At 35.6% G+C, this 57,671-nt stretch carries 53 protein-coding genes and 1 other RNA gene (1 of these 54 running past the window's edge); 29 read left to right on the top strand and 25 right to left on the bottom strand.

All coding sequences use genetic code 11. The features are described 5' to 3' along the window. The 3 genes from WJN01_RS08605 to WJN01_RS08595 all read left to right on the top strand — a co-directional run. Window positions 1–147, top strand: partial view of a carbon-nitrogen hydrolase gene (locus WJN01_RS08605; RefSeq protein WP_445196749.1) — the final stretch only. The gene continues 741 nt to the left of window position 1, outside the view; 147 of the gene's 888 nt are visible here — the last part of the coding sequence; the start codon falls outside the window, past its left edge; the stop codon is at window positions 145–147. Continuing rightward, the gene (locus tag WJN01_RS08600; protein WP_445196748.1) at window positions 147–1,187 is read left to right on the top strand and encodes an agmatine deiminase family protein; all 1,041 of its coding nucleotides are present in this window, start codon (window positions 147–149) and stop codon (window positions 1,185–1,187) included. The genes WJN01_RS08605 and WJN01_RS08600 overlap by 1 nt, the downstream gene beginning before the upstream one ends. A gap of 233 nt (window positions 1,188–1,420) precedes the next feature. Continuing rightward, a complete protein-coding gene (locus tag WJN01_RS08595; RefSeq protein WP_445196747.1) occupies window positions 1,421–2,353 on the top strand; it encodes a S1 family peptidase in 933 nt (310 codons plus the stop codon). Window positions 2,354–2,536: 183 nt separating this feature from the next. Here WJN01_RS08595 and WJN01_RS08590 read toward each other — a convergent pair whose 3' ends face one another. Next, a complete protein-coding gene (locus tag WJN01_RS08590) occupies window positions 2,537–3,694 on the bottom strand; it encodes a THUMP domain-containing class I SAM-dependent RNA methyltransferase (protein WP_445196746.1) in 1,158 nt (385 codons plus the stop codon). A 244-nt stretch (window positions 3,695–3,938) separates the two neighbouring features. Here WJN01_RS08590 and WJN01_RS08585 point away from each other — a divergent pair, with 244 nt between their 5' ends. The 3 genes from WJN01_RS08585 (at window position 3,939) to WJN01_RS08575 (ending at window position 5,914) form a co-directional block, all read left to right on the top strand. After that, complete coding sequence (locus tag WJN01_RS08585; protein WP_445196745.1) at window positions 3,939–4,670, top strand: class I SAM-dependent methyltransferase; 732 nt, start codon at window positions 3,939–3,941, stop codon at window positions 4,668–4,670. 109 nt (window positions 4,671–4,779) lie between these two features. Then, on the top strand, window positions 4,780–5,454 hold the full coding sequence (locus WJN01_RS08580; protein ID WP_445196744.1) for a ZIP family metal transporter: 675 nt from the start codon (window positions 4,780–4,782) through the stop codon (window positions 5,452–5,454). Window positions 5,455–5,485: 31 nt separating this feature from the next. Further along, window positions 5,486–5,914 carry a DUF4268 domain-containing protein gene (locus tag WJN01_RS08575; protein ID WP_445196743.1) on the top strand — a complete coding sequence of 143 codons (429 nt, stop codon included), beginning with the start codon at window positions 5,486–5,488 and terminating at the stop codon, window positions 5,912–5,914. Here WJN01_RS08575 and WJN01_RS08570 read toward each other — a convergent pair. From WJN01_RS08570 to WJN01_RS08560, 3 genes are read right to left on the bottom strand one after another with little or no spacing between them, the layout of a single operon-like run. Beyond that, window positions 5,911–6,408: a GNAT family N-acetyltransferase gene (locus tag WJN01_RS08570; RefSeq protein WP_445196742.1), complete on the bottom strand. Its 498-nt coding sequence runs from the start codon at window positions 6,406–6,408 to the stop codon at window positions 5,911–5,913. The genes WJN01_RS08575 and WJN01_RS08570 overlap by 4 nt on opposite strands. 2 nt (window positions 6,409–6,410) lie before the next feature. Then, a complete protein-coding gene (trhA, locus tag WJN01_RS08565; RefSeq protein WP_445196741.1) occupies window positions 6,411–7,037 on the bottom strand; it encodes a PAQR family membrane homeostasis protein TrhA in 627 nt (208 codons plus the stop codon). Then, window positions 7,037–7,720 carry a DUF4294 domain-containing protein gene (locus WJN01_RS08560; RefSeq protein ID WP_445196740.1) on the bottom strand — a complete coding sequence of 228 codons (684 nt, stop codon included), beginning with the start codon at window positions 7,718–7,720 and terminating at the stop codon, window positions 7,037–7,039. The genes trhA and WJN01_RS08560 overlap by 1 nt, the downstream gene beginning before the upstream one ends. Before the next feature lie 102 nt (window positions 7,721–7,822). Here WJN01_RS08560 and WJN01_RS08555 point away from each other — a divergent pair, with 102 nt between their 5' ends. The 5 genes from WJN01_RS08555 to WJN01_RS08535 all read left to right on the top strand — a co-directional run bounded on the left by WJN01_RS08555 (window position 7,823) and on the right by WJN01_RS08535 (window position 13,107). Continuing rightward, entirely contained in the window at window positions 7,823–8,911 is a 1,089-nt protein-coding gene (locus WJN01_RS08555) for a M42 family metallopeptidase (protein ID WP_445196739.1), read from the top strand. Between the two features lie 43 nt (window positions 8,912–8,954). Then, the gene (locus tag WJN01_RS08550) at window positions 8,955–9,512 is read left to right on the top strand and encodes an NUDIX hydrolase (protein WP_445196738.1); all 558 of its coding nucleotides are present in this window, start codon (window positions 8,955–8,957) and stop codon (window positions 9,510–9,512) included. A 105-nt stretch (window positions 9,513–9,617) separates the two neighbouring features. Next, on the top strand, window positions 9,618–10,106 hold the full coding sequence (locus tag WJN01_RS08545) for an acyl-CoA carboxylase biotin carboxyl carrier protein subunit (RefSeq protein ID WP_445196737.1): 489 nt from the start codon (window positions 9,618–9,620) through the stop codon (window positions 10,104–10,106). Between the two features lie 5 nt (window positions 10,107–10,111). Then, window positions 10,112–11,551, top strand: a complete 1,440-nt coding sequence (accC, locus tag WJN01_RS08540; protein WP_445196736.1) for an acetyl-CoA carboxylase biotin carboxylase subunit — start codon at window positions 10,112–10,114, stop codon at window positions 11,549–11,551. Window positions 11,552–11,556: 5 nt separating this feature from the next. Next, window positions 11,557–13,107 carry an acyl-CoA carboxylase subunit beta gene (locus WJN01_RS08535; protein ID WP_445196735.1) on the top strand — a complete coding sequence of 517 codons (1,551 nt, stop codon included), beginning with the start codon at window positions 11,557–11,559 and terminating at the stop codon, window positions 13,105–13,107. A gap of 344 nt (window positions 13,108–13,451) precedes the next feature. Here the strand turns inward: WJN01_RS08535 and WJN01_RS08530 are convergent, their stop codons facing one another. Beyond that, the gene (locus WJN01_RS08530; protein ID WP_445196734.1) at window positions 13,452–14,966 is read right to left on the bottom strand and encodes a tetratricopeptide repeat protein; all 1,515 of its coding nucleotides are present in this window, start codon (window positions 14,964–14,966) and stop codon (window positions 13,452–13,454) included. 338 nt (window positions 14,967–15,304) lie between these two features. Here WJN01_RS08530 and WJN01_RS08525 point away from each other — a divergent pair, with 338 nt between their 5' ends. Both WJN01_RS08525 and WJN01_RS08520 read left to right on the top strand, forming a co-directional pair. After that, the gene (locus tag WJN01_RS08525) at window positions 15,305–16,204 is read left to right on the top strand and encodes a serine hydrolase (RefSeq protein WP_445196733.1); all 900 of its coding nucleotides are present in this window, start codon (window positions 15,305–15,307) and stop codon (window positions 16,202–16,204) included. Between the two features lie 138 nt (window positions 16,205–16,342). Beyond that, a complete protein-coding gene (locus tag WJN01_RS08520; protein ID WP_445196732.1) occupies window positions 16,343–19,171 on the top strand; it encodes an Npt1/Npt2 family nucleotide transporter in 2,829 nt (942 codons plus the stop codon). A gap of 1 nt (window position 19,172) precedes the next feature. Here the strand turns inward: WJN01_RS08520 and WJN01_RS08515 are convergent, their stop codons facing one another. The 7 genes from WJN01_RS08515 to WJN01_RS08485 form a co-directional block, all read right to left on the bottom strand. Further along, the gene (locus tag WJN01_RS08515) at window positions 19,173–20,435 is read right to left on the bottom strand and encodes a serine hydrolase (protein ID WP_445196731.1); all 1,263 of its coding nucleotides are present in this window, start codon (window positions 20,433–20,435) and stop codon (window positions 19,173–19,175) included. A 1-nt stretch (window position 20,436) separates the two neighbouring features. Continuing rightward, complete coding sequence (locus WJN01_RS08510; protein WP_445196730.1) at window positions 20,437–23,340, bottom strand: PEP/pyruvate-binding domain-containing protein; 2,904 nt, start codon at window positions 23,338–23,340, stop codon at window positions 20,437–20,439. A gap of 156 nt (window positions 23,341–23,496) precedes the next feature. Beyond that, a complete protein-coding gene (locus tag WJN01_RS08505; RefSeq protein ID WP_445196729.1) occupies window positions 23,497–24,138 on the bottom strand; it encodes an acyloxyacyl hydrolase in 642 nt (213 codons plus the stop codon). A 14-nt stretch (window positions 24,139–24,152) separates the two neighbouring features. Then, window positions 24,153–25,187 carry a zinc-binding metallopeptidase family protein gene (locus tag WJN01_RS08500; protein ID WP_445196728.1) on the bottom strand — a complete coding sequence of 345 codons (1,035 nt, stop codon included), beginning with the start codon at window positions 25,185–25,187 and terminating at the stop codon, window positions 24,153–24,155. 128 nt (window positions 25,188–25,315) lie between these two features. Continuing rightward, window positions 25,316–25,888, bottom strand: a complete 573-nt coding sequence (locus WJN01_RS08495) for a YceI family protein (protein WP_445196727.1) — start codon at window positions 25,886–25,888, stop codon at window positions 25,316–25,318. Between the two features lie 28 nt (window positions 25,889–25,916). Further along, the gene (locus WJN01_RS08490; RefSeq protein ID WP_445196726.1) at window positions 25,917–26,270 is read right to left on the bottom strand and encodes a SnoaL-like domain-containing protein; all 354 of its coding nucleotides are present in this window, start codon (window positions 26,268–26,270) and stop codon (window positions 25,917–25,919) included. A 96-nt stretch (window positions 26,271–26,366) separates the two neighbouring features. After that, the gene (locus WJN01_RS08485; RefSeq protein WP_445196725.1) at window positions 26,367–26,951 is read right to left on the bottom strand and encodes a Crp/Fnr family transcriptional regulator; all 585 of its coding nucleotides are present in this window, start codon (window positions 26,949–26,951) and stop codon (window positions 26,367–26,369) included. Window positions 26,952–27,050: 99 nt separating this feature from the next. On the opposite strand from WJN01_RS08485, the gene WJN01_RS08480 reads away from it, so the two are divergent. Then, window positions 27,051–28,256: a multidrug effflux MFS transporter gene (locus WJN01_RS08480; protein ID WP_445196724.1), complete on the top strand. Its 1,206-nt coding sequence runs from the start codon at window positions 27,051–27,053 to the stop codon at window positions 28,254–28,256. A 1-nt stretch (window position 28,257) separates the two neighbouring features. Here the strand turns inward: WJN01_RS08480 and WJN01_RS08475 are convergent, their stop codons facing one another. Continuing rightward, entirely contained in the window at window positions 28,258–30,030 is a 1,773-nt protein-coding gene (locus tag WJN01_RS08475) for an ABC transporter ATP-binding protein (RefSeq protein ID WP_445196723.1), read from the bottom strand. Window positions 30,031–30,155: 125 nt separating this feature from the next. On the opposite strand from WJN01_RS08475, the gene WJN01_RS08470 reads away from it, so the two are divergent. From WJN01_RS08470 to WJN01_RS08445, 6 genes are all read left to right on the top strand, one after another. After that, window positions 30,156–30,737, top strand: a complete 582-nt coding sequence (locus WJN01_RS08470; RefSeq protein WP_445197066.1) for a methyltransferase domain-containing protein — start codon at window positions 30,156–30,158, stop codon at window positions 30,735–30,737. A gap of 253 nt (window positions 30,738–30,990) precedes the next feature. After that, complete coding sequence (gene gcvT / locus WJN01_RS08465; RefSeq protein WP_445196722.1) at window positions 30,991–32,073, top strand: glycine cleavage system aminomethyltransferase GcvT; 1,083 nt, start codon at window positions 30,991–30,993, stop codon at window positions 32,071–32,073. A gap of 19 nt (window positions 32,074–32,092) precedes the next feature. Further along, entirely contained in the window at window positions 32,093–32,935 is an 843-nt protein-coding gene (locus WJN01_RS08460) for a sugar nucleotide-binding protein (protein WP_445196721.1), read from the top strand. Between the two features lie 43 nt (window positions 32,936–32,978). Continuing rightward, window positions 32,979–33,272: a 4a-hydroxytetrahydrobiopterin dehydratase gene (locus WJN01_RS08455; protein ID WP_445196720.1), complete on the top strand. Its 294-nt coding sequence runs from the start codon at window positions 32,979–32,981 to the stop codon at window positions 33,270–33,272. A gap of 84 nt (window positions 33,273–33,356) precedes the next feature. Next, entirely contained in the window at window positions 33,357–34,076 is a 720-nt protein-coding gene (locus WJN01_RS08450) for a YebC/PmpR family DNA-binding transcriptional regulator (protein WP_445196719.1), read from the top strand. 64 nt (window positions 34,077–34,140) lie between these two features. Further along, window positions 34,141–35,121: a Gfo/Idh/MocA family protein gene (locus WJN01_RS08445; RefSeq protein ID WP_445196718.1), complete on the top strand. Its 981-nt coding sequence runs from the start codon at window positions 34,141–34,143 to the stop codon at window positions 35,119–35,121. Between the two features lie 6 nt (window positions 35,122–35,127). Here the strand turns inward: WJN01_RS08445 and WJN01_RS08440 are convergent, their stop codons facing one another. The 7 genes from WJN01_RS08440 to WJN01_RS08410 form a co-directional block, all read right to left on the bottom strand. Continuing rightward, window positions 35,128–35,865 (bottom strand): NYN domain-containing protein, encoded by a 738-nt coding sequence (locus WJN01_RS08440; RefSeq protein ID WP_445196717.1) that lies wholly within the window; start codon window positions 35,863–35,865, stop codon window positions 35,128–35,130. Window positions 35,866–36,068: 203 nt separating this feature from the next. Further along, window positions 36,069–36,617, bottom strand: coding sequence for a 1-acyl-sn-glycerol-3-phosphate acyltransferase (locus WJN01_RS08435; RefSeq protein ID WP_445196716.1), 549 nt, complete (start codon window positions 36,615–36,617; stop codon window positions 36,069–36,071). A gap of 1 nt (window position 36,618) precedes the next feature. Continuing rightward, the gene (locus WJN01_RS08430; RefSeq protein ID WP_445196715.1) at window positions 36,619–37,701 is read right to left on the bottom strand and encodes an iron-containing alcohol dehydrogenase family protein; all 1,083 of its coding nucleotides are present in this window, start codon (window positions 37,699–37,701) and stop codon (window positions 36,619–36,621) included. Between the two features lie 97 nt (window positions 37,702–37,798). Beyond that, window positions 37,799–38,503 carry an HAD family hydrolase gene (locus tag WJN01_RS08425; RefSeq protein ID WP_445196714.1) on the bottom strand — a complete coding sequence of 235 codons (705 nt, stop codon included), beginning with the start codon at window positions 38,501–38,503 and terminating at the stop codon, window positions 37,799–37,801. Then, window positions 38,494–39,222: a 3-deoxy-manno-octulosonate cytidylyltransferase gene (gene kdsB / locus WJN01_RS08420; RefSeq protein WP_445196713.1), complete on the bottom strand. Its 729-nt coding sequence runs from the start codon at window positions 39,220–39,222 to the stop codon at window positions 38,494–38,496. The genes WJN01_RS08425 and kdsB overlap by 10 nt, the downstream gene beginning before the upstream one ends. A 102-nt stretch (window positions 39,223–39,324) precedes the next feature. After that, window positions 39,325–39,891 (bottom strand): DUF4126 domain-containing protein, encoded by a 567-nt coding sequence (locus WJN01_RS08415; protein ID WP_445196712.1) that lies wholly within the window; start codon window positions 39,889–39,891, stop codon window positions 39,325–39,327. Window positions 39,892–39,910: 19 nt separating this feature from the next. Further along, window positions 39,911–41,335 (bottom strand): ATP-dependent DNA helicase, encoded by a 1,425-nt coding sequence (locus WJN01_RS08410; protein ID WP_445196711.1) that lies wholly within the window; start codon window positions 41,333–41,335, stop codon window positions 39,911–39,913. A gap of 128 nt (window positions 41,336–41,463) precedes the next feature. Here WJN01_RS08410 and WJN01_RS08405 point away from each other — a divergent pair, with 128 nt between their 5' ends. From WJN01_RS08405 to WJN01_RS08385, 5 genes are all read left to right on the top strand, one after another. Continuing rightward, complete coding sequence (locus WJN01_RS08405) at window positions 41,464–42,201, top strand: hypothetical protein (protein WP_445196710.1); 738 nt, start codon at window positions 41,464–41,466, stop codon at window positions 42,199–42,201. Further along, window positions 42,185–43,012, top strand: coding sequence for a DUF3822 family protein (locus tag WJN01_RS08400; protein WP_445196709.1), 828 nt, complete (start codon window positions 42,185–42,187; stop codon window positions 43,010–43,012). The genes WJN01_RS08405 and WJN01_RS08400 overlap by 17 nt, the downstream gene beginning before the upstream one ends. Then, window positions 43,012–43,551 (top strand): 16S rRNA (guanine(966)-N(2))-methyltransferase RsmD, encoded by a 540-nt coding sequence (gene rsmD, locus WJN01_RS08395; protein ID WP_445196708.1) that lies wholly within the window; start codon window positions 43,012–43,014, stop codon window positions 43,549–43,551. The genes WJN01_RS08400 and rsmD overlap by 1 nt, the downstream gene beginning before the upstream one ends. Before the next feature lie 157 nt (window positions 43,552–43,708). Then, a complete protein-coding gene (locus WJN01_RS08390; RefSeq protein ID WP_445196707.1) occupies window positions 43,709–44,626 on the top strand; it encodes an ester cyclase in 918 nt (305 codons plus the stop codon). A 27-nt stretch (window positions 44,627–44,653) separates the two neighbouring features. After that, entirely contained in the window at window positions 44,654–45,406 is a 753-nt protein-coding gene (locus WJN01_RS08385; protein WP_445196706.1) for a hypothetical protein, read from the top strand. Between the two features lie 66 nt (window positions 45,407–45,472). Here WJN01_RS08385 and rnpB read toward each other — a convergent pair. Then, an RNA gene (gene rnpB, locus WJN01_RS08380) (RNase P RNA component class A) lies at window positions 45,473–45,797 on the bottom strand. 214 nt (window positions 45,798–46,011) lie between these two features. Here rnpB and dnaX point away from each other — a divergent pair. Together dnaX and WJN01_RS08370 are read left to right on the top strand one after the other, a co-directional pair. Beyond that, the gene (gene dnaX, locus WJN01_RS08375; protein ID WP_445196705.1) at window positions 46,012–47,742 is read left to right on the top strand and encodes a DNA polymerase III subunit gamma/tau; all 1,731 of its coding nucleotides are present in this window, start codon (window positions 46,012–46,014) and stop codon (window positions 47,740–47,742) included. A gap of 14 nt (window positions 47,743–47,756) precedes the next feature. Further along, window positions 47,757–48,338 (top strand): MiaE family protein, encoded by a 582-nt coding sequence (locus tag WJN01_RS08370; RefSeq protein WP_445196704.1) that lies wholly within the window; start codon window positions 47,757–47,759, stop codon window positions 48,336–48,338. Here the strand turns inward: WJN01_RS08370 and WJN01_RS08365 are convergent. The 4 genes from WJN01_RS08365 to WJN01_RS08350 form a co-directional block, all read right to left on the bottom strand. After that, a complete protein-coding gene (locus WJN01_RS08365; RefSeq protein ID WP_445196703.1) occupies window positions 48,335–48,919 on the bottom strand; it encodes a porin family protein in 585 nt (194 codons plus the stop codon). The two genes, WJN01_RS08370 and WJN01_RS08365, sit on opposite strands and share 4 nt — an antisense overlap. Window positions 48,920–49,105: 186 nt before the next feature. Continuing rightward, window positions 49,106–50,011 (bottom strand): Ppx/GppA phosphatase family protein, encoded by a 906-nt coding sequence (locus WJN01_RS08360; protein ID WP_445196702.1) that lies wholly within the window; start codon window positions 50,009–50,011, stop codon window positions 49,106–49,108. Further along, window positions 50,012–52,078, bottom strand: a complete 2,067-nt coding sequence (gene ppk1, locus WJN01_RS08355) for a polyphosphate kinase 1 (RefSeq protein WP_445196701.1) — start codon at window positions 52,076–52,078, stop codon at window positions 50,012–50,014. It abuts the gene before it with no gap. A gap of 136 nt (window positions 52,079–52,214) precedes the next feature. Next, window positions 52,215–52,700, bottom strand: a complete 486-nt coding sequence (locus WJN01_RS08350) for a SixA phosphatase family protein (protein WP_445196700.1) — start codon at window positions 52,698–52,700, stop codon at window positions 52,215–52,217. Window positions 52,701–53,245: 545 nt separating this feature from the next. Here WJN01_RS08350 and WJN01_RS08345 point away from each other — a divergent pair. Both WJN01_RS08345 and WJN01_RS08340 read left to right on the top strand, forming a co-directional pair. Next, the gene (locus WJN01_RS08345) at window positions 53,246–53,728 is read left to right on the top strand and encodes a hypothetical protein (protein ID WP_445196699.1); all 483 of its coding nucleotides are present in this window, start codon (window positions 53,246–53,248) and stop codon (window positions 53,726–53,728) included. A 29-nt stretch (window positions 53,729–53,757) separates the two neighbouring features. After that, on the top strand, window positions 53,758–57,671 hold a 3,914-nt coding region (locus tag WJN01_RS08340), incomplete at its 3' end, for an HYR-like domain-containing protein (RefSeq protein ID WP_445196698.1).

Here is a 57,671-nt window from a genome sequence, read left to right as displayed (position 1 = left end):
TTAGCGCAAGCCTCAGAAGATAAAGAGGAAATTTTAATCGCTGAAGTCGATTTAAACCTTCAAGAAAACGTACGCCAGAATTGGCCATTTTTACGGGACAGACGTATCGATAAATATGGAGAAATTACTAAACGCGTTATCGATTAATGAAGAGCGAAAACTGGATATTTCCTGCTGAATGGGAAAAACAACAGGGCATTTTATTGTGTTTTCCGCATAACGGTAAAGACTGGCCTGGGAAATACGAAGCCATTCAATGGGCCTTTATTGAGTTTATTAAAAAAGTGGCTACCGTTGAAGCCGTTTTTTTAGTCGTTGCCAATAAGAAACTTCAAGATAAGGTTTCGGGCATGTTAGAAACAGCCCATGTCAATACGAAAAATGTAATCTTTATTATCCATAAAACCAACCGCAGTTGGATGCGCGATTCGGGACCAATTATTGTTAAAAATGGGAAACAACGAAAAGCCATGAATTTTAACTTTAATGGTTGGGCAAAATATAGTAATCACCGTTTGGATAAAGGCGTTCCCGAAAAAGTGGCCGAAACATTAAACATCTCTGTTGAACAAGCCATGATTAACGGCAAACCCTTTGTTTTGGAAGGTGGCGCCATAGACGTTAACGGAAAAGGAACGCTCATTACCTCTGAAGAATGCCTGCTCCACCCTACTATTCAAGTTAGAAATGCAGGCTTTACCAAAGCCAATTATGAAGCCGCTTTTAAAACCTTTTTGGGCGTAACCAACGTTATTTGGTTGGGAAATGGCATTATTGGTGATGACACCCACGGGCATATTGATGATTTGGCCCGTTTTGTAAACGCAGATACCATCATTACGGTTATTGAAACCAACACCAAAGACCCAAACTACAAACCACTTCAAGACAATTTAAAACGCTTGCAAAACGCTGTATTGGAAAATGGCAAATCGCCCAATATAGTTACTTTACCCATGCCCAAACCGTTATGGTTTGATGGCATTACACTTCCGGCCAGTTATGCTAACTTTTTAATTTTAAACAAAACGGTTTTGGTGCCAACCTTTAACGATGCTAACGACCGTGTAGCTTTAAACACCATTGCTGATTGTTTTCCAGATAGAGAAATAATTGGTATTTCTGCCATAGATTTTATTTGGGGTTTTGGCTCGCTGCATTGTTTGAGCCAGCAGATTCCAGAGTAAATTTAGATTTGTGTTATTTCTAGTAGTAACACGTTATGAGAAATTACGAAAACTATTAAACTTTCAATTTTTGAATTAATGATTTTTGAACGTTAAAATTTTGCCATAATACCATTTTACCTCAACATTTGAACTCAATTTGTTAATAATTACTTGTAATTACCCAGTAAAAATAAGTAAGAAAATACTAACTTTACCAAACTGATTTTATACACATTTACTAAGAAAGAAAGATGAAATATATAATGTTTTCAATCTTAATTGGGTGTTTTAGTTGGAATATTAGTAACTCTCAAAACAAGAATACTGCAAGTAATTTAGATGACAGGGTCCACGGATTAACAACTTTAATAACTACTCAAGGTAACGGAGAAAACCGAATAGGGACTGGATTCTTTTTTCAAGAATTATCACCTAAAGACACATTGAAAAATGGACAATGGAGAACTATAGAAAATATGTGGCTTGTCACCAATAGGCATGTTTCTTTATTAAGAGATAAAAAAGGAAATGAAACTCTACCAGATTCTTTTACATTTCATTTAAGAAGAATTAATGGTTTAAATATTGTTTGGGAGCCAATAACAATTAAAAAAGATGAATTAAAAACCCGACTAAAATTACATTCAGATAAAAATATAGATATTGCATTAGTCAAAGTTTTCGATTTAGTCATGGACAAAATAAAATCAGGTCAAACCTATATGCAATTTTATGCTGTATCCGAAGATGATTTACCTGGTAAAAACAAAATTAATGTTGAAGTTACTGATGACGTTGTTACGATTGGTTATCCAAAAAATTTTTATGATCAAAAAAATGTCTTTCCAATAGTCAAACAAGGAATAATATCTTCAAGATGGGGTAGTTTTTTTAACGGTAGTCCATATTTTTTGATTGATAGCAAGTTATTTCCAGGGTCTTCAGGTAGTATTGTTATTTCAAAACCGCAAAACATAGTTTTAGACAAAGGGCAAATATTTCATAATGAAAATAAGCAATTTGCATTTTTGGGAGTTTATTCAGGCGAACCTTTTAAAATACAACCCAATTCAGTTGAATTTGATGATATGGTTATTTTTAGAAGAGATAAGTTCGACGTTGGAATAGTTTGGTATTCTAATTTGGTTGTTGATATAATAAACAATGGAGTTCAAATCAAGTAGCTCTAATTAGTCTAATAAAACTCCAGATATTGTGGTTTTTCCAGTTAACATTCCTATCCATTGTAATTGTTATCACAGTGAGACAGTCTGTTTAATTCTAGTTAATTCAAGAGATAGCTTCGTACCTCGCTATGACGCTTCTATAGATAAGATTACTTCGGTCATTCTTCCCTTGTAATGAAGTTAGTTGTTAAACTTCGCCTTTTTACTCCCCTCATACATCACATACTTTACCAATCGCGACTCCAATTTGGCATTATATAATGGTATTTTTCTTGAGGGGCGCAAACCCACATGTTTTAGGGCATCTAAATTACTGGTAATAAACCAAGCATCAGTACCGGGATAGTTTTGCTTTAAGGTATCGCCAATATTTTTGTAAAACTGTTCCATATCAATATTTAAACGCTCACCGTATGGTGGGTTAAACACCATATGCAATTTGGCTTCACCTGCTTTTTGGGTTTTAAAAAAGTCCTCGTGCTTTACTTCAATAAAATCTTCCAATTGGGCATTTTTAACATTGTCTTTGGCCTTGAATACGGCACTCGGCGCTTTATCGTAGCCTATAATTTTATAATGAAAATCGCGTGTTTTTTTAAGTAATGATTCTTCAATTTTTTCAAACAAATCCACATCCCAATCTGGCCAGCGTTCAAAGGCAAATTCTTTACGCATCAGGTTTGGTGGTATGTTACAGGCTATCATGGCGGCTTCAATAAGAATGGTCCCCGAACCACACATGGGGTCCATAAAATCGCATTGTCCGTCCCAACCCGATAGCATAATCATACCTGCAGCCAATACTTCATTTATGGGTGCAATATTGGTAGCCATTTTATACCCACGTTTATGCAAGGAATCACCCGAAGAATCTAAAGAAATGGTACAATGTCGTCTATCGATATGCACATTGATTTTCACATCGGGAAATTTTAAATCCACATCGGGGCGTTGCCCTGTGGTATCGCGAAACTTATCTACAATGGCGTCCTTGGTTTTTTGGGCAATAAATAGCGAATGCGAAAACAAATCGGAATGAATGGTAGCATCTATAGCCAAAGAACCTGAAGGCTTTAGGTATTTACTCCAATCCATGGCATAAATTTTATTGTACAGGTCTTTTTCGTTGTTCACATTAAAACTATGGATGGGCTTTAAAATCTTAATGGCCGTACGCAAGCCCAAATTGGCCTTGTACATAAAGCCTTTGTCGCCCACAAATGAAACATTGCGCACACCCTTGGTTACCTTTTGTGCGCCGAGTTGCGTAAGTTCGTTTGCCAATAAATCTTCAAAGCCAAATAAGGTTTTGGCTACCATGCTAAAATTTTCTTCCATAAAATCGCTCCAATAGATTGCAAAAATAACGTAATTTTACGGCATACATTAAGTATATTGATATTTAGGTTAAGGATTGAGCGATTTGTTTGAGTTCTTTATGTTTTGTCTCCTTGAGCATTGGTTGAGATAAAATATATTTTATTGAAACCACGCTGCATGGCAAGCAGAAAGGTTGTCAAAACATAAAAACGAGTAGTGAAAGCCTGACCACGCCCAAGCGTGGTAACCTCCAAAAACATCTATGACAAAACATACTACAACTTGGTTTACTTCTTGGTTTGATACACCATTTTACCACATTTTATATAAGGAAAGGGATGAATCTGAAGCGCATGCCTTTATGGATACTTTAACGGATTATTTGAATGTTCCGGAACACGGCACTATACTGGATTTGGCCTGCGGTAGAGGGCGACATGCCCGCTATTTGAATAAAATGGGCTATGATGTAACGGGTGTGGATTTGAGTGAAAACAGCATTAATTTTGCGAAAAAGTTTGAAAACCACCGACTGCATTTTGAAGTGCACGATATGTGCAAACCCTACCGCAAACAGTTTGATGCCGTTTTTAATTTATTTACCAGTTTTGGGTATTTTGAAGATGATGCCGATAATTTGAACACCATTAAAGCGATTAAATCCAATTTAAATGAAGATGGTTTTGCTGTTATTGATTTTATGAACAGTGAATTTGTAATCGATACTTTAGTACCAGAGGAAGTAAAGACCGTTGATGACATCGAGTTCAACATAAAACGCTATGCGGAAGGTGAATACATAATTAAAGACATTAGGTTTTCTGCTGATGGTAAAGATTATTATTTTCAGGAGCGTGTGCGAGCGTTTACTTTAAAGGACTTTCAGGAACTTTTTGAACAAGCTGGTGTATATTTATTGGATGTTTTTGGCGACCACAAATTGCGTAAATTTAGCCCGAAAACTTCCGAACGTTTAGTCATGATTTTCAAATAGGTGAATAATCCACATTTAATTATTATTACTGTTGCGGAATAGTTTTCAAAATATATTAGATTGGGTTACTTTCATTCTTTGAATACCCTAATTACCATTAAAAACATAAATGAACAAATTTTTATTTCCCATTCTTGCCGTTGTTTTAGGTTTTGTATTAGCCTTCTGGACCAAAAAACATAAATCTTGGAACACCAAGCTCCTACTCTCCTTTAGTGGGGCTTTTTTATTGGCACTAACACTTTTTGAACTGCTTCCTGAGGTTTACAGCCATTTAAAAACAAAACAAACTGGACTGCTCATTATGTGCGGTATCTTGCTCCAAATTGTTTTAGAGCTGTTTTCAAAAGGTGCCGAACACGGGCATGTACACATACACAAGCATGATATGAAGTTTCCGTGGTTACTGTTCATCAGTTTGTGCATCCATAGTTTATTGGAAGGCTTTTCAATTCACGACCATAACGATATGGTTTACGGGGTTTTGGTGCATAAAATTCCCATAGCATTGATTATTACTTTATTCCTGATGCAATCCAATTACAGCAAATTACAAATGGCCAGTTTTTTAATTGTCTTTGCTTTAATGACGCCCTTGGGCACTTTTATTTCGCATGAATCGGTCATGATAGGCCATTACGGTCATGCCATAAACGCTGTGGTTATTGGTATATTTTTTCATATTTCAACCACCATTTTGTTTGAAAGTGGTGAAGGACACAAGTTTAATCTATCTAAGTTCATCGCCATTATTTTAGGGGTTGGTATAGCTTATTTAATATAATTGCTAAAAGACTTAAACTTTTACACAATCAGTGTTTAGCAAAGAAGAATCACGCATATTACGACAAGAATTTTGGACCAGTTTTGGAAAATCATTTCCACGCAAATGGATTTTGTATGATACTAAACTGAAGGGTTTCAGTTTTAAATTTCATTTTGACACCAAAACAGCTTTAGTGGCTATAGATTTGGAAGATGACTTGGAAAATCGCATTAAATACTGGGAAAAACTACTGGCTCTAAAATCTATTTTACTTGACGATTATCTTCCTGAGGCCATTTTTGAAGAAGAATATTATTTGGACAACCAAAAGGAAATTTCAAGAATCTATGTACCCTTGGAAAATAAGGTTTCCATTCATAACAAAAATTCATGGCAGGAAGTTATGGTGTTCTTTAATGAAAAGATGGGTCTATTTGAAGCTTTTTTTGAAGAATATAAAGATATTATTGAGGGTTAATATACAACCGCTCTTACCATCACAAAATCATCCATCAAAAAACCATTACCAATATCAATGACTATTGCTCCATCTTTGATAAAACCAAGTTTCTCATAGGCTTTAATGGTTTTTGAATTGTTTTTGTTGACGGTCAATCTAATAGATTTTAAACTGTAGTCTTTGGCTTTTTCTTCAACATACCTCATTGCCGTCTTTCCAATGTTTTTTCCTCTAAAACCACTTAAAACATAGATTTTGCTCAAAAACAAAGCAGTCACTTCAGGTTTTATGGAAATATAGCCCACAGGAGTCCCGTCGAAATATAATAGAAAATATTCAAATCCGTCCAAAATTTGATTTTCAACAGCCATAGCCGATTGAAATTTTCCGAGCATGTAATCTACTTGGGGCTTCCCTATAATTGAAATATAGTGTTCACGCCAAATGGCATCTGCCAAATGTTCTATGAGCAAGTAATCCGTTTTTGTTTTCGCTTGGCGTATTTCTATCATAATTAAATCACGAATAAATAAATCATAAAAAAGTGAAAAACAGCCCCGGCCAAAACGAACAAGTGCCAAATAACATGGTTATAGGGTATTTTGTGAATAGCATAAAAAACAATGCCAACCGTGTAAGCCAAACCACCAGCAAACAATAATAAAACGCCATTGGTACCCAATGCATCTGAAAGATTTGAAAAATCAAACACAATCAGCCATCCCATAATCAGATATAAAAGCGTTGAAAAAACCTCAAACTGTCCCGTAAAGAATAGTTTTAAAATAACGCCAAAAGCAGCTATACCCCAAACAATATAAAACAGAAGCCAACCATTACTCTCTTCCAGCGAAATAAGCAAAACGGGCGTATATGTTCCAGCAATCAAAAGGTAAATGCTAATGTGGTCTATAACCCTAAAAAAATGTTTGCGTTTCTCCCCTTTTACGGCATGGTAAAATGCTGAGGTGGTAAAAAGCACAATAATTGAAATACCATAAATAATGACACTAAATAAGCTCCAGTCCGTTTTATGTGTATCTCCAATAATTAAAAGAATAAGTGCCGCGATACCAAACAAAGCACCTAAGGCATGAGATATGCTATTAAGTTTTTCTTCAAATACCGACTGAATACGCATTAATTAGGGTTTTGATTTTCAGAATAAACCCATTTATTGGTCAGTTCGTAAAAATCAAATTCTACGGCTGGCTTTTGCTCTTCCAACCTACCACTTTGAAAATTACGTTGTAAAATATCTTCGATTAAGTAATCTTCCTTTTCATTCATTGGGTCAAACTCCCGTTTTAATGAAATATCAAACATACTGGCTGTAGTATTGTACCAAAAGGCACGCCAACCACTACGGAGTTCCTTAACCAAATCAAAAGCAGTGGTTCCCGTTTGTCGGTGTATCAATTTTACTAATATTTGACCTTCTGTTCGGGTCATTTTTTTTAATTCTTCAGAGAATTCACCTTCAATATATTTCTGCACCTGTTTGGTGTAGCGTTTTTTATCTCGAGTTCTGGTTAGTTTGGCCATACGTTGATTCATCGAATCCAACCGTTCCGCAGCCAGTTTTGCATACGGATATACCTTAATGGTTTTTCTTCTTAAAATTAAATATCTAATCCTGTCCTCTTTACTGTTGAACTTTAATTTATGCAACAGCATCACTTCATCTAGATTGATGGCCGTTCTTGGCACCGAATCCCCTTCAATAATAAGGTACTCCACATTGGTAGAATCCTGCTCAAAATCATTCACTTGGGCAAACAGAAATACAGGAAAAAGAAGGATTGTAAATCTTAAATAGTTCATCTATAAAACATTGGAGCATTTAGTATGCCAAAATTAAGAATTTACAAGGTTTAAAACATTTTTTTCTATAGATATTATTATTTTAGTGCAAAACTTTTACACATGGCGAAAAAGAGCATTCTCAACAAAAAGTCGATGGACTTTTTAGAAAAATATTTAAACAATGCCGCCCCAACGGGATATGAATGGACAGGGCAAAAATTATGGATGGATTACCTAAAACCCTATGTAGATGAGTTTATTACAGACACTTACGGCACTGCTGTTGGCGTAATAAACCCAAAAGCAAAATACAAAGTGGTTATCGAGGGTCATGCCGATGAAATTTCGTGGTACGTAAATTATATTTCAGATAACGGGTTGATTTACGTGATTAGAAATGGTGGTAGCGACCATCAAATAGCACCGAGCAAGATTGTAAATATCCACACCAAAAAAGGTATTGTTAAGGGTGTTTTTGGATGGCCTGCAATCCACACAAGAGATAGAGCAAAAGAAGAGGCTCCAAAACCAGATAACATCACCATTGATATTGGTGCAAAGGACAAAGCCGAAGTTGAAAAAATGGGTGTTCATGTGGGCTGTGTGATAACTTATCCGGATGAATTCCACATTCTAAACGGCGATAAATTTGTTTGTCGCGCTTTAGACAACCGTATGGGTGGATTTATGATTGCTGAAGTAGCTAGATTACTTAAAGAGAACAAAAAATCATTGCCATTTGGGCTTTACATCACCAACTCCGTACAAGAGGAAATCGGATTACGTGGTGCTGAAATGATTACCCAAACCATAAAACCTAATGTGGCCATTGTTACCGATGTAACGCACGATACCACTACTCCAATGATAGAACAGAAAAAGGAAGGTCATTTAGAAATTGGTAAAGGTCCTGTTGTGGCCTATGCTCCTGCCGTACAACAAAAATTACGTGATTTAATTACAGATACGGCTGAAAGCAAAAAAATACCTTTTCAACGTTCAGCATTATCAAGAGCCACAGGAACCGATACCGATGCTTTTGCTTATAGCAACGGTGGCGTAGCTTCAGCATTAATTTCTCTGCCTCTACGTTACATGCATACCACAGTAGAAATGGTGCATAAAGATGATGTTGAAAACGTCATCAAACTGATTTATGAAACATTATTGAGCATAAAAGACGGCGAGTCTTTTAGCTATTTCGATTAAATTTTGATTCCCGCTTGTCGGGAATCTTTTTTTAAATTAAAATATGGACGAATATATAGATGTAGTAGATAAAAACGGTAATCCAACTGGAGTTTCAGAATTGAAATCCGTTATCCACCAAAAAGGTCTCTTTCACCATACGGCGCATCTTTGGCTTTACACCAAAAACGGTGAAATTCTATTGTCCCAACGTTCAGCAAAAAAAACCATTTGCCCATTAATGTGGGATGTATCGGTTGCTGGGCATATTGATGCTGGTGAAACCGCAAAAAAAGCCGTATTAAGAGAAACCAGCGAAGAAATTGGTTTAAAACTTTCTGAAAAAGATTTAAAAAAAATCGGCGTTTTTGAATGCTTTCAAAGTTATAATAACGGAATTCAAGACAATGAATTCCATAATACTTTTATTGCAAGATTGAACGTTTCCGTTTCCGAATTAGTGTCACAAGAAGAAGAAGTTGAAGCTTTAAAGTTGGTAACACTTCAGCAATTTCAAAAACTTATAGATACTATTGGCGACAACGAAAATCACTTTGTACCTTCAAACAAACCTTATTATGAGTTTGTATTACAAGAAATAAAAAGCCAACTCTCCGAATAATTTTCAACTATTCAAAACAATTAAAAAGTAAAGTCAGCATTGGTATGTAATAATTGAAAATGCTGTTTAAAATTCCTATATTTACTTCTACCAATAGTTTTGTAAATGAGTGAAAAATTTAAGGTAAAAGTCAACAGTTCTTTTGATTTTGACATTTCTGAAAGCGAGATTTCAAATCTAGACGCACTTCAAGTTTCAAAAAACAACTTTCATATACTTCAAGAGAGTAAATCGTACAAAGCTGAAATTGTTGCTTCTAATTTCAACAGTAAATCCTATCAAATAAAAATCAATAATAACACCTATGTGGTGGATATTATGGACGACTTGGATTTATTGATTAAGAAAATGGGATTAGGCTCTAAATCTTCAAAATTAGTAGATTCCATAAAAGCACCTATGCCCGGATTGATTCTGGAAATGCACGTGGAAGTTGACCAGGAAGTAAAAGAAAATGATTCGCTGTTTATTCTTGAAGCTATGAAAATGGAAAACAGTATTTTATCACCAAGAGATGGCGTTATTAAATCTATTTCTGCAAAAAAAGGTGATGCCGTTGAAAAAAACCAATTGTTAATTGAATTCGAAAATTAAAATTTGTGAAAAAAATATTAGTTGCAAACCGTGGCGAGATTGCCATTCGCGTCATGAAAACAGCCAAAAAAATGGGCATTAAAACCGTCGCTGTTTTTTCCACTGTTGATAGAAATGCACCGCATGTTAAATTTGCTGATGAAGCTGTATGTATTGGTGAACCACCTTCCAATCAATCCTATTTGCGGGGTGACAAGATTATTGAAGTCGCTAAAAATTTAAGCGCTGATGCCATTCATCCAGGTTATGGTTTTTTAAGTGAAAATGCAGCTTTCGCAGAATTATGTGAAGCAAATAACATTATTTTTATTGGCCCACGTTCCAAAGCCATAAAAATTATGGGAAGTAAATTGGCTGCCAAAGAAGCAGTTAAAAAATATAATATCCCCATGGTTCCGGGCATTGATGAAGCCATAACCGATGTAAACAAAGCAAAATCCATTGCCAAGGAAATTGGTTTTCCTATTCTTATAAAAGCGTCTGCGGGTGGTGGCGGAAAAGGTATGCGCATTGTTGAAAAAGAAAAAGATTTAGAATCGCAAATGAACCGTGCCATAAGTGAAGCCACTTCAGCCTTTGGCGATGGCTCCGTTTTTATCGAAAAATATGTGACCTCACCACGTCATATCGAAATCCAGATTATGGCGGACAGCCATGGCAATGTTCTCCATTTTTTTGAGCGTGAATGCAGTATCCAGCGGCGTCACCAAAAAGTAGTTGAAGAAGCACCTTCTTCCGTTTTAAGCCCAGAACTTAGAGCAAAAATGGGAGAAGCAGCCATCAAAGTGGCCAAATCTTGCGATTATTTAGGAGCAGGAACTGTGGAGTTTTTATTGGATGCCAACCATAATTTCTATTTTTTGGAAATGAACACACGCCTCCAAGTAGAACATCCAGTAACCGAACTTATTTCGGGCGTCGATTTGGTAGAACTGCAAATAAAAGTAGCTCGCGGAGAAGCGTTGAGCATAAAACAAAACGATTTAAGAATCAATGGTCACGCCCTGGAACTTCGTGTTTATGCTGAAGACGCTTTGAATGATTTTCTACCAAGCGTTGGCCATCTAGAAACATATAAACTGCCCGTTGGCACAAATATCAGGGTTGATAATGGTTTTGAACAGGGTATGGATATTCCTATTTATTACGACCCCATGCTTTCAAAATTAATTACCTATGGAAAAACGCGTGAAGAGGCTATTCAGCTAATGATTAAAGCAATTGACAATTACATTGTAGAAGGTGTAGAAACCACGCTTACATTCGGTAAATATGTATGTGAACATGAAGCATTCCGCTCTGGAAATTTCGATACGCATTTCGTTAAAAATTTCTATACACCAGAGACATTAAAATCAGAGATGGAAAACGAAGCAAAAATTGCTGCGCTTATAGCTATGAAGCAATATTTAGCAGACCAAAAACTTTTACGCTTACCCAATTAACAGATATGGATTCAAAACAGGAAAAAATAAATAAACTGAATGAGCGTATTGCACTTGCCAAATTGGGCGGAGGGCAAAAACGTATAAACAAGCAACATGCCAACAAAAAGCTTACGGCACGAGAACGCATTGAATACCTTTTGGACGAAGGGTCCTTCGAAGAGATAGGAGCTCTCGTAACGCATCGAACCAAAGATTTCGGTATGGAAGACCAAATATTTTTTGGCGATGGCGTAGTTACTGGATACGGCACAATCAACAACAGATTGGTATATGTTTATGCTCAAGATTTTACGGTTTTTGGCGGTTCACTTTCTGAAACACATGCCGAAAAAATTTGCAAAATCATGGATTTGGCTGTTAAGGTAGGCGCACCCATTGTAGGCCTCAATGATTCAGGTGGCGCAAGAATCCAAGAAGGCGTGCGCTCCCTTGGCGGATATGCTGATATTTTTTACAGAAACGTTCTAGCCTCTGGAGTCATACCGCAAATTTCGGCTATCATGGGTCCGTGTGCTGGTGGCGCGGTGTATTCTCCAGCAATGACCGATTTTACCATAATGGTTGAACACACGAGTTATATGTTTGTTACAGGCCCTAACGTTGTAAAAACCGTTACCAACGAAGAAGTTACCAGCGAAGAATTAGGTGGAGCCTCAACACATGCCACAAAGTCCGGCGTGGCTCATAAAACATCCATCAATGACGTAGCTTGTTTGGATGACGTAAAAAAACTGCTGAGTTACTTACCACAAAACAACACCGAAAAACCAAAGAAACTGGAAATTGATTTACAAGATGAAGTTCGGGATGTTTTATCTGATATTGTTCCAGATAACCCCAACAAACCATACGATATGCACGATGTAATCAAGGGCATTATTGATGATGATTCATTCTATGAGATACATAAGGATTTTGCCGGTAGTATTATTGTAGGTTTTGCACGCCTCGGTGGTCAAAGTATTGGCGTAATTGCCAATCAGCCCATGGCATTTGCGGGTGTTTTAGGTGTTAATAGTTCCAGAAAGGCTGCTCGCTTTACGAGGTTTTGCGATTGTTTTAATATACCACTTTTGGTATTGGTTGATGTGCCTGGATTTTTACCTGGAACAGACCAAGAATGGAACGGTATCATCGTGCACGGCGCAAAATTGTTGTATGCCTTAAGTGAGGCCACCGTGCCAAGGATTACTGTCATAACAAGAAAAGCATATGGTGGCGCTTATGATGTAATGAACTCCAAACATATTGGAGCTGACTACAATTTTGCTTGGCCGGGAGCAGAAATAGCGGTTATGGGAGCCAAAGGTGCCAGTGAAATTATTTTTAGAAAAGAAATTGCCGATTCTGAAAACCCAACTGAAAAATTAGCTGAAAAAGAAGCTGAATACGCCGCAAAATTTGCCAATCCCTACAGAGCTGCAAGACGTGGATTTATAGATGAAGTAATCCTTCCAAAAAACACCAGAAGAAAATTAATCAAGGCATTTTCAACTTTAGAAAATAAGAAAGTAGATAGCCCAAAAAGGAAGCATGGCAATATTCCTCTTTAACTTAAAAACACCAAAATAAAAAGGAGTCTGAATAAGACTCCTTTTTTACCCTTTAATCGAACTATTACGTATTAATAGCGGATTGTTTATCAATTAATCCTGTCATTTCTTTTGTGATAGATTATTGCTTTGATTACAACCAACCCAGTCATCAAAACAATATCAGCTTAAACATCACAAGAGCTTAACACAATCAATTGTTGATAATAGCATATAACAAATATCATAAACTAGAGTGATTTTTTGCAATAATCAACTACGCATCTACTACGCACTTTGGTAATTGTTTTTACATCAACGAGTTATCTAATCGTTAAAAAACAAAAAGAAATTTAGTTTTGCGCTTAAATACTGCCAAATGTTTCTTGAAGATGATTCACCAAAGTAGTTTCATCTTTATTGAAATCCATTTTCTTTGAAATTCTGTAGCGCCTACTTTCTACCGACCTGACTGATACATTTAAAAACACTGCAATTTCTTTGTTGCTAAATCCCATAAACAAGTAGTAACAAATAATGACCTCTGATTTATTTAAACTTGGATAACGCTCTTCAATTTGTTTGAAGAATTCAATATTAAGGTCATTTACTAACTCTAAATGATTTTCAGTTTTGTCAAGTAAAGTGGAAGAATCAATATGTAAATTTTTGTAAAGCGACTTTATTCTTTCTTTTTGGGTTTCAGTGTTTTTTGTAGATGAAATTTCCCTAATCTCACTCTTCAAATTTTTGATATATTCTTCCAACCCATGGACTTTAACCGCTAACCTTTCATTATTGGATTTTAAATAAGAAAAGTTACTCGACTCTTTGCCTTGTTCAATAATTCTCACTTTTCGATTTTTATAAAAAGAAAAATAGAACAGACTCAAAACAACCAAAACACCAGAAAAAATTATTATCAAGCCTATGCTGAACATATTGTTTTGCTTTGTTTCGGCCAATTCAGTTTCCGCTTTTAATAATGAATCATTTATCAATATACTGGCTTCAACATTACTTTTGTAACTTTTTTTGCCAATTTGCATTAACGTATCTATATAAGCTTTTGAATTATTAATGTCTCCTGATACCTTGTAAATATCAGCATACAATCGGTAGTAGTCTTTTAATATATTCTCTGGCATATAAGACGTAAACTTTTTAGACGCCTTTAGGTAGTATAATGTTGAATCCAAAGTATTTGACTTAAAATGTAATTTGGCCAATTGCATTTTTAAGGTAGATTCGAATGAATAATAGTTGTAATCTGTTACGCCCAGTGCATTTTGCAAATCTTTAAGTTTATTAAAGTAAATGTGTGCCTTATCATATTTGCCTAACCTAAAATAGCTGGAACTCAAAAGGTAATTGGCAAACAAATTGAAGTATTGGTTATCCTCTACTTTTGAAAATTTATCAAGGTTGCCCAAAAGCAAGTTTATACATGAGAGGTAATCGTGATCTAAAAACTCGGCATATGCCCTCATTTGTTGCACTTCCAAAAGTCCATTTACATAGTTACATTTTTCATAATATTCAATTGCTTTGTTTAAATAACTGTGGGCAGTAGTGTCCTTTGAGACAAAATATAAATTGCTGAATAAGTTTAAGCAAGCGTCTCCGGCAATCTGATAGTTTTCTTCTTTGTCAGCATATTTTAAGGCAAAAATGATACTTTGCTGCATTTTAGAATACTCGTTGTATTCATCAAAAATTAATGTTTTTATGGAATAATATTCTGATAGTCTTCCTTCAATATTCCTTTCTAAAGGTTTAGGAATAGAATCTAAAAATGATAAGGCTTTCTCTGTGTTATGGTCAATGTGTATATCGGCAGAGTCAATAAAACGGTAGTAATTTTCATTTGCTTGGCCCAAAGCCATCAAATTAAAAAAAAGAAAAAAAATGCAACCTATTTTGAGAGAGAGGATGTTCCTAAACATTGTTGAGCGTCAATAGCATTTACTTATTTGATATCCAAAATATAAAATTTAATTCAGTATTTCAATTTTTTAACGTAAACATTCCTACAATGTTTGTTTCATCCCAATATAATAGCAAACTTTAAGGAATCAACTAGTTAATTGTAATCTTAAAATTTAACAATTTTAAAAAATCCAAACATCAAATAATTCTCGTATTTAATTAAATTTTAACAAACTATCAATCAAATAATTAAATACCTTTGTGGTCATTAACGACACCACGTTTTTAAATGAAAATAAAACTGTTTTTTGCATTTATTTTTTTGAGTCTCACTATCAATGTAGGAGATGACGAAATAGGTTTACCTATTAAAATAGCTGATTCCAAAATTAAGCCACTGAGCGAACTGCACAATATCTCTTTACAGAAAAAATTAGAAAAGGAGCTAATGGCCAACCCACAATGGAGAAGCCTTATCAATAATAAAAAAATGGCTGTTGGCATAATGGATTTGAGCAACCCCAATCAAGCTAAATATGCAAGTGTGAACGGCAATTACATGATGTATGCTGCTAGTTTACCAAAAATTGCCATTTTATTGGCCGCCATGGATGCTATTGAAAAAGGGGAGTTAAAAGAAACCCCAGAAGTCAAAGCCGACATGAAAATTATGATTAGCAAGTCGGATAACCATGCAGCCACTAGAATGATTGACAGGGTTGGTTATAAAAAAATTGAATCTGTTATGACCGATCCCAACTACATGTTTTATGATGAAAGTAACGGTGGTGGATTATGGGTTGGCAAACGTTATGGAGGTGCTGGCGATACAAATAGAGAACCACTTAAAAATTTAAGCCATGCAGCAACTGTCAACAAGGTTTGTAGGTATTATTATCTGCTAGCACATGGTAAACTTGTAAACGAAAAACGCTCCAAACAAATGTTAGACATTATGGGTAATCCAGATTTGCACCATAAATTTGTTAGCGTATTGGAAAAAATAGCACCTCAAGCAAGTTTATTTAGAAAGTCTGGATCTTGGCAAACTTATCATTCTGACTCCATTTTAGTTTGGGGGAACGACCCCAATAGGCGATATATTCTTGTAGCCCTAGTTGATGATTCAGGCGGAGAGCAAATTATACGAGACTTGGTTAAACCCATAGAAAAAGTGCTGAAGAAATGATTTTTCAGCACTTTTTTTTTAATGCATAATAAAACATCAAATAATTTAATTTCCCTTAAAAATTAATAAGTTATGTATTAGATTTGTTTGAAGATATCTTTTCAACAAAGTGGTACCTAACATAGTGGTTTAGAAAGAATGGAAGTATTAAAACCCATTAAATTATACATCCTGAAAATTTTTGATTTAAAGGAAGATGAACTGAAAAAAACGCTTTTGCTTCAGTTAAATATTTTTATCATCATTTCTGTTCTCTTGATCATAAAACCAACGGTCAATTCATTATTCCTTTCTGAATTATCGTCCGATGCAATACCATTAGGCTATGTACTAACTGCACTTGTTGCTGTTTTTGGTTCTTTTTTCTATAATAAGGGATTAGAAAAAAATACCATTAACATTATTATTGACAGAACTTTGATGGCGTCCATATTATCCCTTATAATTTTTGCTATTGTTTTTAAGTTTGATCTGGCTTCAGGTTATGTGCTTTACATACCTTATACTTGGGTAGCGATTTTTGGTTTGTTAACGGCATCTCAATTCTGGATTTTAGCAAACCTAGCTTATAATGCCCGAGAAGCTAAAAGGGTTTTTGGTTTTATTGGAGCTGGTGCTATTGCTGGCGCTATTTTTGGGGGATATTTAACCTCTGTATTAACGACGTTTTTGGCGTCAGAGGATTTATTTTTTGTTGCTGCTCTACTCTTGGTTGGGTGTATCCCTATCACAAGATATATTTGGGAAAATGAAGTGGAAAAACTTAATCCGTTTCAGATATCAATACGGTCTAATCCTAGCGGAAAATCTTCTTTTAAACTGATAAAGCAATCCCGATTGTTAACATTAATTGCTGTTGTGGTTGGCATCAGTGTTTTGGTAGCCAAGCTTGTGGATTACCAATACAGCGATTATGCTTCAAGAATCATACAAGACCAAGATAATTTAACCGCCTTTTTCGGATTTTGGTTTTCTACGCTAAGTGTTATTTCGCTATTGATTCAATTGTTTTTAACCAAACATTTAGTTGGCACATTTGGTGTAGGTAAATCGTTGCTATGGTTGCCCAGTGGCATTTTAATTGGCTCAACATTATTGCTTTTTGTGCCAGAACTCTGGGTTGTGGTATTCATTAAAATAATTGATGGAAGTTTAAAGCAATCGGTAAATAAAGCAGCAACCGAATTACTTTCTATACCCATACCCATAGATATAAAAAAGAAGACAAAAACGTTTACTGACGTGGTTGTTGATAGTATAGCCACTGGCCTAGCAGGTTTTATCCTCATCTTTTTCATCAACGGACTCAATATTTCATCAACCTATGTAAGTTTAATTATTTTGGGATTAATCGTGGTTTGGCTGTATTTTATTTATCATCTTAGATTGGAATATATCACCGCATTCAAAGGTCTCCTTGAAGTTTCTCCTGTTAAATCAAAAAACACAGAAAAAAAACCTATTGAAATAACTTCAATCATTTCCTCGGTCATACGTGTATTAAAAACTGGGAATGAAAATCAAATTCTTCATATGCTCAATAAAACTTTGGAGAACAAGGACGAACGGTTTTTCTACCCAATTAAAGATTTACTCAATCACCCTTCAAAAAACGTAAGGACTTTGGCTATAGAAAACCTTTATTTTTTAAAAACGGAGAATTTATCTTCTAGAATGGAGCAGATGATTTACGATGAAGACCAAATGGTAACCACCGCAGCTTTTAAATATTTGCTCAAGCATACCCATCAAAATTCTGTTACACTTTTTGACCGGTATTTAAATGACAATGATAAAACCATAAAAAACGCAGCTCTTATTGGATTAGCCTCAGAGCTACGAAACTACGAAGTGCTTCAAAACAGGTTTAATTTGGAACAAAAAATTAGCAATGCGCTTACTGAATACGAAATGCTTCCTGAAGATGATGATAAAAACTTTAAAATCCAGGCTATTCTGGAAGCCATTGGCAAAGCAAGAGTAAATTCCTTTTACAGCATTTTAGAAAAGCAGCTAAGCTCTGAAAACACCGAGGTTGTGAACACGGCTATTTTAAGCGCTTCACAAACTTTAGACATAAGGTTCATAAAACCCATAATCTCTTTCCTGTCCATAAAAGAACACAGAAAATATGCCATGGAGGCCTTAAATTTCTATAATGAACCGGTTATAAAAATTTTATATGAACTCATTAAAAATGAAGATATTTCTATTGAGGATGCCATCCATACCATTGATGTTATAGAAAGCTTTTCTTCACAAAAGGCCATTAATACGCTAAGTAAACTTACTGATGAAACAGAGCATTCTATCAAAATAAAAGCGATTGAAGCCATAAAAAGGTTGAAATGGAAACACCCACATCTTATTGTGAAAGACCGTTTTATAGTCGATAAAATTGTAGATGAATGCCATTTATATGAAAGCACATTATCCGTTATTCATTCCCAAATAGTTATCAAGTATAAAAAGAAAGAAAATAGCCCAAATGATGTCGAAGAAAATGACGCCAGAAATGCTCTAATAGCATTATTGGAGCTTCGATTGGATAGACAGTTAGAGCGAATGTTCAGCTTTTTGGGCATAAAATATCCACCCAATGATGTTGAGCCTATATTCAATACAATAATTAATGGCAAAGAGGAACAACGCATACATGCCATTGAATTTTTAGATAACATATTAGACAAAGACCTTAAAAAGGACCTAATTCCCGTTGCAGAATCCGTTTTATATGACATCAATTCAGAAGAACGAATAAAACTTCTTAACCTGAAAATATTGAGCGAAATTGAATGCTACCATGCGCTTTTGCAACGAAAAGACCAAAAGCTTAAAATGGCGGTTATTTATTTGATTGAAAAAACCAACAACAAAAAATTTATACCCTTATTGGAGTTTGTTGTACAAAACGATAAGAATGATAAAATCAGAAAACGGGCTGAAGAAATTCTCTTAAAACTCTAAATCATTGCTGTTTTATTATCTTATCTATACTCGCTGCCAGCATCATATGGTCTGTTGCGGAGTTTTTACGCAAAACGTTGGTCATTAAAACCACCATGTAATTACAATTATCTGGATGTTCTAAAATTGCAACCGAATTCATGAAATTTTGAACGTTACCCATATATTTTCCACATGGCTCGCCGGTACTCCTATCACACTTATACAAACTTCCTGATTTAAAATATACCGCAGCTTCCTTTAATGCCGGTGATTGGGCATAACGTATACGTCTATCGGTCATGTACATCAAGCGTTTCATCTCCAAACTACTGTTTATATCTATAACATTGCCCTGCTCCAATTGAACTAAAAATTTCATCAACCCTAAAGTCGTCCCAATACTACCTCCCTTATCGCCAACATAAGTGTTTGCCCCACGTGTAAAAAAACTACCCAACCGCCATTCATCCGAGGTAATGCCAAGGTCTCTAAGCGGTAAATTTACAATGTCATTGGCCATATCGGTCAATTCTTTTTTAGGTGTATCTTTAAAATAAGCATTGGCTTCTTCCTCAGTAAGTTCAGGGTATTTTTCACCAAAAGCCTGCATCAACAGAGCTTCCCGCCATACTATACTTGCGGCTCCGTTGTTACTCACTGAGAGCATGTGATCGGCCCATTCAAACAATGTAAAAACATCACTGGCTATAACTTGCCTTTTGACTAATTTTTGGGTTTCAATGTTGTAAATGGGTACGGTATGCTCGTCCGTCAGGCCCCAAACGCCTGCTTTTACCGATTTACTTCTCAATAATTCCAAACGCTTTTCAAAATCATCTGGATATATTTTTGACAATTGATTGAACAGACCTGTTAAAACCGCTAATTTACCTACGCTACCGGGTTGATAGCCTGCTGTTTCATTTCGTTGGGCATAACGCACATGATCTATGTCTGAAATATCCAAAACGGCCAATGAATAGCTTTTATCCAGTCCTCTAAACAAGGCGTTGATTTCTTTCTGAAAAACATCATCTACTTTTAAAAAGCACTTAACGCTGTCATTCCTTTTTGGTAGAAGGTTTAGTTTTATGTCCATGTAGGATTTCATGGCACCCTCCGGAAGTTTTGATACTTCTTTGATTTCGCCACTTTTAATCAGTTCCAATCGCTTTAACCGTTTAATTCCAGTGCGCTCATAGCCATCTATTGGGTAATAATCAAATGGAATAAATGCTGCACAAAACACAAAAATTAGCAATAGGTATAGTATCTTTTTCATTTTAATGAAGTTTTTGTGAAAGTTGTATTTCTTTGTCATAATCTATTTTTGGCGTAATGGAAGCCAAGTATTCTGAACTTAAGGCTTTTTTGTTTTCAACGAATGGCCTAATTTGGAATAGCCATAATTTGTTATCCTTAAACCCAAGTTCAACATCATAAGCCCCAGCATAGTCTGAATTTGTTTCTTTTGGAATAGTTTTGCGGATTGTATTTGCTAAATCCCGTATTTCATTAATGTTTTGGGTATTTAGAATTGGAGTTTCAAACGAGGCTGATTTTTTTTCTGTTCCACCAGTAACCGGTAAACTATTATATAAGGTTTCCCTAGCTGGAGCTAAAAGCTTATAACTACCTTCATTTCTTATTAAATAAGTTTCGGCGGACTGCCCATCAACGGCCCCTCCTGCTCCACGGCTAAACGCAACGGTTAAATCATTTTCGATACCATTACTGATACCTTTGGTGATTAATACTCCCGAATAATCAACATCTACACTAGGAATCACCAAGATGGAAGGAAAAACATTTTCTGGATTCAACAAGTATTTTTGTCTCCATTTAAAGCTGCGTTCGGTATATGGCGATGCCCAAACATCTTTTATCCCTTCCAAAATTTTATTTTTTTCCGCTACATTAAAAAGGGTTAAGTTTAATCCTGCCCCAGTAAAATCCTTAAGATCTTCCATATTCGTATCACTCCTTAAAAAAACCGGAATCTCCCCCATTGGTTTTCCTAATATAGTTTCAAAATTTGTTTCAAGCTCATCTAAAAAACTTTCTTTTAAGGTCATGTTTTTTATAGCATGTCTTAATATTTCCAATTGCTTAAGCTGAAAACTTTCAACCTCTGCCTCCTCCAAATTTTGAGCACGCATACTTTCAGCCTTTTTAAAAACGTCATTTAAATACACCCAGTAACTTTTATCCTGACCGGGCATTTGCTCATCCATATGCGCCTTGAAAATACCGAATGGAATAACCAAGCCTTCAACAACTTTATTTGGGAACATTTTTTTTAATTGTCCTAAATTAGCTGCTTTTGGACCACAAAGTTTTCCTGAATCATGGGCATCAACAGACCTCATATTTAAAACATTGGAAACATCCAAACGAATGTTCTCTGCCGGAACTTCAATTTTATCATTGGCTCGTTCTTTTACCACGAAAAGTTCATGTTCTTCGGGAGACATTTCGCTTTCAAGTTTTAAAATAACATTGCCTTTATTGGAAACGGCATAAAAAACGTTTTGTCCATTGTATTTTAATAAATCCTTTAAATTACCATCTGACAACGCCGAATTTGGAATACCCAAATTTCTTGCCAATAATTGTACATGGGAAACCATATTACCCTCAGAAACTGTTGCAATTCCCGCCACAGGTTTAAGATCGGCTGGAGGCCGTTGAAAAATATATATTTTATCTGAAGACACCTCAATATCGTCTGGGGAACCATCAACAACTACCAGTTCGCCGTAGGCATAACCGGGGTTTAACCCCCTAAATGCACTTTGATTGGGTATGCTCAAGACTTTGTTGGTCAACAATGATTCTTTGGCTATAAAATCGCCCAGTTCAGCTACACTTTGCCCTAAATACAAAACAATTGAGCCTCTAATTTTATCATCTATAAAACCATAAGCCAGAGGCTCAAAAGCAGTATACACATCAACTTCTTTTTGGTAGTTTGCTTTTACCATTGAAGAACTCCATTCCACCAAGTGCCTGGAACTCTCCCAAGTACTCGTCAATTCGCCAAGTGTCATGGTTTGCTCCATATCGAAAGACGATTTCAAACTAATTTGATTCCATTCCGATAATTCAATAAAACCAGCTCCAGTTGTAGCCATGCCTAGATAGCAGGTTTTGTTCAGTAGCTCTTGTAAACTTTCTGGTTTCCAATTTGGTGCATACTTAAAAATAACCTCTTCAAGTCTTAAGGATACATCCAGCAATTGTAATCTGGCCATTGGCCTTTGTTCCTCCAAAACTGCCCCTCTCATTTCAAAAAGCAATTCCGATGTTTCTGAAACCAATTTTGGCACATCATCTAAATTGGAATTACTTGAAATATATGCAGATAGTTTGTCGCCAATGGAGGTACCTTTTAGCTTTGAAGCATTCTTTAAAAGCGACGAAATATCCAAAGGCTTGTAAAACTTGGTCATTGATGCCATGAGTTCATCCAATCTTTGTTTTTGCAAATTGGATAATTGGTCATTAAATTTTTGCTTAAAATTCTTTACTTTTTCAATGTCCTCATATTCGGGTTGACTATGGATTTTTACCCGCAAGTCCATAAACTGCACAAACTCATCTGATATTACCTTAGATTGACTGCGAATTAGTTGGGATAAATTATCATCGCCTTTATGCGGTATGTCTTTCAGCGACTGGCGTATTAAAAAATAATACTTTTCAATGTTTTTATCATCGGCCAGCAACCATTTGTAAAAATCAATTCCCCATGCTTGTTCATCTTCAGACTGAATAGAACCTCTGTAATATTGTCCTTTTTTATTAAGCCAGCCATCATCTACTGTTCTTAAATACTTATCAAGTTGATATTGTTTTAAGCGGGAATGGTTGTTTTTATCATCCCAAAAATCTTCTTTATCTGTATAAGCTAAAATTTGCCCTAAAAAAATATGGTTTGATTTTCCTAAAGCAACCACATCATCTTTATAACGGGCATGTTGCACCCCAGGCCCTATGTTATCGGGACAAGGGTCTTTAGGTTGCCTGATGCTACCATCTGTGCAAAACCAACGAATATCTTTATAGGGTCCTCTAGCATCAGCCTTATATTGTCTTATGTATTCTGAAATTTGCTTCCTATCTATTTTTTGGGAAAATCCTTTAATGATAAAGCATATAATAAAAATGAAAGCTAACTTTTTCATGAAGAAACATTTGTTCACTAAGTTAAATAAAAGCGACGATTTAATTTAATACATAATATATTAAATTATTGGTCTTTAGTCAACAAAAAGTAAAAGTCTACTCTGGCCGAAGGAGCATTAAAAAAATTATAATCTTTCAGACAAATGATGTTTACGCTAAAGTTGATAGAGAATGGAAAATTCGATATTTGTGGTATTATGCCCACTATTTGGTGGTCTTAGTTCCAAATTAGAGGTATGGCGTACCGAATATCTAAAATCAAACCGAAAGGGTTTTATATCATATGAAAGACCTAACCCAAACACATCTGAAAAAGCATAACCTTTGGAAAGTCTTTCTGTGGCCTTGTTTGATATCATTGGCCCTACGCCTCCTATGGCATAGACACTTAAATCTCCATTAACAGAATATCTAATAATGAAACCAAGATTAAGTACGTACTCTTTTATGGTTCTTTTTTGGGTGTATAACTCTCGTTTTTCTAAATAGTCCGTATAATCCGATTCCTTTACAAACCATTTGTTCAAAAGTTGGTGTTCTGCGATATTGTAACTCGGTTCTATACTAATTTCATAGGCCCATTTTCGCTTTTTAGAAATACTATAATTAAGCAACAGCTTATAAAAATTGACCTTGTGCGTATAGTCATTTAAATCGAATGGCCATTTATTTTGTGAACCTGTACCATAGCTTAAACCTAGTTTCAGGTTTTCCTTTTTTATTTGAGAGTAAGCGGAAAAATTATTGACAAACAACGTTGATACAGAAAATACAATAAAGAAAATATTCTTTCTCATTTAAAATAAATAGGTTAACTATATAAATGTTGGTTGAATAAATTATGTATAAAACTCAATTTTTGAAAAACAGGTTCTGGCACTACAAAAGGGTAAATATCTGGCAAACCCATTGAGCGATTTAAGCTATTTACCGCGGATGTTAACGCGATACTGGTCTCAAAAATAGTTTTAAAATCTCTGGTTTGGTATGGGTTAGAGCAACGTGTTATATGAATTTCCTGATTTTGTGTTTGATTGGACGAAAATGAAATGCCAATGGCATTTCCGGTTTCCAAGGTATCCATTATATGAAGGTAGTGTGCCCAAGTTTCAGCCCAATCTTCCCAAGGGTGCGATGTGGCATACTTACTAATAAAATTAAGGTTCCAATTTAGGGGAGCACCATAGCAATAATAATGATTAATTGCTTGGTTGTAATCTTGCCTTTCATCACCAAAAAGGTTTCTAAAATTGAAAATATTGTCACTGTAATCAAAAAAGAAGCCCCAATAATAATGACCCATTTCGTGCCTAAAATGTCCCAGCAATGTTCTGTAAGGCTCATCCATTTGCATTCTTATCTGTTCTCGGTGAACGGAATCTGCTTCTGAAAGCAAAATGGTTATTACCCCGCCAGCATGACCTGTTACCATATTGTCACTGTTATTTTCTGAAAGAAAATCGAACGCAATCCCTTGGTTGTTTTTAATTTTCGACTCTAAAGGAAGATTCAATTTTAAAAGTTGATATACCAACCTATGTTTGGCTACTTCAAGTTTTTTCCATTTTTGAAAATTTTCAGTGTCCGATTCAGCTGGTACTTTTCTGTTAAGTTCGCAAGCTTTGCAAAATATGTGGTTACCATCATCCTCAATTAGCCAATTGCAAATGCCATATTTATGGTTGTCGCAAAACTTAAAGTTATTGTTGTAATACGAATTGTAACTATTGGGGATTATAAATCCGTCAGAAACCGCATCATAGCCCAAAACATTACCACAGTTAACGCATCGAGAGTTTTCGAAAAAAATAGTGGAAGCACAATTTGGACACTTAAAAATCTTCATAAGGTTCAAAGATAAATCTTTAAGGTAGGTTTTGATTAATTTATAGCATAAAAAAAGCACTCATCGCTGAGTGCTTAATTTGCTATTACTGTTCTTACATTTTTCTTTTTCGGGCAATATCTTTATTACTAAAACTGTAAATCTGCTACTAAGTCAAATTCGTCGTAAATGGCTTTGTCTTTTAAATCATTGAAAAAGCTCGGCGAACCATAACGCACGTCGTAGTTACTTCTATCAACTTTAAGTGAAGCAGTTGCTTTACTACCATAAATTGAAATTTTAAATGATACGGGGTGTTTAATCCCTTTAATGGTTAAATCACCAGTTACATCATAAGCGTTTTTTCCAGAGGCAGTCACTGATTTAAAAACTAAACTAGCTGTTGGGTGATTTGCTACACCAAAAAAATCATCAGATTTCAAATGACCATCTAATTTTCCTTTGTATTCACCTTCTAAATCAGTTGAACCAATAGTCGTCATGTCTATTACAAACTCCCCTCCTACTAATTTGTCATTTTCAAAAGCCAATGAACCAGATTTAATTTCAACAGTTCCCTCATGAGAACCAGTTACTTTATAACCTTTCCATACCACTTTACTTTCAGTAATTTTCACTTCTTTCTTTTCAATTTCTGTGAATGAAAATGATGTTACTGCTGCTAAAGTTATTACCGCTAAATTTTTAATTGTGTTTTTCATGTTTATTCTTTTTTTGTTTTTGATTTATTTATGATCCGTAATAAAATTTTTCTTTTATAATTTTTCCGTCTTTCCATTCTTGAACGGCAACTTGGTTGTATTTTCTAACACCCCAGTCTTTGTGGGTATAATCAAAATGCCATTCTACCATAGTGGTGTTTTCTCCAACACTAACTTTTAAAGGTTTTGCTCCCCTAAATTCAGTGATGCAATTGAAGAACTCTTCTTCTCTTTTTCTATTCAACTCCTTTCCAACAAATTCTGGACTGTCATTTTCTTGCATCACCACGTCTTCATGATAAAACTCATCAAAAGCTTCTAAAGCTTTACCTTGAAGAATCATATCATTTACTGTACTAATTTTTTCTATTAATGTATTCATAATTATATGTTTCAAATATTATGATACAAAGATCTGAAAGAAGTAAAAGTTGGGAAATAAAGTAGTTTATTAAATGATGTTAATCTAGTTTAACATTTATTGTTCTTGGATGATTTGGCTCTTTATTTTACTGAGAAACTCTTTAGTAATACCCAAATATGAAGCAATCATATATTGCGGAATGCGTTGGTCTATTTCGGGATATTGGTTTTTAAAGTAGAGATACCTATCCTTGGCCGTGAGGCTAAAATTTCTGATGATTCGTTTTTGGGCCGCAACAAAGGCACGTTCAATTATTTTTCTAAAGAACCGCTCCAGCTTTGGTATTTTGGCATATAGTTCTTCAATAGAATCATAATGGAACATAATCAATTCTGTGTTTTCAAGACACTGCACGTTAAAATCCGTTGGTGTTTGTGTTATAAAGCTTCCCATGTCAGACGTCCACCAATCTTCAATGGAAAACATGATGATATGTTCTTGGCCGTCGTCATCAACATAAAACATCTTGGTACATCCCGAAACCACAAAGCACTCATGTTTGCAAATATCACCTTGTTGAACAATATACTGCCCTTTTAAATACCTTCTGTAACTTACCTTTGATGCCAAAAAAGCCTCTTCTTCCTCGGTTAAGCTAACAAACTTATTTATATAATCTAAAAGGGGTTGAATCTTCATTTTAACACAAATTTCACGTATCAAATTTAACAATAATAACATTGTATTATTAAATGGTTAATGGGTTTTTGGAGAAATTAATTGCCGTACTTTTGCAACATGGAAAAACCCCAACATTTTAAATTTGAGTTTGTGGCCCTAATGGCCTCATTAATGTCTATTGTGGCGCTATCAATTGATGCTTTGCTACCAGCCTTGCCAGAAATTGGGGCGTCTTTGGGTGTTACCAATCCTGAGAACAATCAATTTTTAATCACGATGATATTTTTGGGCATTGGTTTTGGGCAGGTGATTTTAGGACCATTATCTGATAGTTTTGGAAGAAAGCCTCTTGTTTATGTAGGTTTTTTGATATTCATTTTCGCAAGTATAATTTGTGTTACTACCAAAAGTTTTGAAGTCATGATTGTGGGCAGAACAATGCAAGGTTTTGGTTTGGCATCGGCAAGAACAATAAGTATTTCTATGGTTCGCGATGAATTTAGTGGCGATTACATGGCCAAAATCATTTCAATAATCGTTATGTTTTTCTTATTGGTTCCAGTGATTGCACCAACATTGGGTCAATTTTTAATTAATTTTTTCAATTGGGAATCCATCTTCTATTTCAATTTAGTTTTTGGCGTATTGATTATATTATGGTTTTGGTTAAGACAACCTGAAACGCTTGCCAAAGAAAAACGAATTAAATTCTCATCACACTTATTTATTGATGGCACAAGGGAGTTTTTTAAAAGTACCGATGCCATTGCTTTTACGCTAATCTCAGGTTTTATAACGGGATCGTTTATGGTGTATTTGAGCACATCGCAACAAATATTTCAAGAACAATATAATTTGGCTGACATGTTTCCATATATATTTGCCAGTTTAGCTATCTCAATTGGCTTGGCTACCTTTTTGAATAGTAGATTGGTGGTTAAATACGGTATGTTACGCATCGCATTTGTAGCTTGTACTGCCTATGCGTTTATTTCGGTTTTATATGTGCTTTTATTTTGGTCAGGACATAATCCGAGCATATACATTCTATTGAGCTTTTTCGCATTGCAATTTTTTGCAGTAGGTTTTCTTTTTGGAAATTTACGAGCCCTTGCTATGCAACCACTCGGCCATATTGCTGGAATAGGTGCAGCCATAAATGGTTTCCTATCTACGGTTCTTGCGGTACCAATTGCTAATTATATAGGTAGTTTTGTTAAATCTTCTGTTTTACCTCTTTTTGTTGGCTTTTCTGTTTTTGGTATTTTAGCACTTTTAGTATTCCTTGTAATGAAAAGGAAAGCGAAGCTTTTAACGGCTTAGTTTAAATTTTAGCCTGATAGGTATATAAATCGAAATACCTTCCTTTTTTGGCTATCAAATCATCATGAGTGCCACGCTCTACAATATGGCCTGCTTCGATAACCAAAATTTGGTCTGCCTTTCTAATAGTGCTTAAACGATGCGCAATGACGATGGTTGTTCTATCCTTAACCAATTCACCTAAACTTTTTTGAATCAGGGCCTCGCTTTCGGTATCCAAATTTGAGGTGGCCTCGTCCAAAATAATAATTTTTGGATTTGCCAAAATAGCGCGGGCAATGGCCAAGCGCTGACGTTGCCCCCCAGAAAGTTTAACGCCCCTTTCGCCAATCAATGTTTCTAGACCATCTTCAAATCTATCCGTAAATTCGTTTACGTAAGCTGCCTTTACAGCATATTGCAATTCGCTTTCTGAAGCATTCGGCCTCGGGAACATAATATTTTCTCTTATCGTGCCCTCAAATAAAAATTCATCCTGCAGAACCACGCCCAAATATTTTCTATAGCTTGTCAGTTTAATTTTTGATAAGTCTTTATCGTCAATGGTTATTTTACCCGATTTTGGATTTAAAAACGTTGCCGACAATCCAGCAATAGTTGACTTACCCGAACCAGAACTACCTACTAAAGCCGTTACAGAACCAGCAGGTGCCTTGAAACTAATGTTGTGAAGCACTTCCTTTCCTTCCTCATAAGCAAAAGACACATCACCAAATTCAATATCACCTTTTAATGCATCGAGTTCAATGTCGCGCTCCGTGTCATCGGCTTCAGCTGCCATATTCATCAACTCTTCTGTCCTGTCCAGTCCAGCTAAAGCTTCAGTAAGTTGGCTTCCAATATTGCTCATTTGTACTATTGGGGCAATCATAAAACCAAGTATCAGAGTAAAGAACAAGAAATCTCCTGTTGTCATTTCGCTTTGCATCATGTAGTATCCACCAATGCCCATAATTCCGGTTGTGGCAACACCTATCAAAAAAGTTGAAGAACTGGTCATAAAAGCAGTAGCCGTTAAACTTTTTTTCACATTCTGATAGAGTTTATTTACTCCTTTTTCGAACACTTCATTTTCCTGGGCTTCCGCGTTAAAGGCTTTAATCACCCTAACACCGGCAAGGGTTTCGGTTAACCTACCTGTAACTTCAGCATTGATTTTTCCACGTGTACGGAAAATTGGCCGAATATACTTAAAAGCACGAAGGGCAATGTAGCCAAAAATGGAAAGCGGCACGAACACAAAAAGGGTCATCCATGGGTTAAGTTTAATTAAAATGATTAACGAAATAATAGCCGTAAATGAACCCCCAACAAGCTGAACAAGACCTGTGCCAATAAGATTACGCACACCCTCAACATCCGTCATAATTCGTGAAACCAAAGCACCAGATTTAGTGTTGTCAAAAAAACTTATAGGCAATGACAGTACCTTTTTTTGGACTTGTGCCCGTAATTCACTAATTAAATATTGTGCCTGAACACTTAAAATTCGGGTGAGCGAAAATGACGTAACAGCTTGTATTAAAATAGCTGAAAGAACAATAGCTACCAACGTATAAACTTGGGTCATGTCTTTGCTTGGCACTACCTGATCTAATAACACTTTGCTTTGCCAAGGAAGCACCAAACCTGCCAAACTCCTAATAACAATAAGAATTAACCCAATGAAAACTAAGTTTCGTCTTGGCCAAATAATGGTCTTGAACGCTTGCGCCATAGTTACTTTAGATTTATCTTTTTTTTCGTTTTCTGAATATTTTGGTAAATGTCGCATCTATAATGTTTTAGTCATTCTTGGCTAAATTAGACATTCTAACCAACCATTCATACAATTAATTTTGAAAAGTAAATTTGTCATACTTTTGCATGCAAATTCATAATCAAAAACAAAAATTCGTGATTGATTTATCAGAAAAATATTGGGATAACCGCTATAAAACTCATAATATAGGCTGGGATATTGGCTCTGTGTCAAATCCATTAAAAGCGTATATTGACCAGCTTACAAATACAGATTTAAAAATTTTAATTCCTGGTGGAGGAAATTCATATGAAGCTGAATATCTTTTCAACAAAGGTTTTAAGAATGTTTTTGTGGCAGACGTTTCAAAAACAGCTTTAAACAACATTCAAAAAAGGTTACCTGAATTTCCAGAAAGCCAATTGATTCATGACGATTTTTTTAACCTTGAAATGACCTTCGATTTAATCATTGAACAAACATTTTTTTGTGCCATAAACCCAGATTTAAGAAGAGATTATGTTGTGAAAATGTCTCAAATAATAAAAGATGAAGGCAAAATAATTGGGGTTCTATTTCAGGTTCCTCTAAACGAGGGTCATCCCCCTTTTGGAGGAAATAAAACCGAATACGAAAAATTGTTTCGTCCATTTTTCAATATTGAAATCTTAGAAGTGTGCTACAACTCTATAGAACCTAGAAAAAATAACGAGCTGTTTTTCAAATTCGTTAAAAAATAAAAGGCATAGTAAAACTTCATTTTATAATAAAATAATAATCGGGAATATCTTTTCGGCAATCTATAAATCCTTAATTTTTCAATACATTTGCTTTCAAAATTATGGAAGGTCTACTTGTTGGAATAATTAAATTCTTTGGTAATTTTATCGAGGATATAATGCTTTCTTTTAAAGTAAAGAAGGCTTTAATTATCGGTTTTACTATAGTAATGATATGTTTCATAATACTTTACATTTTAACTAAAGATTTTAAATGAAAAACACAGCCTTAACAGAAACACACAAAGCCCTTGGCGCCAAAATGGTTCCCTTTGCTGGCTACAATATGCCCGTACAATATGAAGGTGTGAATATAGAACACGAAACCGTTAGAAACGCCGTTGGAGTGTTTGATGTGTCACACATGGGTGAGTTTTTGATTGAAGGTGAACACGCTTTGGCATTGATTCAAAAAGTATCCAGTAATGATGCATCAAAATTAAATATTGGCAAAGCCCAATACAGCTGTATGCCCAATGATGATGGCGGTATTGTTGATGATTTAATCATTTATAAAATTAAGGAAGAGCAATATTTGCTCGTTGTAAATGCCAGTAATATTGAAAAAGATTGGAATTGGATTCAATCTAAAAATGATGTTGGCGCCACTATACGCGATTTAAGTGAAGACTATTCCCTTTTGGCCATTCAAGGGCCTAAAGCTGTTGAGGCTATGCAAAGCCTAACCAGTCATGATTTATCGGCTATTAATTTTTACAATTTTGTTGTGGGTGATTTTGCGGGTATAGAGTATGTCATTATTTCAGCAACTGGTTATACAGGAAGTGGTGGATTCGAAATTTACTGTAAAAACAGTGAAGTAAAACAGGTTTGGGACAAAGTTTTAGAAGCCGGAGCCAATTTTGGTATTAAACCCATAGGCCTAGCAGCTCGGGACACTTTGCGTTTGGAAATGGGTTACTGCCTTTACGGAAATGACATTGATGATACCACCTCGCCTATTGAAGCTGGTTTAGGCTGGATTACAAAATTTACTAAAGACTTTACAAATTCTGAAGCTTTGAAAGCTGAAAAAGAAAAAGGACCAAAACGCAAACTCATTGCTTTTGAATTGGATGAACGTGGTATTCCCCGTCACGGTTATGATATCGTGGATGGCAGCGGTAATAAAATTGGAGAAGTTACATCTGGTACCATGTCACCTAGTCTTGGAAAGGGTATTGGTTTGGGTTATGTACCAACAATTTTTTCGGAAGTAAATAGTAAAATCAATATCCAAATTAGAAAAAATGCCATACCCGCTACGGTTGTAAAATTACCATTCTACAAAGGGTAAGCTACTTTTAAGTGTTAAGATGAAACGGCTGGAGAAAGAGAACAAACATAGAATTCTAATATTAGGTGCGAGCGGCTTTTTGGGCAGTGCTATTTACAAAGAACTCTGCTCCTTTTTCAATACGTATGGCACGTATAACATCAGCAATAAAGCACTGGAAAAAAACAAACATTTTTTTCAGTACAACATTGAAGAAGATTATATTTACGAAATTCTCGAGCTGGTAAGACCTACTGTCATTATTTCAGCGCTTCGGGGAGATTTTTCAAAGCAAGTTTTGGTGCACCAACACCTTGCTGAATATGTATTTTCAAATAAAATAAGATTACTTTTTTTGTCATCTGCCAATGTTTTTGATGCCTACAGCAAATACCCCAGTTATGAGGACGAAAAAACATACAGCAATAGCATATATGGGCATTTCAAAATAAAAATTGAAAATATGTTATTACGCTTACCCAAAAAGCAAGTGGCCATTTTAAGATTACCCATGGTATTTGGGGCTCAATCACCGAGGGTTCAAGAGATAGTTAATAAAATTAAAGTAAAAGAACCTGTTGAGGTTTTTCCAAACCTAATCATTAATGTTACTACCGATTCCAAAGTAACCCAACAAATACACTATATTATAAACAGGAATAAATGGGGTATATTCCATTTAGGAAGTACTGACCTAGTGCATCATGATGATTTTATAAAGGAAATTATTGAAACACTTCAATGCAAAAACCAACCCTTATTAAAGCGTGTTTACACCACAAATGACGACAGATACCTTGCTGTTTTGCCCAAAGCCAATGCTTTACCAAAGCATCTTCAGCTTCTAAGCCAAGATATCCTTTCCGAACTAAAATTACCTTGACTTTAAGTGTTTAAATCACTAAATTGTAACAAACTATTTCATTATGGAAAGACTTTCAGAACAAGACATAGAAACAAAATTGTTGCGCTACCCTGATTGGGAATATTTTGACGATGCCCTTCATGCCGAATTTGAATTTGAAAATTTTAAAGATTGCTTTAGTGCCATGAGCCGAATTGCTTTTGAATGCGAAGCACAAAACCATCACCCAAACTGGACTAATGTTTATAATGTATTGACCATTTCGTTAAGCACACATGATGCCAATGGTGTTACCAATAAAGATTTCAAATTGATTGAAGCCATTGAAAATATTGTTGAGCCGGAAGAACAATAGTTTGTTTTTGATTGACAGATTTTTAAATTTGTGCCACGAAAAACATCCTCATTTTTGAGGAAGTGATAAAAACATATTTTAATTATGGGAAGAGCTTTTGAGTTTAGAAAAGCAAGAAAAATGAAGCGTTGGTCTGCCATGAGCAAAGCCTTTACTCGTATTGGCAAAGACATAGTTATGGCGGTGAAAGAAGGCGGGCCAGACCCAGACAGCAATTCACGTTTAAGGGCGGTAATACAGAATGCAAAATCTGTAAACATGCCAAAAGACAACATAGAAAGGGCCATAAAACGTGCAAGCGATAAAAGCCAAGGAGATTACAAAGAAGTTATTTTTGAAGGTTATGCACCACATGGTATTGCCATTTTGGTTGAAACAGCAACCGATAACAACACCAGAACGGTTGCCAACGTACGTAGTTATTTTAATAAATGTGATGGCAGTTTGGGCACATCCGGGTCTGTTGTTTTTATGTTCGACCATACCTGCAATTTTAGAATAAATGCTGAAGGTCTAGACCCAGAAGAAATAGAATTGGAGTTTATAGATTATGGTGCAGAGGAAGTTTTTGCTGATGAGGATGGCATTTTAATTTATGCGCCATTTGAAAGTTTTGGGGCTATTCAGGCAGAATTGGAAAAAAGAGGTATTGAAATATTGTCTTCTGGTTTTGAGCGCATTCCACAGGTAACAAAACCACTTACCCCAGAACAGGTTGAAGATGTTGAAAAGCTTCTTGAAAAATTGGAAGAAGATGACGACGTTCAGAACGTGTATCACACCATGGAAGAAACATCAGATTAAACTATAAGTTTCAATGGGGCGCTAAATGGCGTCCTTTTTTATTCTTAAAACAAAAATTACATCTGTGGAAAACAAAAAAAATATAAACTGGGGCATTATTGGTTGTGGAAATGTTACCGAAGTTAAAAGTGGTCCCCCATATCAATTAACTGAGGGGTTTGCTCTTTATGCCGTTATGCGTAGAGATGAAGTAAAACTAAAAGATTACGCAAAGCGCCACAACGTAAAAACTTTTTACACTAATGCCGATGACCTTATAAACGACAAAAATGTTGATGCTGTTTATGTTGCCACACCACCTGATTCTCATAAAACGTTTGCCTTAAAAGTAGCGGCAGCAGGAAAACCCTGTTGTATAGAAAAGCCTTTATCATCTAACTATCTTGATAGTTTAGAGATATACAATGCCTTTAAAGAAAAGAACCTTTCTTTATTTGTGGCCTATTATAGGCGTTCATTACCTAGATTTTTAAAGGTAAAAGAATGGCTAGACAATAATTTTATTGGGGAAATACGACATATAAGTTCGCATTTAAGTAAACCTGCCTCTGAAACTGATTTATCTAAAGATTATAATTGGCGAACCGATAGTGAAATTGCTCCAGCTGGCTATTTTGATGATTTGGCTAGTCACTCGCTAGATTTATTTGCCTACTTACTGGGCAATTTTAAAGACGTCAAAGGTATAAGCTTAAACCAACAAAACCTTTATTCAGCAAAAGATGCAATAACCGCGGTATGGCTTCATGATTGTGGCATAACCGGTTCTGGGGTTTGGAATTTTGGATGCAACGAACATGTAGATGAAACCATCATTTACGGAAGTAAGGGAACAATTCAGTTTTCAGTCTTCCATGAAAATCCAATCATTATAAAAAGTGTTTCAAAAACTGAAGAACTTTTTATTGAAAACCCAAAACATATTCAAACACCCCATGTTGAAAACATGCGTAACCACTTGATTGATGGAATTCCCCACCCTTCAACAGGTGAAACGGCACTTCATACTAGTTGGGTAATGGATAAGATTTTAGGAAACATTTAAAAGCTACTATTGACGCTTATTTCTAACGTAGATTAACTTGAAGCGTGCATTGGCTTGATTTCTTTCTTCCATTTCAAATTGCGGAAGTGATTTGAAAAGTGGTGTTAACTTTTGAAATCCAAAATTACGGGAATCAAAATTTGGTTGCTTTTTGATAATAAGCGTACCAACATCGCCAAGAAATGCCCATCCGTCGTCATCGGCTGCATCATCCACTGAATTTTTCAACAATCTAATTACTTTTGGTGTAATGTTATATAAATTGGGCTTTTGCTTGGGTGTTCCTTTTTCATCTTTATCGCTGTCATCACTGGCCAAAATTTCTAAATAAATAAATTTATCACAAGCCACTATAAACGGATCAGGCGTTTTTTTCTCGCCCATGCCATAAACGATAATGCCCGCCTCCCGTAAGCGGGTTGCCAACTTGGTAAAATCACTATCAGAAGAGACCAAGCAAAAAGCGTTTACTTTTCCTGAGTATAAAATATCCATGGCATCTATAATCATAGCAGAATCGGTAGCGTTCTTACCCAGTGTATAGCTGTATTGTTGTATGGGTGTTATGGCATTTTCAAGAAGTACTTTTTTCCATTTGGACAAATGCGGTTTAGTCCAATCTCCATATATCCTTTTTATTGTTGGAGTTCCGTATTTGGTTATTTCTTCCATCATTTCTGAAATATACTTTGATGGAATATTGTCACCATCTATCAATACGGCAATTTTTATGTCTTTTATCATATGGATAAATATACTGAAATATAGTCACCATTGCCAAAAAGTGAATGCTTTAATAGCTAAAAAAGCAAAAAGCTACCGTTTTAAAGTAGCTTTTATTTCGAGGGAGTTAATGTTTCTTTTTAGTGACAATTAATTGTTTACTTTATGTTTCATTCGCTCTATCATGTAAGTTGCAAACTTTATGCCAAAATATAGGCAAGACATTAAGAAAACTCAGGGATTTTGCCTTTTACGCCTTCAAAGAAACGATGCATAAATTCAAAATCAGCTTCTTGATTGTCAGTTGGATAAAAAGGCTGCGAAACCTTATTTTGCTTATTCTCAAAATCTAAAGTGAACATAATTATAGGAACATTCGCTTGTTTCGCTATAAAATAAAATCCCGTACGCCAAGTTGAAACTTGTTTTCTGGTTCCCTCTGGGGCCAAAGCGATCCTAAACTCATCATTATCCTGAAAAAGTTTAACCAAAGCTTCAACTTTATTTTCTTTAAGTTTTCTGTTAACAGGACTACCTCCCAATTTTCTTAAAAACCAACCAATTGGGAAAACAAAAAGGCTTTTTTTACCAATAAAATTTGTTTTAATGCCAACAACAGCACGCAATAAAATGCCAATATAAAAATCGTGCCAACTGGTATGCGGAACAGCGATGATTACTGCTTTTTTAATTGAATCTTTAGAAAAATTGGTATTACCAACAATGCGCCAGCCTAATAATTTGAAGTAAATAAATTTGGCCAGCCATCTCATATCAGATTTTTTGGTAGAGAGCTTTTAGTTTCTCCTTAGTAATGATTTTTTGCCAGTTTTTACCAAGTGCATTTTCCCATAAAGGAGTTAACCCCAATGCTATATTTATCATAACATCGAAGTCATTATCATTCAAATTGGCGCAAATCCCTTTAGGCAGGATAATGTTATGTTTTTCTTTCATCTGCTTGAAAAGTTTTACGCCTTCAGGATAAAACTCCTCTAAATGATCAAAAACAAGACAATTGCCTATACCATGTTTTGTCCCCAATAAATAGGCCAAACCATAACTCATAGCATGTGCAACCCCAACTTGGGAATAAGCGATACTCATTCCACCATGCCAAGAGGCCATCATTAATTTTTCGCGAGATTCCATTTCGGATAAATTATTATCTAAAAATACTTCTTGGCACAATTCAAATGCCATATCACCATAACTTTGGCTAAATGTATTTAAATAAGATCCACTTAACGACTCAATACAGTGAATATAACAATCCATACCGGTATAAAACCATTGTTCATGGGGAACACCAATGGTTAGATCCGAATCCAATATAACTTGATCAAATGGTGTGTAATCAGAGTTTATGCCTAATTTTCTGTCTGGTCCAGTAAGTACGGTAGTTCTTGAAACTTCCGCCCCAGTACCTGATATAGTTGGAATGCCTACATGATAAACAGCTGGGTTTTTCACCAAATCCCAACCTTGGTAGCTTTTAGAATCTCCATCATTTGTTAGCATAATAGAAACTGCCTTAGCCAAATCCAATAATGTTCCTCCACCAATACCAATAATTCCTGATGGGCGCTCTTTTGTATTTAGAATTATATCTTCAACAAGCTTATCGACTTGTGATGTTTTTGGTTCTTCATCCGCTGATATAAAAATTATCCTATCATCATAGGACAAAGAAATTCTTGAAGTTAAGTCGGTATTTCCCTTAAATACATCGTCAATTAAAAATATAAATGGTGCATCTATATTTAAGCGTTTTGGTGCTAAAATTTCATTTAGTTGATTGAAACTACCTCTGCCAAAAATAACCCTTGGCACCATTGGAAAGTTTTTATGACTCATTTAATATGTTTTCTTTTTTTGGCAAAGCGCAAAAGTACTATTATTTTAAATTCTGCTCGATTAAAAATGACTTAAATCTTTTCGGGATATTTTCTAATTATTCCAACAAATCTAAGAGGTTTTTTAATGAATTTATCGTTTTATAGGCTTTTCCATTTTTTTCTTCTTCCGTAACCTCTTCATGTGCCCATGTTGTATGGAAAGGCACATGTATGGCATTAGCTCTAATGTTTACCAAAGGCAAAACATCAGATTTTAACGAATTCCCTATCATTAAAAACTCTGATGGTTTAATATCCAAATGGTTCAATAATTTTGAGTAATTGACTTCCTTTTTATCGCTTAAAACTTCTATATGATGAAAGTACTTTATTAGCCCTGATTTTTCCAGTTTACGTTCCTGATCTAACAAATCGCCTTTAGTGGCCAATATTAATCTATACTTTTTTGATAAGTTTTCCAATACATCTTCAACACCATCAAGCAATTCAACCGGTTTGTTTAACATGTCTTTACCAATATTTAAAATATCATTGATGGTTTCAGAGGAAATTTGGTAGTTTGACAACTCTAAAGCCGACTCAACCATCGAAAGCGTAAACGCCTTAACTCCATAGCCATATAAGCCTAAATTGTCTATTTCCTTTTTAAAAAGCTCTTGGTCTATTTTATTTGGTGTTTCATATTTTGACAACAATTGAGCAAATGCCATTTCGGCTTCACGAAAATAGGTCTCGTTCACCCATAAGGTATCATCGGCGTCAAAGCCAATAACTTTAATGTTTTTAAAATTTATTTCCATAGTTTATTGGCTCGCTCTAGATCTTCAGGTGTATCAATTTCCACGCCTTCAATATCTGTTTCAACCATTTTAATTCGTTTGCCATATTCCAAGTACCGCAATTGTTCCAATTTTTCTGAAGATTCCAAAGGAGTCATCGGCAAATTATAAAAATCTAAAATGGCCTGCTTTCTAAACGCATAAACCCCCTTGTGTTTGTAATATTTAGCACCCACATTTTTTGCTCTGGCGAATGGAATGGGACTTCTTGAAAAGTAAAGTGCAAAGTTTGTTTGGTCTAAAACAACTTTAACGGTATTTGGGTTATTAATTTCTTCTTCATCGGTAATATGTACCATCAACGAGGCCAAATCTACTTCCTTTTTGGGGTCATTTTTAAAAACTTCAATAAGTTTTGACAACGATTCTTTATCAGTGAAAGGCTCATCACCCTGAACGTTGATTACAACATCAATATCCATAAATTCAACGGCCTCAGCAATTCTGTCGCTCCCACATTCATGCTCCTTTTTACTCATTATGGCCTTACCTCCGTGGTTTACAATTTCATTATAAATAACCTCATTATCAGTTACAACAAAAACATCATCAAACAAATTGGTGGCTATTGTAGCCTCATAAGTGCGTCTAATAACAGGTTTTCCTCCCAAGTCTTGCATAAGTTTTCCGGGGAAGCGTGATGCACTATAACGTGCAGGAATCATTGAAATTATCTTCATCAAGTGACTTTCAGTTTCGTGAAGAGCAAATAGCCTAATTGCAAGCGTTACTCTTGTTTAGTTGTGTATTCTTTTTCAAAAATACTATAAATATTAGATGTTTTATGTTTTGGCCGGTTTAAACTTTTTATACAATTTAAAAATGATAATAAAAATACCAAGAACCAAAACCGCGGCCAAAATAGGCAAAAATATGGATAGGACAGACATAACTATGGAAGTTCCCGTTTCTACTGCTGAAACCAATGGATTACCTAATCCACCTGTCGTTGCCGTTGACGTTAAACGTGTTGCACTTGATGTTCCAGCTACAGCAGCTGCAGTGCCTCCACCAGCAATTATGGCCAAAGACCAGGTTATAACCGGACTTAAATCTGCCACCGTAGAAAGCATTACTGCAGTACCCGCCAATGCCGCCAATGGCACAGCAATACTGTCCAATAAATTATCAATATAAGGAATAAAGTAGGCGAAAATTTCTACTAAGGTTGCTACTCCAAGAGTAATTAATGCAGGAGTACTACCAATCCACAGCCAAGATTCATTGAGTTGCCAAACATCAAAATAGGATGCCAAGCTCAAAGCAAATAAAGGCAAAAACACTCTAAAACCAACTGAAGCCGCAAGGCCGATGCCAAGGCAAATACTAATTATTGTTTCAACTGTCATATAAAATAATTATCAAAAACTATTCCTCAAAAAAATCATCTTTAAAACCAATAAGATACAATTTTTCCTTGGCACGTGTAACGGCTGTATATAGCCAACGCAGATATTCTTTATCAATGCCATTTGGTAAATAAGGTTGTTCTACAAAAACAGTTTGCCACTGCCCTCCTTGCGATTTATGACAGGTAATGGCATAAGAAAACTTAACCTGTAAAGCGTTAAAATGTTTGCTACCCTTTACCTTTAAAAACTTTCTATAATTGCTAGTTTCATTTTCAAAATCCTTCATCACTTCTTGATACAATCTGTTGGAATCATCATAAGAGAGTGACGGAGTTTCAGCTTCAATGGTATCTAAAAGCAAAACTGTTTCAAAAGGTCGCATTCTGGGATAATCAACCATTCGAATTTTAACCTCTGCAAAACGGAAACCATAAAGTTCTTCAATCTTAAATATTTCAAGAACTTCAATAATATCACCGTTGGCAATAAACCCTGCTTCGGTGGTTGGCTTTATCCAAAAATAATTATTCTTAACAACCATGAGATAATCACCGGAAGTAAGTTCATTTTCATTGAATAAAATCCTGCTTCTAATTTGCTGGTTGTATAAATTAGCTCTTTTATTGCTCCTAACGATAATGGTAGTTTCTTCCTTGCCCAATTCGCTATAAGCTTCATTAATGGCATCCATGATTTCATAGCCGTCCACCAATCTAACTATATCCGTGTAATTGTTAAGATTAAACTTAAAATGGTCAAAAACCTCATTTGAAAGAGCCTCACGTAAAACGGTTGCATTGGCCAAAATACCCGAATCTTGTTCTTGGCGCACTACTTCATCCAGTTCCATTTTGGTGACTTCCTTGTTATAATTAAGGCTTAAATTATCCTCATTTAATGCAGGACTCAAATCCAATTGCACCGGTGGCAGCTGGGCTGTGTCTCCAATTAAAAGCAATTTGCATTGATGCCCAGAGTACACGTATTGCATCAAATCATCCAATAAAGACCCATTTTCAAAAAGTTTTGATTCTCCGGGTGTGTCTGGAATCATGGAGGCTTCATCTACAATAAAAAGAGTATTTCTATGTTTGTTTGGTTGCAAAACAAATTTCACCCCTCCTCCTTTTTCTTTTTTTGGAAAATATATCTTTTTGTGAATGGTATAGGCTTCCTTTCCAGAATAATTGGAAATCACTTTAGCTGCCCTTCCCGTTGGCGCCATTAAAACAGCACTTTTTTTGGCTTTCCATAAATTGGTCACAATAGAGCCTACAATTGTAGTTTTTCCCGTACCTGCATAACCCTTTAAAACGTATAGGGCATTTGGTTTTTTTGTAAAAATAAATTCAGACAATTGTTGTAGTACAATATTTTGTTTTAGCGTAGGTTGAAACGGAAACTGTTGTTTTAAAAGTGAATAGAATTCAGCGGGCGTCATTTAAGGCTTTGTCTGTTTATATTTTATTCAAATATAAAAATGATTTTCGGGCACATTGTTTTTACGATTAAAAAAAAATTGTAGATTTGCTAAATACCGTAAATAAACTTTTAATTAAATAACAGACTATGTTAAAAATAATTCTTGTAGCCGTTGGCGTAATTTTAGTGACCATTGGCTTGGTAAAGCTTGTTGACAAATTTATACCCGCCAAATTTAAGCCTGTACTAAACATATTGCTTTGGGTGCTTATTGCCTTTTTGGGTTACCAAACGTACATGTCAATTTATGAGCCAATCCAATTTAACAAAGAAAAAAACAAGCGTTATCTAAAAGTTATTGAAAGCTTAAAGGATATTAGAGACTCTCAGTTGGCTTACAAACAAGTTACAGGTAAGTTTGCAAGAGACTTTGATGGCTTAATAAAATTTATTGATACGGCAGAATTTACCATTACCCAACGCCGTGACTCAAGTGTTATTGACGAAGTATTGACTAAACGATATGGCGTAGACACCTTTAAGGACATTGTAATCACTGATACTTTAGGTTATGTATCTGTTAAAGATTCATTATTTAAAAAATCTGACAGGTATAAAAATATGATGAATGTTCCTGTGGGAGAGCCCGGAGCAAAATTTAAAATGGAATCTGGTGTTATAGAACAAAACAAGATTTTTATCCCTGTGTTTGAGGCCTCTGTAAAAAAGAATGTTATTTTATTTGACCAAAACAAAGACCTTTTGGTACAAGAAAACCAAGTAATATCGGTAGATGGTGTTAACGGAGATGCCTTAAAAGTAGGTTCTTTGGAAGAAGTTAACACAACAGGTAACTGGCCAAAAACTTATGGCGCAAACGAATAAAAGCAATAAAAATTTATTAAATACAGAATTGTCCATTCAAATAAGTTTGAGTGGACTTTCTTTTTGTGTCTTAGATAGAACTACCCAAACCATAAACTATTTAAAAACTGTTGAGTTTGATAAACAGCTTATCCCCTTTGAAGTTTTAGATCAACTTAAATATTATTTCAATAGTGAGGAAGCATTGCAGCAGGCATTTGATGAAGTTAAAGTTATTCATGACAATAATCTCTCAACCCTTGTTCCGGAATCACTTTTTGATGAGCGTTATCTAGCGGATTATTTAAAGTTTAATTCAAAAATACTTCGTACCGACTTTATTACATACGATTCCATTTTAATAAATGAAAGTGTTAACGTTTATGTGCCTTACATAAACATCAATAACTTTATTTTTGAAAAATTCGGGGATTTTACCTTTAAGCACATCTCAACGGTTTTAATAGAAGAGGTATTAAAAACTGAAAAGAATTTAGGAACTTCAAAAGCTTATGTGAACGTAAGTAAAGACCATTTTGAGATTTTAATTGTAAAGAACAGTAAACTACTTCTATATAACTCTTTTGCCTATCATACAAAAGAAGACTTTATTTACTATATTTTATTTACGCTGGAGCAGTTGGAACTTGACCCAGAAACGATAAGTCTGATATTCTTGGGGGAAATTGACACTGACGACGAATTATACATCATAACCTATAAATACATTAGACTCATTTTTTTAGGAAACCGTGAGGATAATTTTAAGTATAGTATTAATGCCCAACCAGCGAGCAACCAATACAATTACGCAATTATAAAGAGCTTTTAATGCGCATTATTTCAGGTTTATACAAAAGCAGGAAAATCAACCCTCCAAAAAACTTGCCTGTTCGGCCAACAACAGATATGGCCAAGGAATCGTTGTTCAACATTATAAATAACCTGTATTATTTTGATGAAATAACGGTTTTAGATCTTTTTGCCGGAACGGGCAATATAAGCTATGAGTTTGCCTCAAGAGGAGTTGAGCAAATTACCTGTGTAGACCAAGACTTTGGCTGTATTAAATTTATTAATGAAACTTCTAAGGCTTTTGAAATGCCAATTGAAACCATTAAAAGCGATGTATTTAAGTTCTTGGAGAAAAAATCGATAAAGGCGAATATTGTTTTTGCTGACCCACCTTATAATTTTACCCTCGAGCAATTTGCAAAAATACCAGAGTTGATATTTCAAAACGATTTTTTAATAGAGGACGGCCTTTTAGTCGTTGAACATTCAAAGCACACAAACCTTTCCGAACTTGGAAATTTCAGCTATTCAAAAAGCTATGGGGGCAGTGTCTTTAGTTTTTTTGAAAAAGATTAGCTGCCATATTCATTTATATCCTTTTTTTTCAGTATTTTAGGTATCTCTCTCAAAGGGTCCCAGACTCTAAAGTTAACAAACACTTGCTCTCCGAAAATTATTTTTGGTTTCTGTTTATGGTTTACAACTAGTATCAACCTTTAAAACCATTAATAATATGAAAAAACTTTTTCTTCTTGGGCTGGTTATCTCACTATTTATTGCCTGCCAAAACAAGCCGCAACGCTATTTTGATGAATCTCCAGAAATTGAGACAACAAAAGCTGGCATCAAAGCTTATGAAACCCAGGACTGGGATGCTTGGAAAGCTAATTTTGCCGACACAGCCAAAATATACCATAATACTAACAAAGCATCTACTCCAGATGAATCCATGGAAGGTATGAAGCAAATGCTTTCTAATATGGAATCTTATGGCTTTGGAAAAGAAGGCGCTGAGGTTGAAATGATAGTTGATAAAAAAGGCAGAACTTGGGTTAATTATTGGAACACTTGGATGGGAAAAACAAAAGTGACCAATAAAACGCTTTCTATTCCCGTGCATCTTACAATTCAATATGTTGACGGTAAAATTGTGCAAGAATATGGGTATTATGATACTGCTCCCATTCAGGCAGCATTTGCTGAAATTGAGGCATATAATGCAATGTCAACTGATGAAAAAGCCATTTTAAAAATGATAGATGGTGTCGTTGATGGATGGAATGCTCACGACATATCAAATCTTAAATCTCTGTCTGAAGCAAATTTGATAAGGACAACAAATGGTAATGTTGAAATAAACAACATTGATGAATATGAAGGTTTTATGAAAACTTTTGTGGCAGCCTTCCCAGACTTTACAGTTAAAGTTGATAAATCAGATATAAATGGTAATAAAGTTTATATAAACTGGACCGTAACTGGAACCAACAATGGCGAATTTTTAGGTAATGCCCCAACAGGAAAAAAAATAAAAACATATGGATTCAGCGTGTGGACCTTAAATAATGCAGGTAAATTTATTCAAGAAGACGCATATTATGATAACCAAACGCTTTTTGACCAACTTGGAATAGCCCCTCCAAAATCCTAAATTATTAATCAACTAAAATCAAATATTATGAAAATCCTTAAAAAAATCTTTGTTTCAGCAGTTTTGCTGTGCTTTAGTATTAATCTGTCTCTTGCGCAAAAAATGTACAACATACATCAAGACAATGTAAAACCTTCAAAACTCATGGATTATGAAAAAATAGCCAAAGAATTTAACGAAGCTTGTAAAGAACACAATGTTCAAATGGGTTGGCTTGCTGCCACTACAGATGATCTTAAATATTTATATATTTCACCCATTGAGAAAATGGCGGATTTAGATAAACAGCCCTTTGTAGATATGGCCAAAGCCATGGGCGACAAGTTTGGTGAAATGTTTGAACGTTTTGATGAATGCTATGATTCCCATGGAAATTACATCATTGTTTTAGACGAGGAACTCTCTTATATGCCCGATGGCATTACACAAATGCAAGAGGGACAAAACCACCGCAAATGGGTTTACATGTATTACAAACCAAAAAACGCACAAAAAGTACGCGATGGTTTTAAAGCGGTAAAGAAACTATTCGAAACTAAAAACTCTCCGGAACACTACCGGGTTTACAGAAGTGGTTTCGGTACAATGGAAAGCTTTTATATGGTGGCTATATCCTCAAAAGATGAGGTTGATGCGGCTCAACGAGCTAAAGCCAATCAAGATGTTTTAGGCTCTTGGGAAGAACGTTGGGAGGTTTTCAGCCAAGTAATGAACAACACCAGCAGAATGGAAGAATACAACGGCGATATGCGTCCAGATTTATCTTATACCCCAAAATAAATCTACCATAAAACCAACCATTTTTAACCACAAACCCTTCTTATATTCCATAAGAAGGGTTTGGTATTTTTTAGCAAATCTGTAAGCCGAATTCTGTATCACGCCTAGACGCGACCCCTATCATTTATCTGAATGCATTGTTGCCAATACACTTTAGCTGCCTACCCTCCAGCATCAAACGTGCAGCCTTCAAACGCTGGTATACATGACATTGCACCACATAGAGTTTACCTGATTTCACTACAGCATTACCTGTACATACTTTCTGTTGCACTTTTCCTAACCTCACGGCTGGTGGCCATTAACCACTATGTTGCACTATGGTGTTCGGACTTTCCTCCCACAGTGCTGAACTTGTTTCAGTACCTTTTTCAATAAAGCAGAAGACTAAATTGATTAGATGCTGAAATAAAATCAGCACTTGAGCGATAAGGCGATTTACTAAAGGCAAAAATACAACAATGAAATTCCAAATTACCTAACTTTAAATATTTTTTCATCGAGGCAGTTATTATTCCATTATGTTAATAACTCCTTTTAAAATCTCAACGCTTAATTTTAAATTTTGAATTGAATTTTTAACTTTGTTACAAGAAGATTTCCCCATGGAGCATTTTATTGTATCGGCCAGAAAATATAGACCCCAAACGTTTAAGGACGTTGTTGGGCAACAGGCTATCACCAACACCCTATTGAATGCTATTGAAAACAACCATTTAGCACAAGCCTTGTTATTTACTGGTCCACGAGGAGTAGGCAAAACAACCTGTGCGCGTATTTTGGCCAAAATGATAAACAGTGATGGCTCTGAATCTGCAGATGAGGATTTTGCTTTTAATATTTTTGAGCTTGATGCCGCGTCAAACAACTCAGTAGATGACATTAGGAATCTGACCGATCAGGTTAGAATACCTCCACAAGTCGGAAAATATAAAGTATACATCATTGACGAGGTGCACATGCTTTCGCAAGCGGCTTTTAATGCTTTTCTAAAAACATTGGAAGAGCCGCCAAAGCACTGTATATTTATTCTGGCCACTACGGAAAAACACAAAATCATTCCCACCATATTATCACGTTGCCAAATTTTTGATTTTAAACGTATTACAGTAACTGATGCAAAAGAATACTTAAAATATATAGCTGAAGAGCAAGGTATAAATGCTGAAGATGATGCGTTGCACATTATTGCCCAAAAAGCCGATGGTGCCATGCGAGATGCCCTCTCAATTTTTGACCGCGTAGTGAGCTATTCCGGTAAAGATTTAACCAGACAAGCGGTAACCGAGAATTTAAATGTACTTGATTACGAAACCTATTTTACAAGTACAGACCTTATTTTAGAAAACAAAATTCCCGAGTTATTGCTTCAGTTCAACAGTACCCTTTCAAAAGGATTTGATGGACACCATTATATTGCCGGTCTGGCATCGCATTTTAGGGATTTATTGGTCAGTAAAAATGAAGAAACCATTCCTCTTCTTGAAGTTGGAGAGCATACAAAAACCAAATATTTAGAGCAATCTAGAAAAGCTTCAAGCCAATTTTTAATGCAGAGCATTAACTTGGCCAACGATTGTGACCTTAAATACAAAACCAGTAAAAATCAACGCTTGCTAGTTGAATTATGCCTCATGCAATTAGCCTCTATCACTTTTGATGGAGAAAAAAAAAACAATAAGCACTTCATAATTCCAGCTTCCTATTTTGCAAATAAAGGCATAAAGCCCATTCCTGTTAGCATTCCGAAGCAAAAAAACAACAATAATCATTCTGAAACAGAGCTAGACAGTAAACCAACGTCAGAATCCATTTCAGAAACTGTTCAATCATTTCAGGTTAAAGAACCTCCAATAATTGAACTAAAAAAGGAAGGCAAACGCACTTCGGGTCTTTCTTTGAGCAGTATCCGTACAAAAAAGGAGCATCAAATCAAACAAATGGAAGTTATTGTAAATGAAGATGATTTACCCAAAGACCCCTTTACAGAGGATGAGTTCATTAAAGTTTGGAATACCTATATTGAAGAACTGACCAACGAAGGCAAGCATAATTTGGCCTCTATTCTGTCCATTGACACGCCAAAAGTAAAAGATACCGTTGCCCATTTGGAATTTCCTAATGCAACCAATAAATTGGAAATTGAGCGCCACCAATATGACCTTTTGAGCTACATTAGAAAAGCGTTGAATAATTTTGACATAAGCCTGTCTGTAACGGTAAACGAAGTTATGGAAAAGCAATATGCCTACACGCCTTTCGAAAAATTTGAAAAACTAAAGGAGAAAAATCCCAATATTGATGTTTTAAGAAAAACATTTGATTTGGATGTATAATCTAAAAAACTATCATGCTAGGACTAAAATTACCAACAGACCCAAGATGGGTTAACATTGTTGAAAAAAATATTGAGGAAATTTTAACTGACCATGCTTTTTGTGAACAAAAGGCAACTAGTACGGCTGTTTCCCTGATAGTAAGCTTCCCCGAATATACTGAATTGGTACAGGAAATGACCGCCTTGGTTAAAGAAGAGATAAGCCACTTTAAAATGGTGCACGATAAAATTCTTGAGCGGGGTTGGACTTTAGGGCGAGACAGAAAAGATGATTATGTAATACAACTTGTAAAGTTCTTTCCAAAAGGGGGCAGCAGAACTACCCAATTAGTACATAGATTATTGTATGCTGCATTAATTGAGGCCAGAAGTTGCGAGCGTTTTAGATTATTATCGGAAGAGCTTCAAGATAATGAATTAGCAGATTTTTACAGAAAGCTTATGGTTAGTGAAGCCAATCACTATACCATGTTTTTAGGTTTTGCTCGAAAATATGGCAATAAAAAAGAAGTTGACGCCAAATGGCAACAACTTCTTGAATATGAAGCAGAAATCATGAAAGGCTTAGGTAAAAAGGAAACCGTGCACGGTTAAAACTTATATCCAACACCTATTTGTATGTTTCGGTTTTTTGCTGAAATTCCAGTGGCATCGTTAAAAACATTCTGGATACCATAAATATATCTGGCATCAACAAAAATGGCATAATTAATTTTGTACTCAACGCCTGCAACGCCCGAAAAACCTAAATCCCTTAAATTATCACCAACTTTATGAACCTTCCATCCTATTTGGGGTCCCAAACCTGCGTGGAATTTTTCACTAAACCTAAATCTAAAAAATATTGGCATTTGAATATAATCCAAATTAAGAGGCTCTGCACTGGCCCCTTCTGCCGAAAATTGTAGTTCAGGAACAATTGATAATGTTTTTGACATTCCAAGGTTGGCAAAAAAACCAATATACATGCTGTTTCTGTGCTTGTTAGCCATAAAAGGGTTGCCATCAAAATCTAAATGTGAAATTGTATAACCTCCACGTACACCGTACTTTACACCTTGAAAAGTAGAGCCATTTGTTTTGGGCTCGATGGTATTAAGATTAAGAGAGTCTTGGTCTTGCGAAAACCCGTAAAGAGAAAAACTAAGTATTGTTAAGAGTAAAATTTTTTTCATCTGTTCATTTATTTATTAAATCTATCAGATGTTATTAGCCAAACTTAGCTCGGTTTTGAAGTGAACCACTAGGTAGGCTTATTTCATGATTAATAGATTTGGGTTATAATCAATAATAAATATTTCGTCACGAATATATATTATAATTATAATAAACTACAATAATTAAAGTCAAAGTGCACAATTTTACTGTGTATTGCTCGAAACGGTATCATAATAGATGCTTTTTATTATACCGTCTGCAAGTCCAATCTTTGGCACATAGATGTTCTTTGCACCGCTCCATTTCATGGCAGAAAGATAAATCCGCATAGCTGGAATAATCACATCGGCCCTGTCTTGGTTCAAATCTAATTCCGTTATACGTTCTTCATATGAATACGTTTGAAGCGTGTTATAATAAGATGTCATGTAAAAATAGGAAAGCGGTTTCCCTAAATTTTTCCCAGATATTTTGAATATTTTATTAATGTTTCCTCCTGATCCCAAAACATCTATTTTATCATATCCTTTGACATGTTCTCCAATCCATTTTTCCAATTCTTGCCAAGTTTCTTTTAACACCATGTCGTTTAACAACCTAACGGTACCTATTTTAAAGGAACGGGACACTACTTGGTTGCCCCTATCAATTATCGTAAACTCGGTACTTCCCCCTCCTACATCAACATATAAATAGGTTTTGTCTGGGTCTATATATTTGTTCAAATCTGTGGCAGCAATTATAGAAGCTTCTTCTTCTCCATCAATTATATCAATACTTATGCCTGAATTTTTCAGAATCAAATCAACCACTTTCCTTCCATTTTCAGACTCTCTCATAGCTGAAGTAGCACAGGCTTTATATTTAACAACTTTGTGCGATTTCATTAGTAAGTTAAAGGCAAGCATGGTATCGACCATACGTTGTGTGTTTTCTTTTGAAATCCTTTTCTTAATAAAAACATCAGCCCCTAAACGGATTGGTACACGAACCAGTGAGTTTTTTTTGAATTGAACTGGTTTCCCTTTCTGTTCAATAATGTTTGAAATTAAAAGCCTTACAGCATTAGAACCAATATCTATGGCCGCATATTTCTTGATTGAAAGCATTTAGTTTTCTAATTTTTTTAGATAATAATCATAAGTTGCAAACTGAGACCTAACCCTTGGTTTATTATCAACTTTATATTCATTTTCCTGTTCGTCATTCAACAATCTAGCCTTAACATTATCGCTCCAACTTATATTAAAGGTGTCAATGATTTCTTTTTTAATGCCCTCGTCGTAAATTGGGCAACTTACTTCCACCCTATTTTCAATGTTTCTTGTCATCCAATCGGCGGAGGAAATGTATAATTTACATTCAGAATCTTTACCAAAAATGTAAATTCTGGAATGCTCTAAAAATTTATCGACTACACTGATGACTTCAATATTTTCGCTCATTCCTTTTATCCCCGGTATCAAACAACATATACCTCGAACAATCATTTGTATCTTTACCCCAGCCCTGCTAGCTTCATATAGCTTATCGACCATCATATAACTAGATATACTGTTCATTTTCAACCGAATAAGACCTTCTTCGCCGCTTTTAACCTTTTCAATTTCCTTGTCTATTAATTTAAAAACCTCTTTTTTAGTGTAATGTGGAGATACGATTAAGTGCTTATAACGGTTAATTCTGTAATTGGCTTCAAAAAAGGCAAATATTTTATCGACATCCTTAAGGATTTTTTGATTAGATGTAAAAAGTGTGAAATCCGTATAAATCTTGGCAGTAGATTCATTAAAGTTACCCGTGCTTATAAAACCATAGCGTTTTATTTTTTTACCCTGTTCCCGTTCGATAACGCACATTTTACTATGTACTTTTAAGCCAGCAACACCAAAAATCAAATTTATCCCTTCCCCTTTCATTTGTTGGGCATAAGCAATATTTGCTTGTTCATCGAACCTAGCGCGAAGCTCAATAGAAACGGTTACCAATTTTCCGTTAATGGCAGCGTTAATCAATGAGCTTGCTATATGAGATATTTCAGCCAAACGGTAAATAGTGATTTTAATAGTTCTAACTGAAGGATCTAAAGCTGCTTCTCGAAGAAACTTAACCACGTAAGAGAAGGTTTGATAGGGTGCGTGAAGTAAATAATCTTTTTTGGCAATAGCTTCAAAAATACTGTCTTGTAAACTTAGATTTTTAATGGGAAGTGCCTCAATCCTATCATACATTAAATCGGTTCTACCCAAGCTAGGGAAACCCATGTAATCCCTTCTATTGTGGTATCTACCTCCAGGAATTATACTATCGGTACTGTCAATACCCATTTTATTCATGAGATACTGCAAGGTTTCTTTATTAATGGTTTTATCATAAACAAACCTTACGGGTTCACCAATTTGCCTGTGCTTTACACTATCGGAAATTTTTTCAATGAAGCTTTTACTAAGATCGCTTTCAAAATCCAACTCACCATCTCTGGTAATCTTTATCATATGGGCACAGATGTTCTTATAATCAAAAATATTGAAGATGTCACTCAAACAATAACGAAGCAAATCATCAACCATTATTATGTAATCCTTATTACCTCTTTTTGGCAAAACCACAAACCTATCAACAGTTTTGGGTATTTCAATGAGCGCAAACTGCTTTTTATCTCCTGGCATTAACATTTTTACAGCCAAGTATGCTGCACTATCTTTTAAATTTGGTAGAACCACCGAATCATTTAAAATTATGGTTACTAATGCTGGGCTAATAGTTTTAAAAAAGTATTCTTTTACAAAATCATGTTGTTCAGCAGTTATCTTGGTTTCATCAATAATATAAATGTTTTCTTCCTTCAGATTTTCTTCAATGGCACTTAAAATCTCCAAACTTTCTGTTTGTTGTTTGATTACAATTTGGGTAATGATTTCTAGTAGCTCTTTAGCCCTTATGCCTCCTAATTCACTTTTACCTCCTTTACCGGCTTCAACTATACGTTTTACAGTGGCATATCGAACTTTAAAAAACTCATCTAAATTATTGGAAAAAATACCTAAAAACCTTAATCGTTCAATTAATGGCACTGTAGCATCGTCAGCCTCTTGTAAAACTCTTGCGTTGAATTGTAACCAACTTATCTCTCTATTTATATAACTATTGTCATTTGGGATTTCTACTTCAGACATCAAAAAAGCGTTCTTTATCGTTAAAAACAAATATATTCTATTTAGGCTAAAAATAACCCTTTGGAACAAATATACTATCTATAAAATTGAAAATATTACTAGGAAAACTGAAGTAATCTAAAAAAGTTGCTCCTGGTCACTTTAAATCTCTTGGAAACAATAACATAAGGGTTTTCCCAGTCTTGAGGTCTGCCCAATTATCAATATCGAACTCTAGAATTACTACCCCCGAAGTTGGCACATTTGCCACATATTCATTGCCGAATGTGTTTGCAACAGCAGTTATGGCATGATTATGCCCAAAAACCATTAAAGTATTTATTGTATTATCTGCGCTCTTTATTACATCAATTACATTTTGACCTGAAAAATCATAAAGTTCATGAACCAGATGAACAATACTTTTATCTATTTTTAAATTATCAATAAAAATATTTGCGGTTGTCTTGGCTCGTGTAGCATCGCTTGAGAACACTTGGTCAACTTTAATATTTTTTTCAACTAAGTAGTTGGAAACCAAATTGGCATCTTCATACCCTCGCTCTTTTAAAGGCCTTTCATGATCAATCACATTGTGTTCCCATGATGATTTTGCATGCCTAACCAAAATTAATTTCTTCATAAGTCTCGATAAAACGCATTTTTTATCGATAAAAAGTTGTTTTTGTCGATAAAATTCAATTTATTTGCTCTATAAATTTAGTTAATTTAAGATAATCGAAAATTTAAAAGTAATAAAACAAATACAATATAAACTTAAATATTTAATTATCAGTAGCTTATATCGTTCTTAACATACTATCGTTAAAAAACTCAATTAATCGGCAAAAAGCTTTTTGCAAACCTTTAATCGGTTTTATTTGTGATTTAACATTAAATTTTGAACAACTACTAATAAAAATGTTCTTTTGTTGAACCTACTTAAAACTTAAAATTATGACCCCAAATCTAATTTCACGATTTAATGTAGCATTGACAGCCAATGTTGCATCACCTCCATTTTTCCAAATAAAGACTTTTTTTTATAACTTGTTAGGTTACAGGTTCAGGTGCTCTTTGTGACATTCTCACTTCTGTGCGTCTAAACAATAAACTTAAATCCGCAAACACCATTTTATTGCTTACACCATGAAAAATCCATTAACTTTCAAATTTTTGGTTTCTTTAATGTTCATAGTTATTTTCTTTCCAATGAACAACCAAATTCTAGCACAAGGCTATGAAATATATGAATTGACAAATAAGCCTTCTAAAGATAATTCTTCTTCTGATAAAAATAACAATTCAAGATTAGAGTTTTATGATTTATCTCAAAGGCTATATAATACATCGTACTTCAAAAATGGTGAATTAAAGAGCAAATATGGTGATGGAACTCCAATAAAAATCACCTTGGATGATTTAAATTCATTAGAAACATTAAATATAAGCGATGTTAACTATAAAGAAGTAAAATTAATAACACTAAGTTTAGAAAATGAATCGGATTTAAACTCCGATGTTGATTTGTCTGGGTTGTCTGAATTGTCAAAATTAAAATATGTTTTTATCAAATGCTATTTTAATGCTGATAAACAGCAGGTTGAACAAGCCATAATAAGCCCAAAAAATAAAATTAGAGTGTTTTACACATTTGTAAATCCATCGTAAATAATGCTCAGGTATTAAAAGAATATAGCATGAAAAAATTATACGCTTCTCTAAATTTTCCACTATCAAATAAAAATGGTTATACATTTTTGGTGATAGCATTTTTGTTTTTATCGAATATGTTTAGTGGATATAGCCAGGTAAGAGTTCCTTTTACACCCAGAACTTCAACCGTTACACCAGCCCAAACAATTTATAATGTTAAGGGAGACTTTACCATGATTGGTAATACCAATATGACCATGGTAAATTACAATGTTTCTAATGCAAATGATAGGGATATGCGTTATGTTGATGTCGATGGTGTAGCTGTTCCAGGAAATAATACATTTAATTCCTCATCAGCTACCTTAAATTTTTCAACAGAAAATGGAGCAATCCCAGAATGTTCAAATATTATCTATGCAGGGCTTTACTGGACAGGAAGACCCTTTGGCAATGGTGAAACAGATGCCCATACTTTTCAAGTTACTAAAAATGGTATTACAAAAACACTTGATAAACGTAAAGTATTATTGAAAGGCCCAGCTGAGTCAAATTATATTGAAGTAACAGCCAATGTATCTGATATTTACTACCCTTTGGGTACTGATGGAAACATGTATTCGGCTTATGCTGAAATTACGGATCGAGTAATCGCAAATGGTATTGGAGAATATTTTGTTGCTGATATAGCGTGCCGTGAAGGCTTTATAGATGCCACTGGTTATTATGGTGGTTGGGGCATTGTAGTTGTGTATGAAAATTCAAAAATGAAATGGAGAGACATTACCGTTTTTGATGGGCATGCTTTCGTAGGAGCTGGAATAGTAGCTAATTATACTATTGGCGTTAATGGTTTTAATGCTGTTCAAAGCGGTGATGTTAATGTAAAATTAGGCTTAATGGCCGGTGAAGGAGACAGACCCTGGAATGGTGATTATTTTGAAATAGAAAGGCTTAATTCTGGAACTTTTCAAAGGTTGGCTCATAGCGGAAACACTACGGGTAACTTTTTTAATTCTTCCATTAATACTGGTGGAAATGCAAGAAACCCTAATTTAGTTAACAATACGGGAGTAGACATTGTCATGTTTGATATTGACAATACAGGAAATACCATTATTGCTAATAATCAAACATCAACCAGATTACGCTACGGGTCAACACAAGACACCTATGTTATATTTAATGCGACGTTTGCGGTTGATGCCTATATACCTGAATCAGAAGGTATTATAACAAACACTTCTATTAACGGCAATCCTCCAGGAATTAATCCTTCATTAGAACCAAGTGAAAATGCGGACTTTACCATTGATATAAAAAACACAGGAACAGAAGGCATTGATAATACAGTTATCACCCTACCCCTTTCAGAGCCTGTAGATCCGGCTAACTTAAATATAAATTATAATTTATATCCACCTTTAACGATTTTATCAAATCCTAATGCACCATTTTATGACCCAGGATTAGGTGCATATGGTTCTATTGTATGGAATCTAGGTGATTTACCTGTACCTGGAGATCCGGATACGATTTTGGCTGATTTAAGCTTTACTTTAACAGTAACAACTAATTGTGCTATATTAAGTGACCCAGATTTTGACCCAAACGTTTCTGTTACAGGAACCATAAGTGGTGAAGGTGATATTTCTGGGATACCTTTCAACACCAATTTAATTTTAGGTCATCAGACCAGTGGTACTTGTGCAGGTGAACCAATAACAGGCCCATTGTTAATCCCAATAGATTACCTTGATTATATTAGTCAGCCTCCAACGGCTAGTGACCCTACTCCAATTAACCTATCATGTAATGATTCGGTGCCTAGCCCAGATATTGAAGTTGTAACTGATGAAGCTGACAATTCTGGTATTCCTCCTATTGTAGCTTTTGTATCTGATGTTTCAAATAATGAAACATGTCCAGAAATTATCACTAGAACGTATAGTGTTACGGATGATTGTGGAAATTCTATAAATGTGGAGCAAACCATTACAATTTCCCCAATACCTTTATCTTCAGATCCGTTAACAAATCTTGATGTTCAATCATGCGACTTTGCCGACCAGGCGGAAGTGGACACCGCATTCGGCAACTGGGTGACGAACCAAACATCTTTAATAAACATTACCGGTGGATGTTCCCCTGTCCTGTCCAACGACAGTGCAACGGTTTCCATCCCCGAGCTTTGTACCGGTGGAACGGCGACCGTGACCTGGACCATAACCGACCTTTGCGAGACCATAAACGTGTCGGCGGACTTCAACCTGACAGCGCCTACGGCAGTGTCCTATAACGACCCATCAAATCTTGATGTACAGTCATGCGACTTTGCAGACCAAACGGAAGTGGACACCGCGTTCAACAACTGGGTAAACGCCCAATCGACCGCCATTGCGCAGGCCGGTGGATGTTCCCCTGTCCTGTCTAACGACAGTGCAACGGTTTCCATCCCCGAGCTTTGTACCGGTGGAACGGCGACCGTGACTTGGACCATAACCGACCTTTGCGAGACAATCAACGTGTCGGCGGACTTCAACCTGACAGCCCCTACGGCAGTGTCCTATAACGACCCATCAAATCTTGACGCACAGTCATGCGACTTTGCAGACCAGGCGGAAGTGGACAACGCGTTCAGCAACTGGGTAGCGGCACAATCAACTGCCATTGCGCAGGTCGGTGGTTGTTCCCCTGTCCTGTCTAACGACAGTGCATCGGTTTCCATCCCCGAGCTTTGTACAGGTGGTACGGCGACCGTGACTTGGACCATAACCGACCTTTGTGAGACCATAAACCTATCGGCGGACTTTAACCTGGCCGCTCCTACGGCAGTGACCTATGATGCTCCTGTAGATGATGCCTCAACAGCTGCGGAATTTGACGACCCTGATGCCAATGTGGCACAGGCCAACCTGGATGCCGATATAGTCGCTTGGGTCGCTGCCCAAACAGATGTTATCACAAATAGCATCGCAGGTGGGTGTAGCCCAACAATAACCAATGATTTTGTTGGCCAGTCCATATCTTTCTGTGCTACTGGAAGTATAACAATAACGTGGACCGTTCAGGACCTATGTGAGACCACAAACCCTACGGCCACTTACGCCTTTACACAACCTGATGGCATTAATTTTAACAACCCATCCGATAAAGACGTAAATTCTTGTGATTTTGACAATGATAATCCTGTTGTGGCTCAAAATGACTTAGATGCTGATATTGTGGCATGGGTTTCTGCGCAAACAGATATTATTACAAACAGTCTTACAGGTGGTTCACCTGAGGTTACCCATGATTTTGTGGGACAGTCCATTGATTTGTGTAATGGTGGCAATGTAACTGTTACTTGGTTTATCGATGATATTTGTGAAAATATTAATACAAGTGCAACCTATACAGTTACTCCTCCTGCATCAATAACATACAACAACCCTGCGGACCTTGACGCACAGTCATGCGACTTTGCAGACCAAACGGAAGTGGACACCGCGTTCAACAACTGGGTAGCGGCCCAATCGACCGCCATTGCGCAGGCCGGTGGATGTTCCCCTGTCCTGTCCAACGACAGTGCATCGGTTTCCATCCCCGAACTTTGTACCGGTGGAACGGCGACCGTGACCTGGACCATAACCGACCTTTGTGAGACAATCAACGTGTCGGCGGACTTCAACCTGACAGCCCCTACGGCAGTGTCCTATAACGACCCATCAAATCTTGACGCACAGTCATGCGACTTTGCAGACCAGGCGGAAGTGGACAACGCGTTCAGCAACTGGGTAGCGGCACAATCAACTGCCATTGCGCAGGCCGGTGGTTGTTCCCCTGTCCTGTCCAACGACAGTGCATCGGTTTCCATCCCCGAGCTTTGTACAGGTGGTACGGCGACCGTGACCTGGACCATAACCGACCTTTGCGAGACCATAAACCTATCGGCGGACTTTAACCTGACCGCCCC

Source organism: Tamlana sedimenti (assembly GCF_038148895.1).
In the GTDB taxonomy this organism is placed as follows: Bacteria; Bacteroidota; Bacteroidia; order Flavobacteriales; family Flavobacteriaceae; genus Tamlana.
The sequence above is the reverse complement of the archived record's forward strand: the minus strand, read 5'-3'. Positions and strand labels throughout refer to the sequence as shown.

Excerpts from the sequence above, each read along its gene's own strand:
- WJN01_RS08435 (WP_445196716.1), bottom strand. The coding sequence starts at position 36,617 with ATGAGATGGCTGGCCAAATTTATTTACTTCAAATTATTAGGCTGGCGC.
- WJN01_RS08590 (WP_445196746.1), bottom strand. The coding sequence starts at position 3,694 with ATGGAAGAAAATTTTAGCATGGTAGCCAAAACCTTATTTGGCTTTGAA.
- WJN01_RS08385 (WP_445196706.1), top strand. The coding sequence starts at position 44,654 with ATGAAAATCCTTAAAAAAATCTTTGTTTCAGCAGTTTTGCTGTGCTTT.
- WJN01_RS08600 (WP_445196748.1), top strand. The coding sequence starts at position 147 with ATGAAGAGCGAAAACTGGATATTTCCTGCTGAATGGGAAAAACAACAG.
- WJN01_RS08475 (WP_445196723.1), bottom strand. The coding sequence starts at position 30,030 with ATGCGACATTTACCAAAATATTCAGAAAACGAAAAAAAAGATAAATCT.
- WJN01_RS08425 (WP_445196714.1), bottom strand. The coding sequence starts at position 38,503 with ATGGAAATAAATTTTAAAAACATTAAAGTTATTGGCTTTGACGCCGAT.
- WJN01_RS08560 (WP_445196740.1), bottom strand. The coding sequence starts at position 7,720 with ATGAACTATTTAAGATTTACAATCCTTCTTTTTCCTGTATTTCTGTTT.
- WJN01_RS08440 (WP_445196717.1), bottom strand. The coding sequence starts at position 35,865 with ATGATAAAAGACATAAAAATTGCCGTATTGATAGATGGTGACAATATT.
- kdsB (WP_445196713.1), bottom strand. The coding sequence starts at position 39,222 with ATGAAGATAATTTCAATGATTCCTGCACGTTATAGTGCATCACGCTTC.
- WJN01_RS08365 (WP_445196703.1), bottom strand. The coding sequence starts at position 48,919 with ATGAAAAAAATTTTACTCTTAACAATACTTAGTTTTTCTCTTTACGGG.
- WJN01_RS08450 (WP_445196719.1), top strand. The coding sequence starts at position 33,357 with ATGGGAAGAGCTTTTGAGTTTAGAAAAGCAAGAAAAATGAAGCGTTGG.
- WJN01_RS08405 (WP_445196710.1), top strand. The coding sequence starts at position 41,464 with ATGTTAAAAATAATTCTTGTAGCCGTTGGCGTAATTTTAGTGACCATT.
- WJN01_RS08350 (WP_445196700.1), bottom strand. The coding sequence starts at position 52,700 with ATGAAGAAATTAATTTTGGTTAGGCATGCAAAATCATCATGGGAACAC.
- WJN01_RS08500 (WP_445196728.1), bottom strand. The coding sequence starts at position 25,187 with ATGAAGATTTTTAAGTGTCCAAATTGTGCTTCCACTATTTTTTTCGAA.
- WJN01_RS08550 (WP_445196738.1), top strand. The coding sequence starts at position 8,955 with ATGGACGAATATATAGATGTAGTAGATAAAAACGGTAATCCAACTGGA.
- WJN01_RS08515 (WP_445196731.1), bottom strand. The coding sequence starts at position 20,435 with ATGAAAAAGATACTATACCTATTGCTAATTTTTGTGTTTTGTGCAGCA.
- WJN01_RS08505 (WP_445196729.1), bottom strand. The coding sequence starts at position 24,138 with ATGAGAAAGAATATTTTCTTTATTGTATTTTCTGTATCAACGTTGTTT.
- WJN01_RS08485 (WP_445196725.1), bottom strand. The coding sequence starts at position 26,951 with ATGAAGATTCAACCCCTTTTAGATTATATAAATAAGTTTGTTAGCTTA.
- WJN01_RS08390 (WP_445196707.1), top strand. The coding sequence starts at position 43,709 with ATGAAAAAACTTTTTCTTCTTGGGCTGGTTATCTCACTATTTATTGCC.
- ppk1 (WP_445196701.1), bottom strand. The coding sequence starts at position 52,078 with ATGTCTGAAGTAGAAATCCCAAATGACAATAGTTATATAAATAGAGAG.
- dnaX (WP_445196705.1), top strand. The coding sequence starts at position 46,012 with ATGGAGCATTTTATTGTATCGGCCAGAAAATATAGACCCCAAACGTTT.
- WJN01_RS08545 (WP_445196737.1), top strand. The coding sequence starts at position 9,618 with ATGAGTGAAAAATTTAAGGTAAAAGTCAACAGTTCTTTTGATTTTGAC.
- WJN01_RS08455 (WP_445196720.1), top strand. The coding sequence starts at position 32,979 with ATGGAAAGACTTTCAGAACAAGACATAGAAACAAAATTGTTGCGCTAC.
- WJN01_RS08585 (WP_445196745.1), top strand. The coding sequence starts at position 3,939 with ATGACAAAACATACTACAACTTGGTTTACTTCTTGGTTTGATACACCA.
- WJN01_RS08580 (WP_445196744.1), top strand. The coding sequence starts at position 4,780 with ATGAACAAATTTTTATTTCCCATTCTTGCCGTTGTTTTAGGTTTTGTA.
- WJN01_RS08595 (WP_445196747.1), top strand. The coding sequence starts at position 1,421 with ATGAAATATATAATGTTTTCAATCTTAATTGGGTGTTTTAGTTGGAAT.
- WJN01_RS08510 (WP_445196730.1), bottom strand. The coding sequence starts at position 23,340 with ATGAAAAAGTTAGCTTTCATTTTTATTATATGCTTTATCATTAAAGGA.
- WJN01_RS08490 (WP_445196726.1), bottom strand. The coding sequence starts at position 26,270 with ATGAATACATTAATAGAAAAAATTAGTACAGTAAATGATATGATTCTT.
- gcvT (WP_445196722.1), top strand. The coding sequence starts at position 30,991 with ATGAAAAACACAGCCTTAACAGAAACACACAAAGCCCTTGGCGCCAAA.
- WJN01_RS08430 (WP_445196715.1), bottom strand. The coding sequence starts at position 37,701 with ATGAGTCATAAAAACTTTCCAATGGTGCCAAGGGTTATTTTTGGCAGA.
- WJN01_RS08415 (WP_445196712.1), bottom strand. The coding sequence starts at position 39,891 with ATGACAGTTGAAACAATAATTAGTATTTGCCTTGGCATCGGCCTTGCG.
- WJN01_RS08460 (WP_445196721.1), top strand. The coding sequence starts at position 32,093 with ATGAAACGGCTGGAGAAAGAGAACAAACATAGAATTCTAATATTAGGT.
- WJN01_RS08400 (WP_445196709.1), top strand. The coding sequence starts at position 42,185 with ATGGCGCAAACGAATAAAAGCAATAAAAATTTATTAAATACAGAATTG.
- WJN01_RS08520 (WP_445196732.1), top strand. The coding sequence starts at position 16,343 with ATGGAAGTATTAAAACCCATTAAATTATACATCCTGAAAATTTTTGAT.
- WJN01_RS08495 (WP_445196727.1), bottom strand. The coding sequence starts at position 25,888 with ATGAAAAACACAATTAAAAATTTAGCGGTAATAACTTTAGCAGCAGTA.
- WJN01_RS08345 (WP_445196699.1), top strand. The coding sequence starts at position 53,246 with ATGTTCATAGTTATTTTCTTTCCAATGAACAACCAAATTCTAGCACAA.
- WJN01_RS08535 (WP_445196735.1), top strand. The coding sequence starts at position 11,557 with ATGGATTCAAAACAGGAAAAAATAAATAAACTGAATGAGCGTATTGCA.
- WJN01_RS08360 (WP_445196702.1), bottom strand. The coding sequence starts at position 50,011 with ATGCTTTCAATCAAGAAATATGCGGCCATAGATATTGGTTCTAATGCT.
- WJN01_RS08480 (WP_445196724.1), top strand. The coding sequence starts at position 27,051 with ATGGAAAAACCCCAACATTTTAAATTTGAGTTTGTGGCCCTAATGGCC.
- WJN01_RS08370 (WP_445196704.1), top strand. The coding sequence starts at position 47,757 with ATGCTAGGACTAAAATTACCAACAGACCCAAGATGGGTTAACATTGTT.
- WJN01_RS08410 (WP_445196711.1), bottom strand. The coding sequence starts at position 41,335 with ATGACGCCCGCTGAATTCTATTCACTTTTAAAACAACAGTTTCCGTTT.
- WJN01_RS08525 (WP_445196733.1), top strand. The coding sequence starts at position 15,305 with ATGAAAATAAAACTGTTTTTTGCATTTATTTTTTTGAGTCTCACTATC.
- trhA (WP_445196741.1), bottom strand. The coding sequence starts at position 7,037 with ATGCGTATTCAGTCGGTATTTGAAGAAAAACTTAATAGCATATCTCAT.
- rsmD (WP_445196708.1), top strand. The coding sequence starts at position 43,012 with ATGCGCATTATTTCAGGTTTATACAAAAGCAGGAAAATCAACCCTCCA.
- WJN01_RS08555 (WP_445196739.1), top strand. The coding sequence starts at position 7,823 with ATGGCGAAAAAGAGCATTCTCAACAAAAAGTCGATGGACTTTTTAGAA.
- WJN01_RS08570 (WP_445196742.1), bottom strand. The coding sequence starts at position 6,408 with ATGATAGAAATACGCCAAGCGAAAACAAAAACGGATTACTTGCTCATA.